The sequence below is a fragment of the Streptomyces sp. NPDC031049 genome (assembly GCF_055571015.1).
In genome coordinates, this window is record NZ_JBVIGC010000004.1 from 1 (window position 1) to 48,834 (window position 48,834).

Genomic DNA, 48,834 nt, shown 5'->3' on the forward strand with positions numbered 1-48,834 from the left:
GGTTCATCGTTCGACTTGCATGTGTTAAGCACGCCGCCAGCGTTCGTCCTGAGCCAGGATCAAACTCTCCGTGAATGCTTCCCCGTGATCGGGGCCAACACCACGAGAGCGGAACCAAGAGGAGGAATAGTCCCCTCGGTTCACAGCGTCCTCGCTGTGTGTGTTTCAAAGGAACCTCGTCCTCCCGGATGGGAGAGACGGGGTATCAACATATCTGGCGTTGACTTTTGGCACGCTGTTGAGTTCTCAAGGAACGGACGCTTCCTTTGTACTCACCCGAGAGACTCTCTCGCGGCTTTCCTCCGGGCGCTTCCCTTCGGTGTTTCCGACTCTATCAGATCTTTCCGATCCGATTTCCTCGGTGCTTTCCAGGTTTCCGCTCTCGCGGTTTCCTTTCCGGCGGTTCCGACTCTATCAGATCCTTTCGGGCCTGATTCCCTGTCAGCGGGGTTCGTCCTTGCGGCTGTTGGGCCGCTCCGACGGAGTGAGACTTTAGCGGATCCTCGGCTCTCGAGCTAATCGAGGCCGCGTTCTTTCGAACTCGGATTCCTCATTCCGTAAATACGCACACCGGAGACCTGACAACAGGTCTGGTGACGACTGTCGTCGAGGTGGGGTGGTACTTGCGGGATGGTCGTCCGGGGACCGACCGGGGTCGGCGCTCACGTCGGACAACTCGGAGTACCTTACGGATGGGCCCCAGGCGTGTCAAACACGGGGCGGAGGTCCCTCCTCGGGCGTAGGGTGGGCGGCGTGATGACGCGTACGTGTACCCAGCTGTGGTGGGCCGCCTGACGGCGGCCGTACTCACGTATGCAAGCAACGGCCGCCGCTCCGGCGGCCGTTTTCGTATCTCCCTCCAGGAGGGGCGGCCGGCGGGCAGCGGCGGTCCCGACCAGGAGGTGGAGAGATGACGCGGGTCTTCAGCGGGATCAAGCCGACCGGGCATCTGACGCTGGGGAACTATCTCGGGGCCATGCGGCAGTGGGCCACCGTCGACCAGTACCGGTCCGATGCGCTGTTCTGCATCGTCGACCTGCACGCGCTGACCGTCGACCACGATCCGGCGCGGGTGCGGCGGCTGAGCCGGCAGGCGGCGTCGTTGCTGCTGGCGTCGGGGCTGGATCCCGAGCTGTGCACGGTGTTCGTACAGAGCCATGTGGACGAGCACACGCGGCTGTCGTACCTGCTGGAGTGCGTCGCCACCGACGGGGAGATGCGGCGGATGATCCAGTACAAGGAGAAGGCGGCCCGGGAGCGGGTGCGGGGCGGGAGTGTGCGGCTGTCGCTGCTCACGTACCCCGTGCTGATGGCGGCCGACATCCTGGCCTACGGGGCCGACGAGGTGCCGGTCGGGGAGGACCAGGCGCAGCACGTGGAGCTGACGCGGGATCTGGCCGTGCGGTTCAACCAGCGGTACGGGCAGACGTTCGTGGTGCCTCGGGCCACGGTGCCGAAGGTGGCGGCACGGGTGATGAACCTCCAGGACCCGACGTCGAAGATGGGCAAGAGCGACGACAGCGGGCCGGGAATCGTCTATCTGCTGGACGAGCCCGACGTGGTGCGGAAGAAGATCATGCGAGCCGTCACCGACAGCGGGCGGGAGGTCGTCCACGATCCTGAGGGCCGGCCCGGGGTGGCCAATCTGCTGGCCATCCTGGCCGCGTGCACCGGTGGGGCTCCGGAGGAGCTGGCCGCCGGGTACGGCTCGTACGGGGAGCTGAAGCGGGATGTCGCGGAGGCCGTGGTGGAGGTGCTGCGGCCGGTCCGGGAGCGGCACCGGGAGCTGTGTGCGGATCCCGGGCACGTGGAGGACGTGCTGCGACGCGGCGCCGACCGGGCGCGGGAGATGGCACGGCCGACCGTGGACGCAGCCGGGCGGGCGATCGGGTTGCTGCCCTCCGCGCCGGGTCCCGGGCCGGCGCGGGAGGCGGTGGTGGTGGACGCGGCCGGGTAGCCGGTCAGGTCAGTCCTTGGAGCCGGAGGCGAGTTCGCGGCTGCGGTCGCGGGCCGCTTCCAGGGCTGCGATGAGGGCGGCGCGTACGCCGTGGTTCTCCAGTTCGCGGATGGCGTTGATGGTGGTGCCGGCCGGTGAGGTGACGTTCTCGCGGAGCTTGACCGGGTGTTCGCCGCTGTCGCGGAGCATCACCGCCGCGCCGATGGCGGACTGGACGATCAGGTCGTGGGCCTTGTCGCGGGGCAGGCCGAGCAGGATGCCGGCGTCGGTCATGGCTTCGACCAGGAAGAAGAAGTACGCCGGGCCGGAGCCGGAGAGGGCCGTGCAGGCGTCCTGCTGGGACTCGGGGACGCGGAGCGTCTTGCCGACGGCGCCGAAGATCTCCTCTGCGTGGGTGAGGTGCTCGGCGGTGGCGTGGGTGCCGGCGGAGATGACGGACATGGCCTCGTCGACGAGGGCGGGGGTGTTCGTCATGACGCGGACGACCGGGGTGCCGGGGGCGAGGCGTTCCTCGAAGTAGGAGGTGGGGATGCCCGCCGCGCCGCTGACGACCAGGCGGTCGGTGGGGACGTGCGGGGCGAGTTCGTCGAGGAGGGTGCCCATGTCCTGCGGCTTGACCGTGAGGATCAGGGTGTCGGCGGTCTTGGCGGCCTCGGCGTTGGTGACCGGGGTGACGCCGTAGCGGGTGCGGAGTTCGTCGGCGCGTTCCTGGCGGCGGGCGGTGACCAGGAGGTCGGCCGGGGCCCAGCCGGCGCGGATCATTCCGCTGAGCAGGGCTTCGCCGATCTTGCCGGTGCCGAGGACTGCGACTTTCTGGGTCATGGCTTTCCGTGCCCTCCTGGGGTGGCCTCCGGGGGTGCGTCGTCCGTCGTCATCCTCGCATTTCCGGAGGTGGGTGGGGGGTGGTGTCCGGTGGGCGGGATGGGAGGAGGGGGCGGGGAGCGGTCATGTCGTGCGGCGGCGGAGGGTTGCCGCGCCGAGGGTGAGGACCAGCAGTGCGCAGCCGGCGACGATCAGGATGTCGCGTACGAAGGCGGCGGTCATGTCGGTGTGGTGCAGGACCTCGTTCATGCCGTCGACGGCGTAGGACATGGGCAGGACGTTCGAGATCGACTCCAGGACCGGGTGCATGGTGTCGCGCGCCGTGAAGAGGCCGCAGAGGAGGAGCTGCGGGAAGATCACCGCCGGCATGAACTGCACCGCCTGGAACTCCGAGGCGGCGAAGGCGGAGACGAAGAGGCCGAGGGCCGTGCCGAGGAGGGCGTCCAGGAGCGCCACCAGGAGCAGGAGCCAGGGGCTGCCGGTGACGTCGAGACCCAGGAGCCACAGGGCCAGGCCGGTGGCCAGGGCCGACTGGATGATCGCCAGGGCGCCGAAGGCCAGGGCGTAGCCCCCGATCAGGTCGCCCTTGCCCAGGGGCAGGGACAGGAGGCGTTCCAGGGTGCCCGAGGTGCGTTCGCGCAGGGTGGCGATCGAGGTGACCAGGAACATCGTGATCAGCGGGAAGATGCCGAGGAGTGAGGCGCCGATGTTGTCGAAGGTGCGTGGGCTGCCGTCGAAGACGTAGCGCAGCAGGAGCAGCATCAGGCAGGGGATGAGGAGCAGGAGCGCGATCGTGCGGGGGTCGTGGGCCAGCTGGCGCAGGACTCGGATCGCGGTCGCGGTGGTGCGGGAGAGGGACAGGGGGCGGGGTGGGGTGGGAGCGGGGGCGGGGTGGTGAGGGGCGGTCGGGGGGTTCGGGTCGGGGGTCGGGCGGGGTGTGGTCATCGGGTGTGCTCCTTGCCTCGGGTCGCCGCCTTCGCCTCGTCGACCAGGTGCAGGAAGGCCGACTCGACGGTGTCGGAGCCGGTACGGGTGCGGAGGGCGTCCGGGGTGTCGTCGGCGAGGACCTCGCCCTCGCGCATGAGGAGGAGGCGGTCGCAGCGCTCGGCCTCGTCCATGACGTGGGAGGAGACGAGGAGGGTGGCGCCGCGGTCGGCGGCGATGTCGTGGAAGAGGGCCCACAGGTCCCGGCGCAGGACGGGGTCGAGGCCGACCGTCGGTTCGTCGAGGACGAGGAGTTCCGGGGTGCCGAGCAGGGCCACGGCCAGCGAGACGCGGCTGCGCTGGCCGCCGGAGAGGGTGCCGGCCAGGGCGTCGGCGTGGGTGGTGAGGTCGACGTCGGCGATGGCGCGGGTGACGTCGGCGTGACGCCGGTCGGCCTGGGCGCGGCCGGGGGCGAGTATCGCGGCGAAGTAGTCGAGGTTCTGGCGGACGGTCAGGTCGTCGTAGACGGACGGGGCCTGGGTGACGTAGCCGATGCGGGTGCGCAGGGCGGGGTCGCCGGCCGGGTGGCCGAGGACCTGGAGGGTGCCGGTGACCTTCGCCTGGGTGCCGACGATGGCGCGCATCAGCGTGGACTTGCCGCAGCCGGAGGGGCCGAGGAGGCCGGTGATGCGGCCCCGGGGGACGGTGAAGTCGAGGGCGCGCAGGACGGTGCGGGAGCCGCGGACGACGGTGAGCTGTTCGGCTCGGACGGCGGGGGTCGGCGGAGGTGTGCCGCGGGTGGGTGGGCCCGGGGCCCCGGGAGGGTCGCTGACGTTATTCATCATGTGATGAATAATCCTCCCGGGGGTGCGCGGCGTCAAGCGGCGGGGGCTCCGTTCCCGGGATCGACGGCCAGGAGGAGCACGACGTCGTAGGTCTCCTCCACGACGCCGTCCGGGAAGGCGTCCAGGAGGCGGTCCCGCTCCTCGGCGAGGAAGGCGGCGCCGTGCCGTTCTCCGTGGACGAGGAAGATCGAGTGACTGCCGATGTTGGCCAGGTGGGTGTCGACCGGGACGCGGCGGCTCCAGCGCACCTCGCGGCGCGTGAACGCGAGGCGGCCCGTGGGGTCGGCGACGCGGGGCCCCAGCTCCTGTTGCTCGGCGGAGACGTGCCGGCCGAAGTGGCGTGCGGCACGCTCGGCCTGCGCGGCGATCCACGGCACGTCGAGGGCGTCGGTGTTCCACCAGAGCGCCAGCGCCCCGCCCGGGCGCAGGACGCGCAGGGCCTCCGGCACGGAGCGGGCGGGGTCGGTCCAGTGCCAGGCCTGGGCGTAGGTGAGGAGGTCGACGGACGCGTCCGCGAGGGGCAGGGCGTCGCCGGTGCCGCGGACGATGGGCACGTCGGGGAGGGCGCGGCGGAACTCGGCCGCCATGCCGTCGCCGGGCTCCACGGCGATCACGTCGGCGCCGCGGGCGTGCAGGAGGGCCGTGGCGATGCCGGTGCCGGCGCCGATGTCCGCGACGCGGGCGCCGGAGAGGGGGCGGCCGGCGAGTTCTTCGATCGCGTCCAGGAGGGCGGGTGGGTAGGAGGGGCGGTTGGCGGCGTACTGGGCCGCGGCGGTGTTGAAGCAGCGGGCTCGGGCGGAGTGGGTGGGGGTGGGTGCGGGCCTGGTGGTGGGGGCGGGCGCGGACTCGGCGGTTGGGCCGGGGGTGGGGGCCGGCGCGGTTGCCGGTCCGGTGGTGGGCGCCGTCGCGGACCCCGGGGTGGGCGCGGGAGTGGGCTCAGGGGTGGGCGCTGGCGTGGGCGTGGAGGGTGACGTGGACGCGGGTGTGCCCGATGGTGTCGTCATACGGCCATGGTGGCCGGGGGTGAGGGCGGAGGCGGGGGGTTTTCGGCGGGTGCGGCCGGGGTGGGGTGGGCCCCGGGCCGGCAGGGTGCCGCCGGCGCGGTGGGGCGGGGCGGTGGGGTCAGCGGCGGCGCTTCTTGGGGTTGCCCGAGCGGCGGGCCGTGCGCTTCGCGTGCTGGGCGCGGGCCTCCTCGTACTCGGTGCGGTGCAGCTTCTCGCCCGGTGCCTCGACGAGGGAGCGGAAGAAGTACGCGGCCAGGGAGCCGACGAAGCCGATGGCCAGCAGGCCGCGCAGGGACGCCTGGCGGTCGGGGTCGGGGCGGGTGGTGAAGCCGGCCCAGGTGTGGCGGAACGCCAGCGCGCTGCACACCGCGAACATCACGACCATCAGGAGGGTGACGAAACCGCCGACCTCGGCGATCCGCAGGCCCTGGTAGGCGATGCGCAGGACCACGCAGGCGGCGACCGCCGCGGCGAGCGAGCCGACGCAGACGGCGACGCGGCGGGCCGCGTAGCCGCCGTCGTGGTCCACCCAGGTCGTACCGAAGAAGCGGATCGCCTCCGGGCGCGGTCCGGGGGCCGGCGTGGAGCCCGCGGGGGTGTCGGGGGTGCCGTTGGTTCCCTTGGTGCCGTTCTCTGCGCTCACGCGTCGATTATGGCTCCGGCGCCCCCGCGGGCCGCGTGCGGGAGCTACGAGCAGCGGTGGGTGACGTAGCCGTCGCTGCCCGTGCGGACGTAGGCGTCCGAGACGTACTGGCCGCTGCCGATGTTGTCCCAGATGCTCGACGTGCCGTAGGGGCCGGTGACCCGGGTGCCGGGTGTCTGGCAGTAGATCGCCACCTGGGCACCCTCGGGCAGCACGCGGACCACGGAATAGCCGGTGCCGGGGCCGCTGCGGACGTTCAGCCGGACTCCGGGCGCGACGGAGTAATAGCGCACGGCCGCGGTCGCCGCCGTGGTCACCGCCTCCCGCTCGTCCCCGCCCTCGACTTCCGCGACGTTCTCCACGGACATGGTCGGACCTCCCCCGTTCGCCCCGTGGCCAGGACCGCCACGGGGTCATGTCGATTTCCCCTCCAACACGCCAGACACGCAGACACGCCGGAGACACCGGGGACGCCGGAGAGCACCGGGGAACATCTGTGCGTGACGCGCACTCGGAGGCTAGCAAGCCGTCTCCGTCTCGTACGGACCATCGACTAGGCTCCGTGCGTCGCGCGCGCGAACGAACAGCACGGGGGTGGTTCCATGGCGCCACAGCGGATCGCCGGAGCGAGCGCGGAACCGGAACGTCCGGAAGAGCTTCCGGAATACGCCGGTCACTACCGGCTGGAGTCCTGTCTCGGGTCCGGCGGCATGGGTGTGGTGCATCTGGCCCGCAGCACCTCCGGGTTGCAGCTCGCGGTGAAGGTCGTGCACGCCGAGTTCGCCAAGGACCCTGAGTTCCGGGGGCGGTTCCGGCAGGAGGTGGCCGCGGTCCGCAGGGTGAGCGGTGCCTTCACCGCGCCTGTCGTCGACGCCGATCCGGAGGCTGAACGGCCGTGGATGGCGACCCTGTTCATTCCCGGGCCGACCCTCGCGGAACGGGTGAAGCGGAACGGCCCGTTGGCGCCCGGCCAGTTGCGTCGGCTGATGGCCGGGCTCGCCGAGGCGCTGCGGGACATCCACCGGGTCGGGGTCGTGCACCGGGACCTGAAACCGAGCAACGTGCTGCTCGCCGAGGACGGGCCGAAGGTCATCGACTTCGGCATCTCCCGGCCGGCCGACAGCGAACTGCGCACCGAGACCGGGAAGCTGATCGGCACGCCGCCGTTCATGGCGCCCGAGCAGTTCCGGCGGCCCCGGGAGGTCGGTCCCGCGGCCGATGTGTTCGCGCTCGGTTCGGTGCTGGTGCACGCGGCGCGCGGGCGGGGGCCGTTCGACTCCGACAGCCCCTACGTCGTCGCCTACCAGGTGGTGCACGACGAGCCCGATCTGACGGGCCTGCCGGAGGAGCTGACCCCGTTGGTCCGGCGGTGCCTCGCCAAGGAACCGGAGGAGCGTCCGACGCCGGACGAGCTGATGCGGGAGCTGCGGTCGGTGGCGGCCTCGTACGACACCCAGGCGTTCGTACCGGCGCAGTGGGCCGCGGAGCTGGAGGTCTCCGAGACGCGCGAGCCGCGAGCGCGGGGGTCCCGTGCGGACGACGCGCGTGAGGAGGAGGCGCGTGAGGAGGAGCCCCGTGCGGAGGAGGCGCGAGCCGAGGAGCCCCGCGCGGGGGCGCAGGGGTCCGGCGTGTGGCAAGCCCGTGCGCGGGCCCAGGAGCCCCGTGCGGAGGAGTCCGAGCCGCCCCGCGCCGCCCCCGCGGGCCCCTCTGCGCCCCCGCCGCCGTCGTCCCGGCGCAGGCGTCCCCGGAAGTGGGCCGTGCTCGGGGCCGGAGCGCTTCTGGTGGCCGGGGCCGCCGTGCTGGTTCCGGTGCTGTCGAGTGGCGGCGGGGCGCCGCCAGGGGCCGGGGACCACCAGGCCGTGGCCGCGCGGTTCAGCGCCTGGGAGGCCGGGCCGGTGCGCGGCGGACAGGGCGTACCGCAGTGCGCGTACGGGGCGGACACGCTGGTCTGTGCCCGGACCGGGCTGGTCTTCGCCCTCGATCCGGCCAGGGGCCGCCCTCTGTGGCAGCACTCCGTCGAGTCCCAGCTGCGCAACGCGCCGCCGGTCGTGTCGGCGGGACTGGTGCAGCCCGTCCTGGACCACGGCAGGGGTCTGGAGGCGCTCGACCCGGCATCGGGCGACCCGCGCTGGCAGCGGGAGGGGCTCGCCTACCGCAGGGTGACCGCGGCCGGCGGGACGCTGCTGCTGACCCGGGCCGACGGGACGGTCTCCGGGGTCGACGCCTCCTCCGGGGACGTCGTGTGGAACCGGCGCTTCCAGGGGCAGCCGAGTCCGTACTTCCACTGGTTCGGCGGCGAGCCGGCGGCGTACGCGACGACGGTGTCCGGCGACGGGTCGCGCACGCGGATCACCGCGGTGGACCCGGCCACGGGCGACGTCCGGTGGGCCACCGAGCTGTCGGGCACGCTGAAGCTGCTGGGCGCGGCGGACGGCTCCGTGTACTTCGCCGAAGAGGACACCGTGTACGGGCGGGCGACGGCCGTGGTGCGCCACACGCCGCGGACCGGTGCCGTGCGCCGGGTGAGGCTGCCGGTGCCGGTCGACGCCGCTCAGGGCACGGTGCGCGGCTCCGACGTGTACCTCATGGGCGGCGGCGGTTCCCTGGTGGCCGTGGACATGGCGGCGGGCCGGCAGCGCTGGCGGCTGGAGACCGGGATGGCCCGGGGGTCGGCACCCGCCGCCGACGGCCGGCACGTCTACGTCACCGGGCCCGACGGGCGGCTCCTCGGCGTGGACGCCGGTGACGGGCGGCTGCTCGGGCAGACGCCGCCCCGGCTCGGTGCCGGGGACACGGTGCCCGCCGCGCTGCCCGCGCCCGTGACCGCCGGCGGCCGGGTCTACGCCGGCGCCCCCGACGGCACGGTCTTCGCGGTGGACGGCCGGAACCCGGCGGCCTGGTAGGGCGCCGGGTTCCGCGGGGGCGGGGGCGGGTCAGCCGAGCCGGGTGATGTCCCGGACGGCGCCCTTGTCCGCGCTGGTCGCCATCGCGGCGTAGGCGCGCAGGGCGGCCGAGACCTTGCGGTCGCGGTTCTTGGGGGCGTACCGGCCGTTCAGGGCCTGCTCGCGGCGGGCCAGCTCGGCGTCGTCGACCAGGAGCTCGATGGAGCGGTTGGGGATGTCGATACGGATGCGGTCGCCGTCCTCGACGAGGGCGATGGTGCCGCCCGCGGCCGCCTCGGGCGAGGCGTGGCCGATGGACAGGCCCGAGGTGCCGCCGGAGAAGCGGCCGTCGGTGACCAGCGCACAGGTCTTGCCCAGGCCGCGGCCCTTCAGGTACGAGGTCGGGTAGAGCATCTCCTGCATGCCGGGGCCGCCCTTGGGGCCCTCGTAGCGGATCACGACGACGTCCCCGTCCTTGACCTGCTGGGTGAGGATCTTCTGCACGGCCTCCTCCTGCGACTCGCAGACGACCGCCGGGCCCTCGAAGGTCCAGATGGACTCGTCGACGCCGGCCGTCTTCACGACGCAGCCGTCCACGGCCAGGTTGCCCTTGAGGACCGCGAGGCCGCCGTCCTTGGAGTAGGCGTGCTCGACGGAGCGGATGCAGCCGCCCTCGGCGTCCTCGTCCAGGGCCTCCCAGCGCTCGGACTGGGAGAAGGCCTCGGCGGAGCGGACGCAGCCGGGGGCCGCGTGCCACAGCTCGACGGCCTCGGCGGACGGGGAGCCGCCGCGCACGTCCCAGGTCTTCAGCCAGTCGGCGAGGGAGGGGCTGTGGACGGAGTGCACGTCCTCGTTGAGCAGGCCCGCGCGGTGCAGCTCGCCGAGCAGGGCGGGGATGCCGCCGGCGCGGTGCACGTCCTCCATGTAGTACGTGCGGTCCTTGGCCACGTTCGGGGCGACCTTGGCCAGGCACGGCACCCTGCGGGAGACCTCGTTGATCTCCTCCAGGCCGAAGGGGACGCCCGCCTCCTGGGCGGCGGCCAGCAGGTGCAGGATCGTGTTGGTGGAACCGCCCATGGCGATGTCGAGGGCCATGGCGTTCTCGAAGGCGGCGAAGGACGCCACGCTGCGCGGCAGGACCGACTCGTCGTCCTGCTCGTAGTAGCGGTGGGTGATGTCCATGACCGTCTTGGCCGCGTTCACGTACAGCTGTTTGCGGGCCGTGTGCGTGGCGAGGACCGAGCCGTTGCCCGGCAGGGACAGGCCGATGGCCTCGGTCAGGCAGTTCATCGAGTTGGCGGTGAACATGCCGGAACAGGAGCCGCAGGTCGGGCAGGCGTTCTCCTCGATGCGGAGGATGTCCTCGTCCGAGATCTTGTCGTTCACGGCGTCGGAGATCGCGTCGACCAGGTCGAGCGTGCGGACCGTGCCGTCGACGAGGGTGGCGCGGCCGGACTCCATGGGCCCGCCGGAGACGAACACCGTGGGGATGTTCAGCCGCAGGGCCGCGTTGAGCATGCCCGGGGTGATCTTGTCGCAGTTGGAGATGCAGATCAGGGCGTCGGCGCGGTGGGCCTCGACCATGTACTCCACGCTGTCCGCGATCAGGTCGCGGGAGGGGAGGCTGTACAGCATGCCGCCGTGGCCCATCGCGATGCCGTCGTCCACGGCGATCGTGTTGAACTCGCGCGGGATGCCGCCGGCCTCCTTGACGGCCTCGCTGACGATCCGGCCGACCGGCGCCAGGTGCGTGTGGCCGGGGACGAACTCCGTGAAGCTGTTGGCGACGGCGATGATGGGCTTCCGGCCGATGTCCGCGCCCGGTACACCGGAGGCACGCATAAGGGCGCGGGCGCCCGCCATGTTGCGGCCGTGGGTGACTGTGCGGGACCTCAGCTCGGGCATCGTCGCTCGCTCCTTCGGGGTTTCCGCCGGTGTCGCGGAGAGCACCGGCAGCGTTCTGACTGTCATCGAGCGTACGCCGGTCATCCAGGGGTCGGGACACGGTGTCCGGATTACGGGACGGATGTCTCGGGGCGGGCACGCACGCGCGTACGGCACGGGCGCGCGCGTGCAGCGTCGTGCAGCGTACGGAGGGCCTACGCGCGCGTGCAGCGTACGGAGGGCCTACGCGCGCGCTGACCCGCGCAGGTCAGCGGCCGGTGAGGTGTCCCTGCACCACCGGCGCGAGCCGCGCGATGATCTGCTCGGGGTCCGCCGAGGCCAGCGGCTCGACCTTGACGACGTGGCGCAGCATCGCCGTGCCGACCAGCTGGGCCGCCGCCAGCTCGGCGCGCAGTTCCGCGTCCGGCAGGTCGAGCTGGGAGGCGATGCGGTGCAGCAGCTGGGTGGCGACCAGGCGGCGGAAGACCGCGGCGGCGGTCTCGTTGTTGACGGCGGAGCGGACGATCGCCAGCAGCGGCGCACGGGTGGTGGGGTTCTCCCAGACACCGAAGACGAAGCGGGTGAGCCGCTCGCCGACGCCGTCGAGCGGGCCCTCGGCGACGGCCTCGGGGGCGTGGAGGGCGGGCGCGAACGCGACCTCGATGGACGCTTCGAAGACCTGTTCCTTGGTGCCGAAGTAGTGGTGGACCAGCGCGGGGTCGACGCCGGCCGCCTTGGCGATGCCGCGTACCGACGTCTTGTCGTACCCGCGTTCGGAGAACTCGGCGCGGGCGGCGGTGAGGATGCGGTCGCGGGTGCCGGCGGACTCCGTGCGCGGAGGGCGGCCCCGGCGGCGGGCCGGCTGTCCGGGGGCGGCCCCGGCGCTCCCGCTCACGTCCGGGCCCCCCGGCGCGTCGCTCATCGTCGCGGCACGCCGGCGGCGCCGGCCAGGTGCAGGCGGGTGAAGGCCAGGGCCTCGGCGAGATCGGCCTCGCGCTCGGCGCCGGACATCGCGCGCCGGGTGTTGACCTCGATGACGACGTGCCCGTCGAAGCCGATGTGGGCCAGGCGCTCCAGCACCGCGGCGCAGGGCTGCGTGCCGCGGCCGGGGACGAGGTGCTCGTCCTTGGCGGAGCCGCGGCCGTCGGCGAGGTGGATGTGGCCGAGCCGGTCGCCCATGCGGTCGAGCATCTCCAGCGCGTCGGTGCGGGCCGTCGCGGTGTGGCTGAGGTCGATCGTGAAGTGCCGGTAGTCGTCGTTGGTGACGTCCCAGTCGGGGGCGTAGGCGAGCATCTCGCGGTCGCGGTAGCGCCACGGGTACATGTTCTCGACGGCGAACCGCACATCCGTCTCGTTCGCCATCCGCCAGATGCCGTCCACGAAGTCGCGGGCGTACTGGCGCTGCCAGCGGAAGGGCGGATGGACGACGACGGTGCTCGCGCCGAGCTTGTCGGCGGCGGCCTGGGCGCGCTGGAGCTTGGTCCAGGGGTCGGTGGACCACACCCGCTGGGTGATCAGCAGGCAGGGGGCGTGGACGGCCAGGATCGGCATGTGGTGGTAGTCGCTGAGCCGGCGCAGCGCGTCGATGTCCTGGCTGACCGGATCGGTCCACACCATGACCTCTACGCCGTCGTAGCCCAGGCGCGCGGCGATCTCGAAGGCCGTCGCCGTGGACTCCGGGTAGACGGAGGCCGTCGACAGGGCGACCTTCGCATCCGGGATGCGGACCACGTCCCTCGCTTCTGCCACGGGGGACAGGTTACGGGGTGGGGTCGGGTGGGCGCGGGGTGCCTCTTCGCCGTTGTGGTCTTTGCCATAGGCCGTTGTGGTCTTCCCGCCGTGGGTCGCCGTGGGCCGCCGTGGTCTCGCCGTAGGCCGTTGTGGTCTTCGCCATGGGCGAGGGCGGGTGGCGGGTGGCCCGCCGCGCGGGTCCCCGAGGCCCTTCCCGGGTGCTACCCCTGCCCCATGTGGTCCAGGCGGCGCAGGATGACGCCCTCCCTGAGCGCCCACGGGCAGATCTCCAGCGTCTCCACGTCGAACAGGTCCATCGCGCCCTCGGCCACCAGCGCCCCGGCGAGCAGCTGCCCGGCCCGGCCCTCGGAGACCCCGGGCAGCTCGGCGCGCTGTGCCGCCGTCATCCCGGCCAGCCGGGGGACCCACGCCTCCAGGGAGGCCCGCTTCAGCTCGCGCTGCACGTAGAGGCCCTCCGCGGAGCGGGCGGCGCCGGCGATGCGGGCGAGCTGCTTGAAGGTCTTGGAGGTGGCCACGACGTGGTCGGGGGCGCCGAGGCGGGTGAACTCGCCCACCGTACGGGCGATCTCGGCGCGGACGTGCCGGCGCAGCGCGCGGACGTCGTCGGGGCGGGGCGGGTCGTCGGGGAGCCGCTGGGCGGTCAGGCGACCGGCGCCGAGCGGGAGGGAGACGGCGGCGTCCGGCTCCTCGTCGATGCCGTAGGCGATCTCCAGGGAGCCGCCGCCGATGTCGAGGACCAGCAGCCGGCCCGCCGACCAGCCGAACCAGCGTCGCGCGGCGAGGAAGGTCAGCCGGGCCTCCTCCGCCCCGCTGAGGACCGTCAGCTCGACCCCGGTCTCGCTGCGCACGCGCGCGAGGACGTCGTCGGCGTTGCGGGCCTCCCGCACGGCCGAGGTGGCGAACGGCAGCAGGTCCTCGACGCCCTTGTCCTCGGCGGCCTGGAGGGCGTCGTGGACGACCGCGATCAGCCGGTCGACGCCGTCGGGGCCGATGCCGCCGTCCTCGTCGAGGAGCTGGGCCAGGCGCAGGTCGGCCTTGTGCGAGTGTGCGGGCAGCGGGCGCGCGCCGGGGTGCGCGTCCACCACCAGCAGATGCACCGTGTTCGAACCCACGTCGAGGACACCGAGTCTCATGTACGGAACGCTACTGCCGACGGGGCCGTGCGCCGCCCCCGGAGTGGGTGCGAGGTGCCGGTGGGGATGGTGTAAGGACCGGTGTCCGGCGACTTACCCTGGACGGGTGCCAAAGACGAAAAAGGCGAAGGACGGCAAGTCTGACAAGACTGCCAAGTCGGCCGAGTCGACCACAAAGGAAAAGAAGGACAAGAAGCGCAAGAGTGGTAGGAACGAAGGTTCCTCTCCGGTGAGCGCGACGGGTTCGGTGGACTCGGCGGGTTCGGCGGGCTCGGCGAGCTCGGTGGGCGAGAGCGGCTCGATGGGGTCGGGCGGCTCGGCGGGGCCGGGATCGGCAGGCGACGGGACGCGGGACGAGAAGGGTCTCGACTTCGCGCGCGCGTGGGTGGAGTTTCCGGACCCGGCGGACGACGAGCAGGTCTTCCGCTGTGATCTGACCTGGCTCACCTCCCGCTGGAGCTGCATCTTCGGCAGCGGCTGCCAGGGCATCCAGGCGGGCCGCGCGGACGACGGGTGCTGCACGCTGGGCGCCCACTTCTCCGACGAGGACGACGAGCGGCGGGTGGCCGATCACGTGGCCCGGCTCACGCCGGACATCTGGCAGAACCACGCCGAGGGCACGCGGAACGGCTGGGTCTCCGAGGACGACGAGGGCTCCCGGCAGACCCGCCCGTACCAGGGCTCGTGCATCTTCCAGAACCGGCCGGGCTTCTCCGGCGGCGCGGGCTGCTCGCTGCACATCCTGGCCCTGAAGGAGGGCCGCGAGCCGCTGGAGACCAAGCCGGACGTGTGCTGGCAGCTGCCGATCCGGCGGACGTACGAGTGGATCGACCGGCCGGACGACACGCGCGTGCTCCAGGTATCGATCGGTGAGTACGACCGCCGCGGCTGGGGTCCGGGCGGCCACGACCTGCACTGGTGGTGCACGTCGGCGACGTCGGCGCACGGCGCCGGCGACCCGGTGTACGTCTCCTACCGGGCTGAGCTGACCGAGCTGATGGGCAAGGCCGGCTACGACCGGCTGGTCGAGCTGTGCGAGGAGCGGCTGGCCTCCCGGCTTCCGCTGCTGGCGCCGCACCCGGCCGACCCGGTGGACGAGGACGCGCGGGCCTAGGCCGGCGCACGGGTCCGGACGCCGACGGGCGAGCCGGGTCCGCCGGGCCGGGTCCGCCGGGCCGGTCCAGGTCTCGGCGGGCGAGCCGAGGCCGTTCGGCCGGTCCGGGCGTCGACGGACGGCCAGGCCCATACGGGCGGCCAGGTCCCATACGGGCGGCCGGGCCCGGGCGCGTCGACGGGCGGTCTCGGGACGCCGGGCGGGCCCCATGGCACCAAGCGGTCCCGCGGCGCCGGGCAGTCCCGCGGCGCCGATCGGTCCCGCGGCGCCGGGCAGTCCCACGGCACCAGGCAGTCCCCGGCGCCGGGCATTCCGGGCGTCCCGCGGCGCCGACCGGGCTACGACGTGGACGGGCTCGGGTCGCCGCTGTCGCTGGGCGGCGGTGTGGAGCCGCCCGTGCCGGTCGGGGCCGGCTCGGTGGGCGTGGGGTCCGTCGGCGGCGGGGACGTGGGCGTCCGGCTCGGGGTCGGGTCGGGAGGTGTCGAGACCGAGGGCGTCGGGTCCGGGTCGGACGGGGCCGGCGTGCCCGGACCGCCCGGGTGGCCCGGGGTGCTGGGGCGCGGCTGCGGCGGGCTCGGCGCGGTGCCGTAGCCCTCGATGGTGACGACCGCGCCGACGGGCGAGACGGCCACCCGCGCCGTCCAGTGGCCGGACGGTTCGCGCAGATGGTCCACGTACACCTTGATCGTCAGTGTCTCGCCGGGGCGGAGGGTCCCCGACGACCGGCTCAGATAGAGCCAGCCGGCGCCGGTGGACGCGGACCAGCGCACCGCGGACCGGCCGCTCGCGGCGAGGGTGATCAGCGTGGTGTCGCCGCTGTGCCCGGCGGTCACCTCCAGGTGCCCGGCACCCTTGCCGGCCCCCGAGACGCTGTGGACCTCGACCGAGACGTCCGCCTCGCCGTTCTTGCCGAAGCCGGTGCCGGGCGCGGTGGTGGCGTTGCCGGTGTTCTCGTAGCCGCCCACGGCCTCGCCGTCCGGGCCGTCGGGGCCGTGCGCCTCGCTGGCGCTGGCCGCGCGGCCGTCCTCCGCCTCCCCCACCGGCGTGCCCCGGTGGGCCGCCCACAGGGCGAGCACGGGGGCGGCGACGACGGTGGCGACGACGGTCGTGGTGACGGCACGCGCGCGCAGGCGGTCGCGCCGGGCCGCGCGGTCCTTGGGGTCCATCGGGAAGCCCCGCCGGTCGAAGCGGGGGGCGGCGACCCGCGCGCGCGGCAGGTGGGCCATGGCGACGTGCAGGGCCGCGCGGGGCGCCGGGAGGACCGGCAGCTCGGCGGGCGTGACGCTGGTGCCGGGCCAGCGGCCGGGGATGGCGCGCTCGGCGGTGCGGCGGCAGCGCGGGCAGTCGTCGACGTGCCGGACCAGCTCGCGGCGCAGGGCGGCGCTCAGCACCAGCTGGTCGTCGCCGGTGAGACGGGCCACACCCGGGCAGCCGCCGATCTCCACGACGGCGAGGGCGGCGCGGGTGCGTTCGACCTCGCAGGCGGCGGAGGCGAGCAGTTCACGGGCGGCGGCCGGGTCCATGCCGAGGACGGCGGCGACCTCGTGGGCGGACAGGTGATGGCGCACGGCGAGTTCCAGGGCCTCGCGCTGCTCCGGGCTGGTGCCGGCGGCCTCCGGCCAGGCCAGCAGGGCCAGTTCCCGGCGGCGCTGCTCCTGGACCTCGGCGGGGACGGGCGCGGGTGCGCCGGGGCCCGCGGGGGCACCGCCCGGGCCCGGCGCGGCGGCGCCCGCGGGGGCGGTGCGGGCCGTGCCGGTGGCCGTGGCGCGGCCCGCCGCATGGCTGCCCGGACGTTTCTGCTTGGCCTCGGTCAGCTTGCGCAGGCACGCCCAGCGGGCCAGCGCGTAGAGCCAGGCCCTGCGGTCGCCCGGCGCGTCGGGGCGGCGGTTGCCGCGGCGTTCGGCGAGGGCGAGGACGTCGCCCAGGGCGGCGGTCGCCGCGTCGTGGTCGCACAGCACGGAGAGGCAGTAGGTGAACAGGCCGTCCAGATAGGGCTCGTAGCGGGCGGACGGCCGGTGCGCCACCGCGCGCGCCGCAGCGCGGTCACGCGCTTCCCTGTGCGCCCGGTGTGCGCCGGTCGTGCGGGTCGTGGTCTGCGGACTGCTGCTCATCACCCGGTGACCGTAGGGGGATATGGGTGGCGCGAACTGGCGCGATAGCCACTTTTAATCCGTACGGGTGAAACGATCCCTCAATAGGGGACAGGAACGCTTTGTTCCGCGGCGCGTCGGGTGCGGCGGATGGCCGGTAGCGGATGGCGGATGGCCGGTAGCGGCTACTGGGGGGCCGCCCCGGCAGCGGCTGCCCGGGCGCCGGTACCGGCAGCGGCCGGTACGCGGCGGTGGGGCCGCCCTGGGGCCGTGGGGACGGGCTGTCGGTGGCGGCGGTTACCGTTTCGGGCATGGCTGCCCGTACGAAGACCACCAAGGACCGGCCGTCCTACCGCTGCACCGAGTGCGGCTGGCAGACGGCCAAGTGGCTCGGCCGCTGCCCCGAGTGCCAGGCGTGGGGGACGGTGGAGGAGTACGGCGCGCCCGCGGTCCGCACGACGACACCGGGCCGCGTCACCACCTCCGCCCTGCCCATCGGCCAGGTCGACGGCCGCCGGGCCACCGCCCGCGGCACCGGCGTGCCCGAGCTGGACCGGGTGCTCGGCGGCGGACTGGTGCCCGGCGCCGTGGTGCTCCTCGCCGGCGAGCCCGGCGTCGGCAAGTCCACGCTGCTGCTGGACGTGGCGGCCAAGTCGGCGAGCGAGGAACACCGGACGCTGTATGTCACGGGCGAGGAGTCGGCGAGCCAGGTCCGGCTGCGCGCCGACCGGATCGGCGCCCTGCACGACCACCTCTACCTCGCCGCCGAGACCGACCTCTCCGCGGTCCTCGGCCACTTGGACGCGGTGAAGCCGTCGCTGCTGATCCTCGACTCGGTCCAGACGGTCGCCTCCCCGGAGATCGACGGCGCGCCCGGCGGCATGGCCCAGGTGCGGGAGGTGGCGGGCGCCCTGATCCGCGCCTCCAAGGAACGCGGCATGTCCACGCTGCTGGTGGGCCACGTCACCAAGGACGGCGCCATCGCCGGCCCGCGCCTGCTGGAGCACCTGGTCGACGTCGTCCTGCACTTCGAGGGCGACCGGCACGCCCGCCTCCGCCTGGTGCGCGGCGTCAAGAACCGCTACGGCGCGACGGACGAGGTCGGCTGCTTCGAACTGCACGACGAGGGCATCACGGGCCTCGCCGACCCGAGCGGACTCTTCCTGACCCGTCGTGACGAACCGGTCCCGGGCACCTGCCTGACCGTCACCCTCGAGGGCCGCCGCCCGCTGGTCGCGGAGGTGCAGGCCCTCACGGTCGACTCCCAGATCCCCTCCCCGCGGCGCACCACCTCCGGCCTGGAGACGTCCCGGGTGTCGATGATGCTGGCCGTCCTGGAGCAGCGCGGCCGCATCAGCGCCCTGGGCAAAAGGGACATCTACTCCGCGACGGTCGGCGGTGTGAAGCTCTCCGAGCCCGCCGCGGACCTGGCCGTGGCCCTGGCGCTGGCGAGCGCGGCCTCCGACACCCCGCTGCCGAAGAACCTCGTCGCGATCGGCGAGGTGGGGCTCGCCGGTGAGGTGAGACGGGTCACGGGCGTGCAGCGCAGGCTCGCCGAGGCCCACCGCCTGGGCTTCACGCACGCCCTGGTGCCGGGCGATCCGGGCAAGGCGCCGGCCGGGATGAAGGTCCTGGAAGTGGCGGACATAGGGGACGCACTGCGGGTCCTTCCGCGCTCGCGTCGCCGAGAGGCCCCACGGGAGGCGGAGGACCGCCGGTAGACTTTGCCCAGGTCTCGCCCGTCCGTACGTCCGAGTGTGCGACACGGGAGCGCCCCAGAACCTGCGACCGGAGGAGTGCAGTGGCAGCCAACGACCGGGCAGCAGCTCCCGGAAAGTCCGGTGGGAGTGCCGGTTCCGATGGCCTGATGCGCGCCTCGCTGAGCGCCGTGGCTCCGGGCACGGCACTGCGTGACGGACTGGAACGCGTCCTGCGCGGCAACACCGGCGGACTGATCGTGCTCGGCTCCGACAAGACCGTCGAGGCGATGTGCACGGGCGGCTTCGTGCTGGACGTGGAGTTCACCGCGACCCGGCTGCGCGAGCTGTGCAAGCTCGACGGCGGCATCGTGCTCTCCTCGGACCTGTCGAAGATCCTGCGGGCCGGTGTCCAGCTGGTCCCGGACCCGACGATCCCCACGGAGGAGACGGGCACCCGGCACCGCACGGCGGACCGGGTCAGCAAGCAGGTCGGCTTCCCCGTCGTCTCCGTCTCCCAGTCCATGCGGCTGATCGCCCTCTACGTCGACGGGCAGCGCCGGGTCCTGGAGGACTCGGCGGCGATCCTGTCCCGCGCCAACCAGGCGCTGGCCACCCTGGAGCGGTACAAGCTGCGGCTGGACGAGGTCGCGGGCACGCTGTCCGCGCTGGAGATCGAGGACCTGGTCACCGTCCGGGACGTCTCCGCGGTCGCCCAGCGGCTGGAGATGGTGCGCCGGATCGCGACCGAGATCGCCGAGTACGTGGTCGAGCTGGGCACCGACGGGCGGCTGCTCGCGCTCCAGCTGGACGAGCTGATCGCCGGTGTGGAGCCGGAGCGGGAGCTGGTCGTGCGGGACTACGTGCCCGAGCCGACCGCCAAGCGGTCCCGGACGGTCGACGAGGCACTCGCCGAGCTGGACAAGCTCTCCCACGCCGAGCTGCTCGAACTGTCCACGGTGGCCCGCGCGTTGGGCTACACCGGTGCGCCGGAGACCCTGGACTCGGCGGTGTCGCCGCGGGGGTTCCGGCTGCTGGCGAAGGTGCCGAGGCTGCCCGGGGCGATCATCGACCGGCTGGTGGAGCACTTCGGGGGCTTGCAGAAGCTGCTGGCGGCCAGCGTCGACGACCTCCAGACGGTGGACGGCGTCGGCGAGGCCCGGGCGCGCAGCGTCCGGGAAGGGCTGTCCCGGCTGGCGGAGTCCTCGATCCTCGAGCGGTACGTCTAGGCCGCGGCGGGGCGCCGTCCGGCCCCGGCGAGGCGGCCGTCGCCGCCGCGGGGGCTGCGGTCGCCGTCGCGGGGCTGCCGTCGTTCCGTCACGGGGGCGGCCGTTGGTCCGTCCGGGCTGCCGTCCTCCCGTCGCGGGGGCGGCCGTCGTTCCGTCGCCGTACCGGCCCGGGGTCAGTCGCTTTCCAGGACGAAGGACGTCTGCACCTTCGTGAAGCCCTGCGCCTTCGCCTCCACGAGGTACGTCCCCGGCTTGGCCGAGCCCGCCGGAGGCGTGCCGCACTCGGGGGCACTGGGCTTGCGGTCCCACGTGACGGTGGAGGTGATGGCGCTGTTCGCCGCCACCCGGTACTGGAGGCTGCGCGCGCCCTTGGGACAGTCGGCGGACGACCAGTACGGGTCCTCGGCACCGGCCTGAGTGATCGTCACCACGGTGTACTTGGGCCCGAGGTCGATCTTGCAGTCGCTGCCGGAGGTGTTGCGCGCGGTCAGCTGGAAAGCGGGCCGCCGGCCGGGGTCGTAGGCGTTGCGGACGCTGCGCAGGCTCAACTTCACCGCGTTCGGCGTGCAGTTGGGGAGCCCGGAACCGCCCGGCAGCGCGTCTTGGGCGCCGACCCCGGTGCCCGTGCCGCCGTCGGAGCCGCCGCCCGCACTGCCGTCGGAGCCGCCGCCCCCGGTCGCGGAGCCCGAACCGGAGTCGTCGCCGGAGCCGTTGCCCCCACCGGACCCGGAGGAGCCGCCGTCGCCCGACTCGTCCCGCCCGCCCGGCGCCTGGCTGATCGCCGGGCCGGAACTCGACGGCCCCGGAGTGATCGAGGGCGCGGGATTCTTGCCGTCGGCGCCGTTGTCGTGACCGTTGCCGCCGCCCCCGCCGCCGGCGGTCACGATCCACGTGATCAGCAGCGCCAACAGGGCGATCACAGACAGCAGTACGGCCCTCCGTCGCCAGTAGATGGAGGAGGGAAGCGGCCCGACCGGATTGCGCAGAGATCCCACGGCGCAAACTGTACGAGAGATCGGCACGTTCCCTTGCCCCACCCGCCGTTCGGGGCCGCAACTTTTCCGGATCATCATCCCGGTGACGGGCCCGCCTCCCCGACTTTCGTCAGGGGACGCACGTGACGATCGCAGGGTGTGACCGCATCCCGCGGCTGCCTACTGTCCGTGACCATGGATTTCGACGACTCCACGCTGTACCGGGACATCACCGGTCTCGCCCATGACGCCCCCGCCTGGGTCCAGCACACCGCCGAAACAGGCACGGAGGCCGGCATCGTGCTGTTCGCCGTGCTGTTCGTGGCCGCCTGGTGGCGGGCGCGGCGCGACGACGCCCGGGGATTCGCGATCGCGGTGCTCGCACCTGTGGCCACGGCAGTGGCGTACGTGGGCAGCGAGCTGCTCAAGTCCGGTTTCGCGCAGGAGCGTCCGTGCCGCGCGGTCGCCGACGCCGCCGCCTCGCTGGCGGCCTGTCCGCCGCACGGTGACTGGTCCTTCCCCAGCAACCACGCCACGATCGCCGGTGCTTCGGCGGCCGGGCTGGTGCTGATCCGGCGGGCGCTGGTGGTGCTGACGGCGCCGCTCGCGCTGCTGCTGGCCTTCTCCCGGGTGTTCGTCGGCGTGCACTATCCGCACGACGTCGTCGCCGGGCTGCTGTTCGGCGCGGGCGTCGTCCTGGTGGCCGTACGGCTGGCCACGCGTCCGGCGACGCGGCTGGCGGAGACGATGCGCGGCTCGTCGGCACCCGCCGTGCGGTGGCTGACGGGACCGGGGCCGCGGCCGGCGCGCGTCCCGTCGTACGCCGGCCACCGGCGTCCGTGACGGCCGGTTCAGTGCTCCACCAGACCCGCCTCGTACGCGACGATCGCCGCCTGCACGCGATTGCGCACCTCGAGCCGGTCCAGGACCGCGCTGACGTACGCCTTCACCGTGCCCTCGACGAGGTGCAGCCGGGCGGCGATCTCGGGGTTGGACAGGCCCGCGCCGACCAGGCCGAGCACTTCGCGTTCGCGTGGGCTGAGCCGGGCCACGCGCGCGCGTGCCCGTTCCTCGCGGCCGAGCCGGCCGCCGCCCCCGGCCCTGCCCAGGTCCTCGATCACGTACCGGGCCACCTTCGGGGACAGGAAGGCGCCGCCGCCCGCCACCGCCCGTACGCCCGCCAGCAGCTCGTAGGGGTCGCCGGACTTCAGCAGGAAGCCGGTGGCGCCGCCGGTCAGCGCGCGGGCCACGTAGGCCTGTTCGGAGAAGGTGGTCAGCATCGCGACCGCCGTGCCGGGCGTGGTGCGGCCGATCTCCTCGGCCGCCGCGAGGCCGTCCAGGCGGGGCATGCGGATGTCGAGCAGGGCGACGTCCGGGCGGTGGGCGCGGACCAGGTCCACGGCCTCGCGGCCGTCGCCCGCCTCGGCGACGACCTCGCACTCCCCGCCGCTCGCCAGGATGGCCCGCACGCCCGCGCGCACCATCGCCTCGTCGTCGGCCAGCAGGACGCGGATCATGAGGTGGGCTCCTCGGGGGGTTCGGTGGTGTCCGGTCCGACGCGCGGGATCACGTCCTTGGCGGCCAGTCGTCCCGAGCCGGTGTCGTAGCAGAGGCGGAAGTGGTCGACGGATACGAGGAGTTCGCCGCTGGCGCGGTAGTAGTGGCAGTCCGTGCCCGGCGGCACCGCCGGCGCGCGGTCCACGGGCGGGTCGCGCACCTCCCGGTCCGGCAGCACACGGGCGACCTGCGCGGCGGTCATGCCGGGGCGCAGCTTCGCGTACGCGCTGGGGCTGAGGACCGCGTGGGTCTCGGTGTAGGCGTACCAGGCGAACGCGGCGCCGGTCAGGGCCACGCCCGCGCCGGCGGCGGTGGCGAGGCCGACGGCGACCCGGCGGCGGGCGCGGGCGAAGGGCGAGGCCGGAGAGCGCGGGGCGGGGCGGGCGGCCTGTTGTGCGGGGACGTGCGCGCGCACCCGGAAGCCCGCTCCGTGCGGGCCCGCCGCGAACTCGCCGCCGACGGCGGTCACGGCGGCGCGCAGCCCGAGCAGGCCGGTGCCGCCACGGGACGGGGAACTCTCCCCGGTCGCCCGCCCGTTGGTGACGGTGACGGTGCTGCCGTGCCGGTCCCCGGTGAGCGTCACGGTCACGGGTGCGCCGGGGGCGTGGCGGGCGGCGTTGGTCAGCGCCTCGCGCACCACCCGGTGCAGCAGCCGTTCGGTGATGCCGCCCGGCTCGGGGGCGGGCGCGTCCGGGTCCGGCCGCCAGCACACGGGCAGGCCCGACTCGGCCGCGCGGGCGACGAGTTGCTCGATGCCCTCGCCCGCCGGAGACAGCGGGACGGGGTCGTCGTCCTCGCCCAGGACACCGATGATGCGGTGCAGCCGGTCGGTGGCGTCGGCCGCCGCGGCACGCAGGTCGGCCGCCGCGGCGCGGTGGTCGTCGGCGAGCCCGGGGGCGACCTGGAGGGCCGCGGCGCGCAGGGCGATGAGGCTCAGTTCGTGGCCCAGGGAGTCGTGCATGTCCTGGGCGATCCGGGCGCGTTCGCGCAGCCGGGCGCGCTCCTCGGCGTGCCGCTGCTCGTCCTCCAGCCGCGCCGCCCGGAGCCAGCCGGCCTCGGCCAGGGCGCGGCTCTGCCGCCAGTAGCGTCCGCCGAGCCAGGGGAAGACGCAGCCGAAGAGCAGCGTGCCGGTCAGCACCATCGCTTCGGGGGCCGGGTCGACGCCGACGAGCGCGATGCGTACGGCACCGAGGGCGGCGACCGCCGCGAAGCAGGCCACCGCCGGGCGGGCGCCCGGTGCGCGCAGGCCGAGCAGCAGCGCGAGGACGGCGAGGGCGGGGCCGTATTCGACGGTGAACAGGGCGGGGGCGGTGGCCAGGCTCAGGGCGGCCGTGAGCGCGAAGGCGGCGAGCGGGTGCCGGCGGGCGAGCGCTGCGGACCCGGCGAGCGCACCGAGCCCGGCCGCCTGCGGCCAGACGCCGCGCGGCTCCCCCACCCCGAGCCACACCGCGGCCGACGCGGGCGCCGCGAGGGCGGCCCAGAACAGCACCCCCCGACCGAGCCGGACCACCCGCCCGACGCCTCCGCCGGGTCCCGGCGTGCGGGGCGGGGCCGCCTGGCCGGGGAGGCCTGGGGGCGTCGGCGGGCCCGGGCGGTCGGACGGTACCGGGCTGCTATGGAGGCCGAGCGACGGCGGGTGGCCCGGCCGGTCGCGGGGAGCCGCGGGGACGGGCTGCTCGGAGGCGGACGAGGGGACCGGCGAGCCGGGGGGCGTCGGCGGGCTCGGACGGTCGGACGATGCGGGGTTGCCCGGACGGGCGGGTGATGTGGGGCTGTCCGGACGGGCGGGGCGGGGGGCCGTGTCCGGGCCGTCGGGTGGGGTGGTGGGGCCGGTTCGGCGGGGGGCGGGGTGCTCGGAAGCCTGGCCGGGGTGTTCCATTGCGCCGACGCTACCCCCGGGGCGCGGCGCCCCACCGCTGTCGATCGTCAGGTGCCGTGACCTCCTCCGGGTGGCGGTGCGCCCGCGCGGGCGTCCTCCCGTGGCAGGATCGGAAGGTCATGACTGCGCCCACGAAGCCCTCGCACACCGGTTCCCCCGACACCTCCCCCGCGGACGCCGCCGCCGAGGCGGCCCCGGCCGCGCTGCACTCCCCCGTCATCGACTGGTTCGACGAGCACGCCCGCGACCTGCCCTGGCGGCGCCCGGAGGCCGGCGCCTGGGGTGTGATGGTCAGTGAGTTCATGCTCCAGCAGACGCCGGTCAACCGCGTCCTGCCGGTCTACGAGCAGTGGATGGCCCGCTGGCCGCGCCCCGCCGACCTCGCCGTGGAGGCCCCCGGCGAGGCCGTCCGCGCCTGGGGCCGGCTCGGTTACCCGCGCCGCGCCCTGCGGCTGCACGGCGCCGCCGCCGCCATAGCGGAACGGCACGGCGGCGACGTACCGTCCGACCACGCCCAGCTCCTGGCGCTGCCCGGCATCGGCGAGTACACGGCGGCCGCCGTGGCCTCCTTCGCCTACGGCCAGCGCCACCCGGTGCTGGACACCAACGTCCGCCGGGTCCTCGCCCGCGCCGTGACCGGCGTGCAGTACCCGCCGAACGCCACCACCACCGCCGAACGCAAGCTCGCCCGCGCGCTGCTGCCGGACGACGAGGCGACCGCCGCGCGCTGGGCCGCCGCCTCCATGGAGCTGGGCGCGCTGGTGTGCACCGCCCGCAACGAGTCGTGCCACCGCTGCCCGATCGCCGCGCAGTGCGCCTGGCGGCTCGCGGGCAAGCCCGAGCACGACGGGCCGCCGCGCCGGGGGCAGACGTACGCGGGGACGGACCGGCAGGTACGGGGACGGCTGCTCGCCGTGCTACGCGAGGCCCACGGGCCGGTGCCGCAGGCGGCCCTGGACCGGGTCTGGCACGAGCCGGTCCAGCGTGCCCGCGCCCTGGACGGTCTGGTCGCCGACGGCCTGGTCGAACCGCTCGCCGACGGCCGCTACCGGCTGCCGCTGACCTGATCCACGGCGGCCGGCCGGGCAGCCGGCGGGCGCCGGCCCTCGTGACAGCCGACCGTCTCCCCCGGCCCGCCCGACCCGACGGGCGAATCGGGGCACAGAGGTGCAAACCCCCGACCGCTCGCCGCGCCTCCCGCGTCCGTTACACAACCGACGGACAGCCGAGGGTCAGCCGCAGGCTGCCTCGGACAGTGCCGTGACAACGCTTCCCTACCTTCGTTCCGTGCCCACCGGTCACGGCAGGGCGCACGGACCGACGAGGACTTCCAACGGGGACTTCCACGGGGAAAGGGGAGGCGATTCACCATGGCACAGGGCGAGGTGCTCGAGTTCGAGGAGTACGTCCGCACTCGGCAGGACGCGTTGCTGCGCAGTGCCCGGCGCCTGGTCCCGGACCCCGTCGACGCCCAGGACCTGCTCCAGACGGCGCTGGCGCGGACGTACGGCCGCTGGGAGACCATCGAGGACAAGCGGCTGGCCGACGCCTACCTGCGGCGCGTGATGATCAACACCCGTACCGAGTGGTGGCGGGCGCGCAAGCTGGAGGAGGTGCCCACCGAGCAGCTCCCGGACGCCTCCGTGGACGACGCCACCGAGCAGCACGCGGACCGCGCCCTGCTGATGGACGTCATGAAGGTGCTCGCCCCGAAGCAGCGCAGCGTCGTGGTGCTGCGACACTGGGAGCAGATGTCCACGGAGGAAACGGCCGCCGCCCTCGGCATGTCGGCCGGAACGGTCAAGAGCACGCTGCACCGGGCGCTCGCCCGGCTCCGCGAGGAGCTGGTCGCCCGCGATCTGGACGCACGCGCGCTGGAGCGTGAGGAGCGGGAGCGTTGCGCGGCCTGACCGGCGGCACCAGGGGCGCCAAGGACACAAGGGGCACCCGGGGCGGCAGGAACGACGTTCAGGCGGCGAGTACGGCGGGTGCCGGGCTCGCCGCCCTCGCCCTTGTGCTCGCCGGCTGCGGCGCCGGAGGCACCGGTGCCCGTGACGAGGGCCCCGCCCACGCCGAGGCGGTGACCGGCGCCGCCATGTCGCCGTCCGCCTCGCCCTCCCCGTCGAAGGTGCCCGACCGGGTCGACGCCGTCCGCCTGGTGAAGGGCGACCCGCGGGTCTCGGCGGAGGTGAAGCGGGAGCTGAAGCCGTGCGTCGGCGACGAGTACCCCCTCGACGTCAGTTACGGCAAGCTGACCGGCAACTCGGCCGAGGACGTCGTCGTCAACGTGCTGACCTGCGGCGACGCGGTCGGTGTGGGCAGTTACGTCTACCGTGAGACGGACGGCAGGTACCAGAACGTGTTCAAGGCCGAGGAGCCCCCGGTCTACTCCGAGATCGACCGCGGCGACCTGGTGGTGACCAAGCAGGTCTACGAGGACGGCGACCCGGTGGCGAGCCCGTCCGGCGAGAACGTGATCACCTACCGCTGGTCCGGGGACCGGTTCGACGAGCAGTACCGCACGCACAACGACTACAGCAACGCCGCCGGGAACGTGCCCACGCCGGCGCCCGACAACTGACCGCACGCCGGACGACGCCCACGAGACCTGGCCGAACGACGACCACGAGACCTGAGAGAACCGGGATGGCAGACCAGACCCACGTCCTGTTCGTCGAGGACGACGACGTCATCCGCGAGGCCACCCAGCTCGCCCTGGAGCGGGACGGCTTCGCGGTCACCGCGATGCCCGACGGCCTGTCCGGACTGGAGGCGTTCCGGGCGCGGCGGCCCGACATCGCGCTGCTCGACGTCATGGTGCCCGGTCTGGACGGGGTCAGCCTGTGCCGCCGGATCCGGGACGAGTCGACCGTGCCGGTGATCATGCTGTCGGCGCGGGCGGACTCCATCGACGTGGTGCTGGGCCTGGAGGCGGGCGCCGACGACTACGTGACCAAGCCCTTCGACGGTGCGGTGCTGGTCGCCCGGATCCGCGCCGTGCTGCGCCGCTTCGGGCACGCGAGCGGCGGCGACCGGAAGGACGGAACGGCCGCCCCGGACGACGGCGGGGTGCTGACCTTCGGCGAGCTGGAGGTCGACACCGAGGGCATGGAGGTGCGCCGGGCGGGCCGGCCGGTGGCGCTGACGCCCACCGAGATGCGGCTGCTGCTGGAGTTCTCCTCCGCGCCAGGCACGGTGCTCTCCCGGGACAAGCTGCTGGAGCGGGTCTGGGAGTACGGCTGGGGCGGGGACACCCGGGTCGTGGACGTCCATGTGCAGCGGCTGCGGACGAAGATCGGCCAGGACCGCATCGAGACGGTCCGCGGCTTCGGCTACAAGCTCAAGGCCTGAGAGACGCGTATGCGGGGGTTCTTCCGGCGGCTGATCGCCTCGGCCGTGCGCCGCGCGGGCATCCGCACGGGCCTGAGATGGAAGCTGAGCGCGGCCATCGCCCTGGTCGGGGCGCTGGTCGCGGTCGCGTTGAGCCTGGTCGTGCACAACGCCGCGCGGGTGTCGATGCTGGACAACGCCCGTGACCTCGCCGACGACCGCATCCAGATCGCCCAGCGCAACTACGAGCTGTCCGGGCGGCTGAACTTCCCCAACGCCCAGATCGACGACCCGGAGCTGCCGGCGGAGCTGCGCAAGAAGGTGGAGCGCGGGCGGCGGGCGACGTACGTCTGCGACCGGCCGGACGGGGTGACGGACATCTGGGCGGCCGTGCCGCTCAAGGACGGGCACGTGATGTCCCTGCACAGCCCGTTCACCGACCGCAGCTCGGACATCCTCGACGATCTCGACCAGGCCCTGGTGATCGGCTCCATCGCGGTGGTCCTCGGCGGCAGCGCGCTCGGCGTGCTCATCGGCGGGCAGCTGTCGCGGCGGCTGCGCAAGGCCGCAGCCGCCGCGAACCAGGTCGCCAAGGGCGAGCGCGAGGTGCGGGTGCGGGACGCCATCGGCGGGGTGGTGCGGGACGAGACCGACGACCTGGCGCGCGCCGTGGACGCCATGGCCGACGCCCTCCAGCAGCGGCTGGAGGCCGAGCGCCGGGTCACCGCCGACATCGCGCACGAGCTGCGCACCCCGGTGACCGGTCTGCTGACCGCCGCCGAGCTGCTGCCGCCGGGCCGGCCCACGGAACTGGTTCTGGACCGGGCCAAGGCGATGCGCACGCTGGTCGAGGACGTGCTGGAGGTGGCCCGGCTGGACAGCGCCTCGGAGCGGGCGGAGCTCCAGGACATCATGCTGGGCGAGTTCGTCACCCGGCGCGTGGCGGCCAAGGACCCGGACGTCGACGTGCTGGTGGTGCACGAGTCCGAGGTCACGACCGATCCGCGCCGTCTCGAACGGGTGCTGTTCAACCTGCTGGCCAACGCCGCCCGGCACGGCCGGCCGCCCATCGAGGTCAGCGTCGAGGGGCGGGTCGTCCGGGTCCGCGACCACGGGCCCGGGTTCCCCGAGGCGCTGCTCGCCGAGGGCCCGAGCCGCTTCCGCACCGGAAGCGCGGACCGTGCCGGACGCGGGCACGGCCTCGGGCTCACCATCGCGGCCGGGCAGGCGCGGGTCCTGGGCGCCCGCCTCACCTTCCGCAACGTGCGGCCCGCCGGGGCGCCCGAGGACGTGCCGTCCGAGGGGGCGGTCGCCGTGCTGTGGCTGCCGGAGCACGCGCCGACCAACACGGGCAGCTATCCGATGCTGCCGCTGTCCGGGCAGCAGTGACGGGCCGCCGGTCTACCGGCATCGCTCCTGGTCCATGTCCAGGCCGCCCTCGCGGGGCCGGGTGAAGGAGAACCAGTTGCCGGAGTCGTCGCGGGACAGCGCCTCCGTGCCGTAGGGCCGCTCCTGGGGTTCCTGGAGGAACCCCACGCCCCGGTCCTTGAGCTTCTTGTAGTCGCCGTGGATGTCGTCGGTGGTCAGCACGCCGGCGCCGAGCGCGCCCTTGGCCACCAGCTTCTTGACCATCTCGGCTGGGCGGGCGGACGGGTGGGCGAATGGACGGGTGGGGCGGATGGACAGGCGTCAGACCGCCTCGCCCACCGGCACCCTCCCCGGCGCCGGGTCGTCGCCGGGGCCGCCGTCCGCCGCCCCGTCCGCCGCCTTGGGGCCCGAGCCCTTCAGCGGCACCTCCTTGACGAACACCGCCGCCGCCAGCGCGAGCACCGCGACCGCGGCACCGAGCAGGAAGGCCCCGTGGGTACCGGCCGCCACCGCGTGCTCGTAGGCCTCCCGGGCGGCGTCCGGCAGCCGGGCGAGGCTCGCCCCGTCCAGTTGCGCGGACTGCTCGGTCACCGCCGAGCCCGCCGAGCCGGCCCGCTCGGCCATGACGTCCTGGACCCGGTGGTTGAACACGGCGCCCATGATCGCGACTCCGAAGGAGGCGCCGAGGGTGCGGAAGAGGGTGGTGGAGGAGGAGGCCACGCCCATGTCCTTCGCCTCCACGCTGTTCTGCGCCACCAGCATGGTGATCTGCATCAGGCACCCCATGCCGAGTCCGACCACGGCCATGTACACGCCGGAGGTGAGGCGGGAGGTGTCCGTGTCCATCAGTGACAGCAGATACAGGCCGACGGCCATCAGCGCGGCGCCGGCGACCGGGAAGATCTTGTAGCGGCCGGTGCTGGTGGTCACCCGGCCCGCGACCATGGACGTGACGAGCATCGCGCCGAGCATCGGCAGGAGCAGCAGCCCGGAGTTGGTGGCGGAGGCACCCTGCACCGCCTGCTGGTAGAGGGGCAGGAACAGCGTGGCGCCGAACATCACGAAGCCGGCGATGAAGCCGATCACGGACATCAGCGTGAAGTTGCGGCTGCGGAAGATGTGCAGCGGCACGATCGGCTCGGCGGCCCTGGTCTGCCAGAACGCGAACCCGACCAGCGAGGCGACGCCGATGGCGATCAGCTCCATGATCCGGGTGGAGGTCCAGGCGTACTCGGTGCCGCCCCACGTGGTGACCAGGACCACCGCGGTGATGCCGACGGTCAGCAGCACGGCGCCGAAGTAGTCGATCCGGGCGTGGGAACGCCTCTTCGGCAGGTGCAGCACGGCGCCGACGGCGGCCAGCGCGACCGCGCCGAGCGGCAGGTTGATGTAGAAGGCCCAGCGCCAGCCCCAGTGGTCGGTGATCGTGCCGCCGACCAGCGGTCCGCCGATCATCGCCAGCGCCATGACGCCGGCCATCATGCCCTGGTACTTGCCGCGCTCGCGCGGCGGGATCAGGTCACCGATGATCGCCATGACGCCGACCATCAGACCGCCGGCGCCGAGTCCCTGCACCGCGCGGAAGCCGATGAGCTGGCCCATGTCCTGGGCCATGCCGCTGAGCGCGGAGCCGATCAGGAAGATCACGATCGACGTCATGAACGAGCCCTTGCGGCCGTACATGTCGCCGAGCTTGCCCCACAGCGGGGTGGAGGCGGCGGTGGCGAGGGTGTAGGCGGTGACCACCCAGGAGAGGTGTGCGAGCCCGCCCAGCTCGCCGACGATCGTCGGCATCGCGGTGCCGATGATCATGTTGTCCAGCATCGCGAGCATCATCGCGATCATGAGGGCGAGCAGGACGACCCGCACGCTCCTCGGCTGCTTCCCGGTGCCGTCCGTCTCGGCGACCCCGGCCGTCGGTGCGTCGGTCATCGCGCGCCCCCACTCCGTCCTGCCCGCTCTACTTACTTGCCGACCGGCAAGTTCAATACGATGGGGAAGGTAGACGCGTAACTAGCCGGACGTCAAGTAAGTTTTCCGGAAGGCGCACGGCGTAGGAGGATGGCGGCACGATGGACGGCAGCAAGCAGCGGCGCCGCGGGGACACCCGCCAGCGCATCCAGGACGTGGCCCTCGAACTCTTCGCCGAGCAGGGCTACGAGAAGACCTCCCTGCGGGAGATCGCCGAGCGGCTGGAGGTCACCAAAGCCGCGCTGTACTACCACTTCAAGACCAAGGAAGAGATCCTGGTCAGCATCTTCGAGGACCTCTCGAAGCCGGTCGAGGACCTCGTGGAGTGGGGCGCCCGGCAGCCGCACACCCTGGCCACCAAGCAGGAGATCATCCGCCGCTACAGCGACGCGCTGGCGGACGCCGCGCCGCTGTTCCGGTTCATGCACGACAACCAGGCGACGGTGCGCGAACTGCGGATCGGCGAGATGTTCAAGGACCGGGTCCTGGGCCTGAAGGACATCCTCATCGACCCCGAAGCGGACCTGGTGGACCAGGTCCGCTGTGTCAGTGCACTGTTCACGTTGCACGCCGGGCTGTTCGTCCTCCACGACCTGGAGGCCGACCCCGCCAGGAAGCGGGCGGCCGTCCTCGAGGTCGCCACCGATCTGGTCACCCAGGCGCACCGGGGCGGGGAGGCCGACTCCTAGGGGGAGACCCCTCAGACGGTCACGCCCTTGGAGCGCAGGAAGGCGACCGGGTCCACGGCCGAGCCGTAGTTCGGGGTGGTGCGGATCTCGAAGTGCAGGTGCGGACCGCTGGAGTTGCCGGTGTTGCCGGACTTGGCGATGTGCTGACCGGCCTTCACGATCTGGCCGACCTTCACGTCCACCTTCGACAGGTGGGCGTACTGGGAGTACGTGCCGTTGCCGTGCTTGATCACGACGGCGTTGCCGTAGGCGGGGCCGTCACCGGCGCCGTTCGGGCCGGCCTTGACGACGGTGCCGCCACCGGCGGCCACCACGTTGGTGCCGACCGGCACCGCGAAGTCCTGGCCGCTGTGCTTGGAGGCCCACATGCCGCCGTTCTGGGCGAAGCTCGCGGTGAGCTTGTAGTTCTTGACCGGGTCGACCCAGGAGGCGGCCTTCTTCTTGGCGGCCGGCTTCTTGGCGGCGGCCTTCTTCGCGCTCGCGGCCTTCTCCGCCTTGGCGGCCTTGGCGGCCTTGGCCTGGGCGGCGGCCTGCGCCTCTACGGCGTGCGCGGCGGTGGAGGCGGTGGCGCTGGAGGCCGCCGTGGTGTCGACGGCGGCCGCGACCCCGGCTCCCAGAGCGACCGAAGCGCCGAGGCCGGCGGCCGTCACGGCCGCACGGGTGCGGAGGGTGGTCGGGCGGGAGATGCGGGACGTGACACGCGAGAACATTCGAACCTCATGGGGACGGGAGCACAGGAATGCCCATCCGGGAGACGCACTGGCGTTCGCCGGGCGGGCCTCACCTTGGTAACCCGATCGGTCGTAAGCGCACAAAGGTGTGACCTACGACCAGATGTCGTACTTCATCCCCAAACTTCACGCGGAGCGACAGAGCCGCCATTTGGGACATACCAGCTCAGGGACCCGGATTTCCCTCCAGCCATCCGGCCCATATGTCCGATTTCTTAGTTCTCGCCCTTTCTCCTATTCCGCGTAGTACGTGACGCACGTCCTGTGCGGCACATCACCGGCAGCCCGCTCCCGTGGCCCGCGAATGTGACCCGGGCTACTCCCGGATCACCCAACACACCCCTTCGCCAAGGCGGTTCACCTACCCTCGGACTATGGTCGACGCCACATCCTTAGGGGTCCGGATCGCCTCCGGCGCGGTCGCACCGCTCATCCGCAGACTCTTCGTCCAGGACGGGCCCGGCGCGCGACTCGTCGACCGTCCGGTGCGGCTGTCGGCGCTGGTGTCGTTCCGCCGCGAGAAGCGCAGCGTCACTCCCGAGGACGTCGACAAGGTCGCGGCCGAGCTGGTCCGCAGGGCGCAGAAGGCGGCCGGCCCCGCCGATCCGCCGGTGGACGCCGGGGAGGCCGTGGCGGTCCGGGAGGCGCTGGCTCAGACCCTCGCCGCGCTCGGCGAGATCACCATCGAGGACTACGAGGCGGTGGGGCTCGGGCCCGAACGGTTCGCCCGCGAGCTGCGCGGCAGGGTCGCGCTGCCGGCGTACGGCCTGGGCGAGGCGGGCCTGCTGCTCTACGACCGGCTGCTGCACACCGCCGCCCTGCACATCCTCACCTTCCTCACCCAGCGCTCCACCTACGTCGCCCGGCAGCTGACCGTCCAGACCCAGCAGCTGTCCCGGCTGGTCCGGGCCGTCGACGTCCTGCTGGAGAGACTGCCGCCGCAGTCCGCCGAGGACGCGGGCTTCGAGGAGCGGTACGCGGACCACATCGCCGCCCGCCACGGCACGCTCACCATCTACGGGCTGGACGCCGGGACCCGCGAGTGGCCGCTGGACACCGCCTATCTGAGCCTGGAGGCGACCCGGCCCGGCGGCGCGGAGCGCCTGCGCCTGCCCACGGAGCAGGTGCTCGCCGGACACGACCGGGTCTTCCTGCGGGGTGTCGCCGGGTCCGGCAAGACGACCCTGGTGCAGTGGCTGGCGGTGACGGCCGCGAGCCGCGTCTACGACCACGGGCTGACCCACCTGATCGGGCGGGTGCCGTTCGTGCTGCCGATGCGCAGGATCGTGCGGCCCGGGGCGGAGCTGCCGGCGCCCGGCGCCTTCCTGCGGGCGGTCGGCTGCCCGGTCGCCGGGGAGCAGCCGCCCGGCTGGGCGGAGCGGGTGCTGCGGGCCCGGCGTGGGGTGCTGCTGGTCGACGGCATCGACGAGATCGCCGGCGACCGCCGCGACGCCGCCCGGCGCTGGCTGCGCGAGCTGGCGCGGGCCTACCCCGGCAACCTGTGGCTGGTCACCTCCCGCCCCTCGGCGGTCCCGGACGACTGGCTGGCCGCCGAGGGCTTCGCCGAGCTGACCCTGGCCGAGATGGCCCGCGACGACGTCGCCACCTTCGTACGGCGCTGGCACCGCGCGGCCGGGGCGGACGAGGCCGTCGGCGCATCGCTGCTCGCCGCCGTGCGGATCACCTCCGAGCTGAACCGGCTGGCGGCCAACCCGCTGATGTGCGGCATGCTGTGCGCGCTCCACCGCGACCGCCGCGGCTTCCTGCCGCAGGACCGCAAGTCCCTGTACGAGGCCGCGCTGACGATGCTGCTGGAGCGCCGGGACCGGGAGCGGGAGCTGCCCGGCCCCGACGGGCCGCGGCTGCCGTACGCCACCCAGGTGCAGCTGTTGCAGAAGCTGGCCTGGTGGCTGATCCGCAACAGCCGGCTGGAGCTGGACCGGGAGGACGCCCTGCGCATCGTCGGACGGGCGCTGCCGGCGCTGGGACTGGCCGACGCCGGCGCGGAGGAGGTGCACCGCTCGCTGCTGCTGCGCTCCGGGGTGCTGCGCGAGCCCGCCGAGGACCGGGTGGACTTCCTGCACCGCACCTTCCAGGACTATCTGGGCGCCCGGCTGGCCGTGCAGGAGATGGACTTCGACCTGCTGGTCCGCCACGCGGGCGAGGACGGGTGGGAGGACGTGATCCTGCTCGCCCTCGCCCACGCCCGTCCCCAGGAGGCCGAGCGGATGCTGCGCGGGCTGCTGGCCGGGGGGACACCGCGGCACACCCTGCTGGCCGCGGCCGGGCTGCGGTACGCGGCGGAGGTGGAGCCGGGGATGCGCAAGCGGGTGGAGGAACAGCTGGCGGAGCTGGTACCGCCGGCCGACTTCGGACGCGGTACCGCACTGGCCCGGGCGGGCGGCGACCTGGTGCTGCACCTGCTGCCGGGCCCGGAGGGGATCGACGACGGCACCGCGGCCCGGGTCGTCACCACCGCCATCGACGTCGGCAGCGAGGCGGCCCTGCACTTCCTGACCCGGTTCCGCCACCATCCGGGACGATCGCTCCAGGTCTTCCTGGCCGACGCCTGGGACCGCTTCGACCGGGAGCTGTACGCCCGGGAGATCCTCGCCCACCTGCCCCGGCAGTGGCCGGTCCCGGTGTCCGCGGTGGAGCACCTGCGGATACTCCGCTCCATCGGCGGCTGGGAGCAGATCAGCCTGCGCGGCACCTACCGGATCGAAGACCTCACGTCGCTGATCGTGCCCGAGCGGCTCAGACACCTGTCGCTGGGGGCTCCGCATCCGGTCGAGGGCCTGGCCTGGCTGTCGGCGTTCCCCTCCCTGGAGAGCGTCCACGTGGCCGGCGACGAGGACCCCGTCATGGCCCGCGAGGTACCGGCCGGCGTGCAGCTCACCTGGGGCACCGCCCGGCAGCGGTCCCGAGCCGGTGAGCGGGGGTGAGCCGGACCCGTGGATCACGTCGTGCGCACCCCCTCCGCCCTCGCCGCGCCGCTCGTCTCCCGGCTGCTGCGCGCCCCCGCCCGGCCGCCCGCCGCTCCCGAGCCGGTCGCCGGTCTGGTCAGCTGGCTCGGCCCGGCACCCCCGGCCACGGCCGACGACGTCCACCGCACCGCCGCCGACCTGGTCCACCTGGCCGCCGAGCGGTACGCCGCCCCCACCGCCGAGCTGCCCGCGGTCGTCGACGTCCTGGCCCGTACCCTGCTGGCGATCGCCGAGGTCGACGTCACCGACGCCGACGCGGTCCGGCTCGGGCCGCAGGGCTACGCGCGCCGGCTGCGCGGCGCGGTCCAGGGCGCCGACCGGGCGCTGTCGGCGGACGCCGCCTGGTTCCACGACGCGCTGCTGGTGTCGGTCTGCCTCCACCTCGTCCACCACCTGGTGCGCCGCTCCCCCTGCCTCCAGCGCCAGCTGCCGCAGCAGGCCGGCCGGATCGCCCGGCTGGTGGACCTGGGCGACGCCGAGGCGACGGCGCCGCGGAGCGAACGCCCGCCCGAGGACGTGCGGTTCGAGGCCGAGTACGCCCAGTGGGTGGCCCGCCGGCACGGCTGGCTCACCATCGTGGGCGTGGACTTCCCCAACGCGCCGGACCGCTGGCCGCTGGAGGAGACCTACCTGAGCCTGGAGGCGGAGGAGCGCGGCGGCGTCGGCGACGACTCCGACGAGCAGCGCACCGTCCTGCTCGCGGACCGCGCGCTGGAGGACCACGAGCGGGTGCTGCTGCGCGGTGTCGCCGGGTCGGGCAAGACGACGCTGGTCCAGTGGCTGGCCGTGGCCGCCGCCCGCGAGGGCTCCCGGGTGCCGTTCGTGCTGCCGGTGCGCCGGTTCGCCCGGGAGGGCTTCCCCGCGCCGGACGACTTCCTGCACGCGGTGCGGCATCCGCTCGCCGACCGGGCCCCGGAGGGCTGGGTGGTGCGCACCCTGCTCGCCGGCCGCGCCCTGCTGCTGGTCGACGGCATCGACGAGGCGCCGGAGAAGGCCCGCGGCGAGCTGCGCGACCGGCTGCGCCGGCTGCTGCGCGTGTTCTCGGGCAACGGCTGCCTGGTCACCTCCCGGCCGTCCGCCGTGGAGGACGGCTGGCTCGCGGCGGACGGGCTGGCCGAGGAGGGCTTCGTCGAGCTGGTGCTCGCCCCGATGTCGCGGGACCGGGTGACCCGGTTCATCCGGGACTGGCACACGGCGGCCCGGCTCGACGAGCAGAGCCGGCCCGGCCCGGCGCAGCGGGAGCGGGGCACGCTGGACGCGTACGAGCAGCGGCTGCTGCACTCCGTACGGATCTACCGCGAGCTGCGCCAGCTCGCCACCAACCCGCTGATGTGCGGCCTGATCTGCGCCCTGAACCGGGACCGGGCCGGCTCCCTGCCCAGCGGGCGCAAGGAGCTGTACGACGCGGCCCTGGAGATGCTGCTCCAGCGCCGCGACCCCGAGCGGGACGTGCTCTACGCGGACGACGTGCGGTTGCAGCAGAGCACCCGGGAGCGGCTGCTCCAGAAGCTCGCCCACGCCATGCTGGAGGAGGGCGTCTCCGAACTGCCGCGCGAGCGGGCGGTCGGCATACTCGACGCCGCCCTGCCCGCCATGCCCGTCGCCCGGGCGCAGGGCGACGGCGCGACGATCTTCCGGCACCTGCTGCACCGCACCGGGCTGCTGCGCGAACGGTCGGGCGACTCGGTGGACTTCGTGCACCGCACCTTCCAGGACTACCTGGCCGCCAAGGAGATCGTGGCCCGGGGCCGGTTCCCGACGCTGGTGGACCATGCCCACCGGCCCGAGTGGGAGGAGGTCATCCGCATGGCGGCCGCCCACGCACGGCCCGAGGAGTGCGCGCGGTTCCTGGAACAGCTGCTGGCCGCCGCGCCGGGGCTGCGCCGGCCGCAGGTCAACCACCGGCGGCTGATGGCCGCCGCCTGCCTGGAGCACGTCACCGAACTCGACCCGGCGGTGCAGCGGCTCGTCCACGACCGGACCAAGCACCTGGTGCGGCCCGCCACCGAGCCGGCCGCCCGCGGCCTGGGCTGGGTCGGCCCCATCGTCCTCCAGCTGCTGCCCGACCCCGACCAGGTCACCGACGACCGCCGGGCGCGGCTGCTCGCCATCACCGCCACCCGGGTCGAGGACGACGCCGCCATCGACTACCTGGCCCGGCTGCGCTCCCGCGCGGCGCTCCCCGTCCGCGCCGAACTCGCCCGGGGCTGGCGGCACTTCGACACCGAGCGGTACGCCCGCGAGATCATCGCCCATCTGGACCCGGACGGGCTGTACTTCCCCGTCTCCGACACCGCCGAGCTGGCGGCCCTGCGCGAGCTGGGCGGACGGGAGCGCATCCAGGTGGCCGGGGTGATGCGGGCCGGGGAACTGCTGGCGGGCCTGATCCCGGAGCGGCTGACCCACCTGTGGCTCAACGCCGAACTGACCGACACGGACGTCTCCTGGCTGTCCCGTTTCCCGCGGCTGCGGGTGCTGCGGGTCAATCCGCGCCTGCCGCGGGTGCGGAACGTGCCGAGCGGCGTGGAGATCACGGCGTAGCGAGCAGGAGGGCGCCCCGGCGGCCCGGCCGGGCGCCCTCCACGTGACAACCGGTCAGTAACCCAATCGTTGCCGTCCGGCCACTTGTTGACGCGAGCATGCCCGCGACACCTTGATGCCGTCAGGCATCCGCGCAGGCATGAGAGGACGCCACCCCCCATGACCGAACAGACCGGACCGACCAGACAGTCCGGGCGCGCCTGGAAGCGCGCCCTCGGCACCGCCGCCGTCACCGGGGCCGTGCTCACCGTGACGGTCACGCCCGCCGGCGCGACCACGACGTCGCCCGCCCCGGCGCAGGCCCCGGCCGCCACGGCCACAGCCACCGCCGCGGCCGACGTCGACTACGACACCTGGCAGCGCGACTGCCGTGCCGTGATGGACCAGGCCATGCCGTACCTGAAGGAGCGCATCGCCGACGCCCGGCCCGGCGAGAAGCAGGCGATCGTCCTGGACATCGACAACACCTCGCTGGAGACCGACTTCGGCTTCAGCTACCCCCAGCCCGCCAACGCGCCGGTGCTCCAGGCGGCCCGGTACGCCCAGGAGCGCGGAGTCGCCCTGTTCTTCGTCACCGCCCGCCCGGGGATCATCTACCACCCCACCGAGTGGAACCTCGACCACGCCGGCTACGAGTCCTCCGGCCTGTACGTCCGCGGCTTCTTCGACCTGTTCAAGAACGTCGCCGACTACAAGACCGCCCAGCGCGTCGACATCGAGTCCAAGGGCTACACGATCATCGCCAACATCGGCAACAGCGCCACCGACCTGTCCGGCGGCCACGCCGAGAAGACGTTCAAACTGCCGGACTACGACGGGCAGTTGTCCTGACGCAGGGATAAGCTCCCCTGGTCGGCGACGGACCACGGGGGTGACGGATGGAACCGGCGGCACTCGGCGGGAAGCTGGCGTCCGGGCTGGTCGCCCCGCTGGTGAAGAAGCTCTTCGTCACGGGCGGCCCCGGCGCCGGACTGGTCGACAGACCGGTCCGGCTCACGCACCTCGTCGCGTTCCGGGGCGAGCAGCGCACGCTCGGCGAGCGGGAGGTGCGCCGGCTCGCGGGGCGGCTGGTCGGGGACTCGCTGGACTCCCCCGGCGAGCCGCCCTTCCCGCGCGAGGAGGAGACCGCGGTCGCCGACGCCCTGGCCGCCCGGCTGCTCGCCCTCGGCGACCTGGACATGGACGACGTCCAGGCGGTCCGGCTGGGCCACCGCGAACTGGCCGTCCGGCTGCGCCGGCACGCCGCCGGGGCCGGCGACGGCCTGTCCACCGACGCCCGCCACTTCCTCGACTCCGCGACCGAGTGGGCGTGCCTGCACATCCTGGAGTTCTTCACCCGGCGCTCCACCTTCGTCGCCCGGACGCTGGTGGCCCAGACCCGCGGCCAGGCCGAGCTGATCGCGAAGGTCGACGAGCTGATCACCCGCACACCGCGCCCGGACGCCCGGGACACCGCCTTCGAACGCCGGTACCTGTCGTACGTCGCCGAGCGCCACAACCACCTCACCATCTACGGCGTCGACCTGCGCGACTCCCCGGACCGATGGCCGCTGGAGGTCGCCTACCTGAGCCTGGAGGCGACCGACGACCGGGCCCCCGGCGCCGACACCGACCGGGACGCCCTGTTCGGCGAGGGCGCACCGGCGCGCACCGAACGGATACCCGCCGACGAGACCCTGGACCGGGAAGCGAAGGTGCTGCTGCGCGGCGACGCGGGCTCCGGCAAGACCACCCTGGTGCAGTGGCTGGCGGTGACCGCGGCCCGGGAGGGCACCCGCATCCCGTACGTCCTCCCGCTGCGCACCCTGGTCCGCACCGGACCCCTGCCCGCCCCGGCCGCCTTCCTGACCGCGGTCGGCTGCCCGCTCGCACCCCCGGACGGCTGGGCGGAACGCGTCCTGGCCACACGCCGGGCCCTGGTCCTGGTCGACGGGCTGGACGAGATCCCGGCGGCCGACCGTCACGCCGCCCGGGACTGGCTGACCGGTCTCATCCACGCCTACCCCGGCAACCGCTGGCTGCTGACCACCCGCCCCACCGCCGTACGCACCGACTGGCTGGCCCGCGAAGGCTTCCGGGAACTCTCCCTGGCCCCGATGGGCCGGGCCGAGGTCGCCACCTTCGTCCACCGCTGGCACCGGGCGGCCGACGCCCCGGAGTACGAGCAGCGGCTGCTGGACTCCCTGCGCACCAAGCGCGATCTGTCCGGCCTGGTCACCAACCCGCTGATGTGCGGCCTGCTCTGCGCCCTGCACCGCGAGCGGCGCGGCTATCTGCCCACCGGACGCAAGGAACTGTACGACGCCGCCCTCACCATGCTGCTCGCCCGCCGGGACCGGGAACGGGGCATGGGCACCGTCGACGGCCCGGAGCTGGGCGAGGAGGCGCAGCTGGAACTGCTGCAACGCCTCGCCTACGCCATGGTGCTCAGCGGCGGCACCGAGATGGCCCTTGAGACGGCCGAGGGCATCGTGGAACGGGCGCTGCCGGTGCTGGCGCCGGACGCCGGGCACGGGGGCGCGGCCGACGTCCTGCGGACGCTGCTGCTGCGCAGCGGGGTGCTGCGCCGGCCGGCCGAGGGCGTCGTGGACTTCGTCCACCGCACCTTCCAGGACTATCTCGCCGCCCGGTACGCCGTGGCCGAGGGCCACCTCGGCGTCCTCACCAGCCATGCCGACGACACCCAGTGGGAGGACGTCATCCGCATGGCCGTGGCCCACGCCCGGCCGCACGAACGCGGGTCCGTGCTGCGCGAGCTGCTGGCCCGCGACACGCCCCGGCTCACGCTGCTGGCCCTGGCCTGTCTGGAGCACACGACGGCCCTGGACCCGGCGGTGCGGACGGAAGTGGCCGACCGGGCCGCCGCACTGATCCCGCCGCGCACCACCGAGGCGGCGCGGGAACTCGCCGGGGCCGGTCCGCTGGTCCTGGAGCTGCTGCCGGGGCCGGACGGCCTGACGGACGAGGAGGCCCGGGGCGTCACGGTCACCGCCTCGGTCCTGGGCCGGGAGGAACCCGACGGGGCGCTGGCCGTGCTGCGCCGCTTCCGGGACCACACCGACCTGGACGTGCGACGCCAGCTCGTGGGCACGTGGCACCGGTTCGACACGGAGGAGTACGCGGCGGAGGTCCTGGACCACCTCGACCGTACGGGCCTCATCCTGGACTGCGAATCACCGGCCCAGCTCGCCGCGCTCGCCGGGTTGCGGCCGTGGCCCAGGCTGTCGGTCACGGGGCGGTACCGGGCCAAGGACATCGTGGACGCCGTACCGGAACCCGGCGCGGTGATGGAGCTGAACGTCTTCGAGAATCCCCTGTTGACGGACTTGACCGCACTGCAACGCTTCACCTCGCTGAGCAGGCTGACGCAGAAGGAGTGCCCGAACGCCGGCAGCCTGGAGGCTCTGGCCGAGCTGCCCCTCACCGAACTCGTCCTCGGATTCGGCTCCAGCCTGTCGGGGATACGGTCCCTGACATCACTGACCCTGCTCTACCTGGACCTGGACGAGCACCTGCCGGGCACTGATCTCAGCGAGGCGCTGCCCACCGAATCACCGCTGGGCGTTCTCAGCCTGGTCGGCAGGAGCACGGCATCGACCGGGCTGCGGGGCCTGGCGCGCTGGGAAACCCTGCATACGCTCAACCTCGGCCGACTGACCAGCGAACTGACGGCAGACGATTGGCGGGAGGTCGCCGCCCTGCCCGGGCTCACCCGCCTGCACCTGCACGCGGCGATCATCCGGGAGCTACCAGACTCCATCGACCGCATGCCCGAACTTCCCGACATCCAGACACTGGTGGTGTACGGCATGGAGGGGACCGAGCACCTCGCGGCCCTGGCGGCCCGGCTGCCGGGCCTGCATGAGGTGACGCTCGCGAACCGGCCCGGGCACTCCTGCACCTTGTCCGGGTTCCGGCCGCTCTTCCCAGGTGCCGCAGTACACCTGACCCACCCCTGACGGACGGCCGCCGCGACGCGGCACGGCAAAGGGGCTGCCCCGGGACCGGAGTCCCGGGGCAGCCCCTTGCTCGGCGCGCCCGGAGGGCTACGCCTCCTTGCTCAGGTTCGGGCCGCCGCCCGCCGCCTGCTCGATCGGCGGGACGTCGGGCAGTGCCGACTTCTCCTCACCGCGGAAGGTGAAGGTCTGGGACTCGCCCTCGCCCTCGGTGTCCACGACCACGATGTGACCGGGGCGCAGCTCGCCGAAGAGGATCTTCTCCGACAGCGAGTCCTCGATCTCGCGCTGGATGGTCCGGCGCAGCGGCCGGGCGCCCAGCACGGGGTCGTAGCCCTTCTTGGACAGCAGCTCCTTGGCGGTCTGGGACAGCTCGATGCCCATGTCCCGGTCCTTCAGGCGCTCGTCCACCTTGCTGATCATCAGGTCGACGATCCTCAGGATGTCGTTCTGCGTCAGCTGCGGGAAGACCACCACGTCGTCGACGCGGTTGAGGAACTCGGGCCGGAAGTGCTGCTTCAGCTCGTCCGACACCTTGTTCTTCATGCGCTCGTAGTTGGTCTTCGTGTCGCCCGCGGCGGCGAAGCCCAGGTTGAAGCCCTTGGAGATGTCCCGGGTGCCGAGGTTGGTCGTCATGATGATGACCGTGTTCTTGAAGTCCACGACCCGGCCCTGGGAGTCGGTCAGCCGACCGTCCTCCAGGATCTGCAGCAGCGAGTTGAAGATGTCCGGGTGGGCCTTCTCGACCTCGTCGAAGAGGACGACCGAGAACGGCTTGCGGCGCACCTTCTCGGTCAGCTGGCCGCCCTCCTCGTAGCCCACGTAGCCGGGGGGCGAACCGAAGAGACGCGAGACCGTGTGCTTCTCGCTGAACTCCGACATGTCGAGGGAGATCAGCGCGTCCTCGTCACCGAAGAGGAACTCCGCGAGCGCCTTGGACAGCTCCGTCTTACCGACACCGGACGGGCCGGCGAAGATGAACGAGCCACCCGGACGCTTCGGGTCCTTCAGGCCGGCGCGGGTACGGCGGATCGCCTTCGACAGCGCCTTGACGGCGTCGTTCTGGCCGATGACCCGCTTGTGCAGCTCGTCCTCCATGCGGAGCAGACGGCTGGACTCCTCCTCGGTCAGCTTGAAGACCGGGATGCCGGTGGCCGTGGCGAGGACCTCGGCGATCAGCTCGCCGTCGACCTCGGCGACGACGTCCATGTCGCCGGCCTTCCACTCCTTCTCCCGCTTGGCCTTGGCGGCCAGGAGCTGCTTCTCCTTGTCGCGCAGGGAGGCGGCCTTCTCGAAGTCCTGCGAGTCGATCGCGGACTCCTTGTCCCGGCGGACGCCGGCGATCTTCTCGTCGAACTCGCGCAGGTCCGGCGGCGCGGTCATCCGGCGGATCCGCATCCGGGAACCGGCCTCGTCGATCAGGTCGATCGCCTTGTCCGGCAGGAAGCGGTCCGAGATGTACCGGTCGGCCAGGGTGGCGGCCTGGACCAGCGCCTCGTCGGTGATGGAGACGCGGTGGTGCGCCTCGTAACGGTCGCGCAGGCCCTTGAGGATCTCGATCGTGTGCGGCAGCGACGGCTCCGCGACCTGGATGGGCTGGAAGCGGCGCTCGAGGGCCGCGTCCTTCTCCAGGTGCTTGCGGTACTCGTCCAGCGTGGTCGCACCGATGGTCTGGAGCTCACCGCGGGCCAGCATCGGCTTGAGGATGCTCGCCGCGTCGATGGCGCCCTCGGCGGCACCCGCACCGACCAGCGTGTGCAACTCGTCGATGAACAGGATGATGTCGCCGCGGGTGCGGATCTCCTTGAGCACCTTCTTCAGGCGCTCCTCGAAGTCACCGCGGTAGCGGGAGCCGGCGACCAGCGCGCCGAGGTCCAGGGTGTAGAGGTGCTTGTCCTTGAGGGTCTCGGGCACCTCGCCCTTGACGATGGCCTGGGCGAGGCCCTCCACGACGGCGGTCTTGCCGACGCCGGGCTCACCGATCAGGACCGGGTTGTTCTTCGTCCGGCGGGACAGCACCTGCATGACCCGCTCGATCTCCTTCTCGCGCCCGATGACCGGGTCGAGCTTGGACTCACGAGCGGCCTGGGTGAGGTTCCGGCCGAACTGGTCGAGGACCAGGGACGTGGAGGGCGTGCCCTCGGCAGGACCGCCGGCGGTGGCGGTCTCCTTGCCCTGGTAACCGGAGAGCAGCTGGATCACCTGCTGCCGCACGCGGTTCAGATCTGCGCCCAGCTTGACCAGGACCTGGGCGGCGACGCCCTCGCCCTCACGGATCAGGCCGAGCAGGATGTGCTCCGTGCCGATGTAGTTGTGGCCCAGCTGAAGCGCCTCGCGGAGCGACAGCTCCAGCACCTTCTTGGCACGGGGAGTGAAGGGGATGTGACCCGACGGGGCCTGCTGGCCCTGCCCGATGATCTCCTCCACCTGCTGGCGGACCGCCTCGAGCGAAATCCCGAGGCTCTCAAGGGCCTTGGCGGCGACACCCTCACCCTCGTGGATCAGGCCCAGGAGGATGTGCTCGGTGCCGATGTAGTTGTGGTTGAGCATCCGGGCTTCTTCCTGAGCCAGGACGACAACCCGCCGCGCGCGGTCGGTGAACCTCTCGAACATCGTTAATCGCTCCTCAGAGCGGTCAGGCAGTAAGGGGAACTTCCCCTCCCTGTCCTTCCGCAGCTTAGTCCCGCAAGCGGGGACCGCTCATTCCAACTGCCGACACCGTCGATGGCCTCCTGACCCCGAACGCCGACATCTGCTCCAACCCGATGGTGCGAGACGATGTTCCCGCAGGCCAGGCAGATACCCCACTCGCCAGTACGCCGATGGCGAACGTGAGACGGCCCGTCCTGCGTGTCGCCCCCTCCCACTAGGGATGTCTTACCCGCCGGCACTGACAGTCCATGCCGCGTGCACCCGTTCCCTCCGCTACGGGCGAACAACTTCACGCCTCCCCGCACCCCGGTGCGCCCCCTCGTTCGATACTCAACGCATTCGTCAGGGCACCCAGCGTAACCCGGACGCCCTTTCGACGGTTGCACTTGGCATGTCAGGTGCCAACTCGGTCCCTTCCCCTCGCCGGCCGCTCGGCCCGGAGGGACCCGGGCCGCACGTCGGCCTTCCGGCCGCTCCCGCCGGTCCCGCCGAGTGGGTCCGGCGGACGCGGTGGTGGTACGAGACCGTGCTGCGGTGGGAGACGGCGACGGGGCAGGACGAGGTTCCTGGCGCGTGCGGTGTCCCTGGTGGCGCGTGCGGTCTGCCCGGCGGGTGCGGGTGCGGGTGCGGGTGCGCTGCGGCGCCGGTGCGGCTGCGGGTGGGGGTGCGGTTCGACGTGCTGGACGTGCCCGTGGAGGCCGGGCAGGGCGCGCTGTGGCGGCTGAGGCCGGACTCTCCCGTGGCCGTCCAGGGCGGGCGCATGCGGCTGCTCGTGGCCGCGGGCAGCGCGGAGGAGCTGCCGGGGCTGCTGGACTGGCTGGAGTGGGGCTCGCTGCCCCTCGGCCTGAGAGCGGTCGGCGAGGGCGGCCTCATGGACGCGCCGCCGCCTCCCGGGCCCGGTCCGGCCGGGGCGGCCGGAGGGGCGGGTGGGCAGGGGGCCGCCGTATGGCTGCGGCCCCCCGTTCCAGGGCGCGAGGTCGAGGCCTCGCTGCCTGCGCTGTCGGCCGTGGGGGGCGGTGCGGGCACCCCCGATCTCGCACGGCTCGTCGACACGGTGGCGGCGCACTGTCACCGCGTCCGGCTGCGGCGCCCGTGCGGTGCGCCGCTGGCCTCCGGGTGAACCGGGCTTACGCTCGGTCACCTGTTCGGCCATGTGCCGTTCCGTCGATCGCCGGTCCGGCGATCGTTCAGCCGTTGGCCTTCTCGTAGGCCTCGCGAATGCTGGCGGGAACACGGCCGCGGTCGTTGACCTCGTAACCGTTCTCCTTCGCCCATGCGCGGATGGCCGCGGTGTCCTGGCTGCTGCCCGAAGAAGCGCGCGCCTTGCCACGCCCGCCCGAAGCGCGCCCTCCGGTACGACGACCGCCCTTCACGTAAGGCTCGAGAAGGCCGCGGAGCTTGTCCGCGTTGGCGGTGGTGAGATCGATCTCGTACGTCTTGCCGTCCAACGCGAACGTGACGGTCTCGTCCGCCTCGCCGCCGTCGAGGTCGTCGACAAGAAGGACCTGAACCTTCTGTGCCACCGGATTTCCTTTCATCGATAACTTGAGGGCCGGGGTCCGCCGGCGTCCGCCGTAACGCCGTCCCCTGTTATATGCAGTACTGCAGTACGCCGGAAAGCAAACCGCTTTTGCCGGAAAAACACAAACCCCCGGCCGAGACCGGCGGCCCGGCACCCCACCGGAAAGATGCGCGTTTCGGACATAGGGCACCCGTGTGCGGCAGTCGTGCCGTCGATCACAGGTGCAGAAGCATCCGGCTGTTGCCGAGGGTGTTCGGTTTCACTCGTTCGAGACCGAGGAACTCCGCGACGCCCTCGTCATAGGAACGCAGCAGCTCCGCATAGACATCGGTGTCGACCGGCGTCTCCCCGATCTCCACGAAGCCGTGCTTGACGAAGAAGTCCACTTCGAAGGTCAGGCAGAATACGCGGCTAACGCCGAGCCAGCGTGCGGTGTCCAGCAACTTCCGCAGCAGCAGGTGGCCGACGCCGGCGCCCTTCAGCCCCGGCTTGACCGCGAGAGTGCGCACTTCCGCCAGGTCTTCCCACATCACGTGCAGCGCGCCGCAGCCGACGACCTCGGCGTTGTCGTCGCGTTCCGCGACCCAGAACTCCTGGATGTCCTCGTAAAGGGTCACCATCGCTTTGTCGAGCAGGATGCCGTCCCGGACGTAGGCGTCGAGGAGCCGGCGTACCGCCGGGACATCCCTGGTGCGGGCCCGCCGGACGGTGATGGCATTTGCGGTGACTTCGGGGCTCACTGCTGACGCTGGCATGAGCGGACGCTATCGCTCGTCGTCGCCCTGCGCCGAGCCGGGGGCGGGAGGGGTCCGCGGAGTATTGGGCGCCGGGGTTTCGGGGGTTTCGGAGGTTTCCGGGCCTTGGACGATGCGGATGGCGTCGCTGAGTGCCCGTCGTTGTTCCTCGCTCATCATGCCGAAGAACGCCACGAGGGCGGCGGCCGGGTTGTCGCTCTGCGACCAGGCGTCGTTCATGAGCGCGGCGGCGTAGGCGGCGCGGGTGGAGACGGCCTCATATCGATAGGCCCGGCCTTCCGACTCGCGGCGCACCCAGCCCTTCTGATGAAGATTGTCCAGAACGGTCATCACCGTGGTGTACGCGATGGACCGTTCCTGTTGGAGATCTTCCAGGACTTCTCGAACGGTGACCGGGCGGTTCCACTTCCACACCCGGGTCATGACCGCGTCTTCGAGTTCTCCCAATGGGCGAGGCACACCTCAGCACAATAGTGGGAGATCCCGGCATTGGCGGGACGAACGTGCGCGTCGGCGACAAATGGGGCGAATGGGGAGGTGGGGGTGGCGCGGGTGGGGCCGTGGCGGGGCGCAGGTGGAGGCGAAGGTGGCGGGCGCCCGCCTGACGGGCGACGCCGGGCGACCCGCCCCCCGGGGGGGGTGGCGGGTCGGTCAGGAACCGGTGCGCGGGGAGTTCTGCCGCGTGTTCTCCGCGCGCGTGAGGGCGGCGTCGACGGCCGCGTCCTCCTTGGCCTTGTTGGCGCCGCCCTGGGACTTGATGATCACCCTGATCACGGAGGCGAAGAGCACGGCCATGACGACCGGGGGCAGGAGCGCGGAGACGTAGTCCATGACTCCAGGGTAGCCAGCCGCGCCCGTCAGCCTGCGGCGAGGTGCGGGTGGGAGCCGGCGGGGGGCGGGGCGGGCTTGCGGCGGGGGAAGACCTCGCCCGGCGTCGGGATGGGGCGCTTGGGGGTGGGGCCGGGCGCGGGGGCCGGCTTCCGGGCGGGCCTCGGGGCGGGCTTCTGGGCCGGCTTCTTCTCGGGGCTCTTGCCGGGGTCCTGCTCGGCCGCGAAGGGGGCGGCGGACAAGCCGCCGGGGAGGGCAAGGAGGCGGGTACGGGCGGTCGCGGAGGTGGGGGTGGACGCTGAGGCGGGAGTGGCGGCGTGGGTGTCGGTGGACGTGCGGGCGGCGGGGACGGTGGCGTGGGCGGTGCCGGTGGTGCCTGTGGTGCCGGTGGTGGTGGCGGTGGCGGTCTCGGCCCGGCAACGGGCGAGGAGGATGGCGGCGGTGGGGTTTCCGCGCAGGGCGCCCAGGGCGGCGAGGTCGTCACGGGTGGGGTGGTGCCCAGCGCTCAGAGCCTCTTCGAGGAGGGCGAGGTAGCCGGTGGCGGTGCCGGGGAGCGCTGCGCGGTAGCGGGCGAGGTCGGCCACCAGGAACGCCCTCAGGCGGGCGCTCTCCCGCGTCGCCTCGTCGAGCGACTCTGCTAGGCGGAGGCAGTCCTGGACGTCCTCGGCCGAGACGGGGCTGGGGTTGAGGGCGAGGGCGAGGGCGCGGCGGAGCACACGCAGCTCCTCCACGCCGAACGCCATGCCGCCGCGGGATCCGTATGGCGTGGGCATGCGCCGACGATACGCGCTAATCAGACAAACTCGACATAGGGGGTGGGTGTGGCGTCGGGCTTGCCACCCGGGTGGGCGCGGGGTGCCTCCGGCGGTTGCGCGGGGTGTGGGGTGGGTGGGGGTTCGCGTGGTGTGCCGGGTGCGGGGTGGTGGGTGGATGCCTGCGGCGCCGCTGCGGGTGGTCGGGGGTGCGCGTAGCGCCTCGGGTCCGGTGGGTGGTACGGGGCCGCGCCGGGGGTCTCCGTCCTCGGAACGTCGCGAAATCGGCCGACTGGAAGGTCCCCGTGTTGACGCGACAACCGCTGCGGGCGGAGCCCCCCCCCCCCCCAACACAACCCCTCCCCG

General features: G+C 73.2%; 39 protein-coding genes, 1 rRNA gene and 1 pseudogene. 17 read left to right on the forward strand and 24 right to left on the reverse strand.

Annotated elements, in window-relative coordinates:
• A 16S ribosomal RNA gene (locus tag ACZ45Q_RS07795) occupies window positions 1-75 on the reverse strand; the annotation flags it as partial.
• Window positions 76-910: 835 nt separating this feature from the next.
• On the opposite strand from ACZ45Q_RS07795, the gene trpS reads away from it, so the two are divergent.
• Window positions 911-1,957 (forward strand): tryptophan--tRNA ligase, encoded by a 1,047-nt coding sequence (gene trpS / locus ACZ45Q_RS07800; protein ID WP_468256509.1) that lies wholly within the window; start codon window positions 911-913, stop codon window positions 1,955-1,957.
• A 9-nt stretch (window positions 1,958-1,966) separates the two neighbouring features.
• On the opposite strand, the gene proC is transcribed toward trpS, so the two are convergent.
• The 6 genes from proC to ACZ45Q_RS07830 form a co-directional block, all read right to left on the reverse strand.
• Window positions 1,967-2,779 (reverse strand): pyrroline-5-carboxylate reductase, encoded by an 813-nt coding sequence (proC, locus tag ACZ45Q_RS07805; RefSeq protein ID WP_468256512.1) that lies wholly within the window; start codon window positions 2,777-2,779, stop codon window positions 1,967-1,969.
• Window positions 2,780-2,902: 123 nt separating this feature from the next.
• On the reverse strand, window positions 2,903-3,724 hold the full coding sequence (locus tag ACZ45Q_RS07810) for an ABC transporter permease (protein WP_468256515.1): 822 nt from the start codon (window positions 3,722-3,724) through the stop codon (window positions 2,903-2,905).
• A complete protein-coding gene (locus ACZ45Q_RS07815) occupies window positions 3,721-4,548 on the reverse strand; it encodes an ABC transporter ATP-binding protein (RefSeq protein WP_468256518.1) in 828 nt (275 codons plus the stop codon). Before ACZ45Q_RS07815 ends, ACZ45Q_RS07810 begins: the two co-directional genes overlap by 4 nt.
• A gap of 32 nt (window positions 4,549-4,580) precedes the next feature.
• On the reverse strand, window positions 4,581-5,552 hold the full coding sequence (locus ACZ45Q_RS07820; RefSeq protein WP_468256521.1) for a class I SAM-dependent methyltransferase: 972 nt from the start codon (window positions 5,550-5,552) through the stop codon (window positions 4,581-4,583).
• Window positions 5,553-5,670: 118 nt separating this feature from the next.
• Window positions 5,671-6,195 (reverse strand): EamA/RhaT family transporter, encoded by a 525-nt coding sequence (locus ACZ45Q_RS07825; protein WP_468256523.1) that lies wholly within the window; start codon window positions 6,193-6,195, stop codon window positions 5,671-5,673.
• 44 nt (window positions 6,196-6,239) lie between these two features.
• On the reverse strand, window positions 6,240-6,563 hold the full coding sequence (locus ACZ45Q_RS07830) for an SH3 domain-containing protein (protein ID WP_468256526.1): 324 nt from the start codon (window positions 6,561-6,563) through the stop codon (window positions 6,240-6,242).
• A gap of 234 nt (window positions 6,564-6,797) precedes the next feature.
• Between ACZ45Q_RS07830 and ACZ45Q_RS07835 the strand changes: the two genes are divergently transcribed.
• Window positions 6,798-9,098, forward strand: a complete 2,301-nt coding sequence (locus ACZ45Q_RS07835; RefSeq protein ID WP_468256528.1) for a serine/threonine-protein kinase — start codon at window positions 6,798-6,800, stop codon at window positions 9,096-9,098.
• 30 nt (window positions 9,099-9,128) lie between these two features.
• Here ACZ45Q_RS07835 and ilvD read toward each other — a convergent pair whose 3' ends face one another.
• The 4 genes from ilvD to ACZ45Q_RS07855 form a co-directional block, all read right to left on the reverse strand.
• The gene (gene ilvD / locus ACZ45Q_RS07840) at window positions 9,129-10,982 is read right to left on the reverse strand and encodes a dihydroxy-acid dehydratase (RefSeq protein WP_468256531.1); all 1,854 of its coding nucleotides are present in this window, start codon (window positions 10,980-10,982) and stop codon (window positions 9,129-9,131) included.
• 247 nt (window positions 10,983-11,229) lie between these two features.
• Window positions 11,230-11,883 (reverse strand): TetR/AcrR family transcriptional regulator, encoded by a 654-nt coding sequence (locus tag ACZ45Q_RS07845; protein WP_468256533.1) that lies wholly within the window; start codon window positions 11,881-11,883, stop codon window positions 11,230-11,232.
• Window positions 11,880-12,710 (reverse strand): sugar phosphate isomerase/epimerase family protein, encoded by an 831-nt coding sequence (locus tag ACZ45Q_RS07850; RefSeq protein ID WP_468256536.1) that lies wholly within the window; start codon window positions 12,708-12,710, stop codon window positions 11,880-11,882. The genes ACZ45Q_RS07845 and ACZ45Q_RS07850 overlap by 4 nt, the downstream gene beginning before the upstream one ends.
• Window positions 12,711-12,913: 203 nt before the next feature.
• A complete protein-coding gene (locus ACZ45Q_RS07855) occupies window positions 12,914-13,846 on the reverse strand; it encodes a Ppx/GppA family phosphatase (protein ID WP_468256538.1) in 933 nt (310 codons plus the stop codon).
• Window positions 13,847-14,147: 301 nt separating this feature from the next.
• Here ACZ45Q_RS07855 and ACZ45Q_RS07860 point away from each other — a divergent pair, with 301 nt between their 5' ends.
• The gene (locus ACZ45Q_RS07860; protein WP_468257507.1) at window positions 14,148-14,960 is read left to right on the forward strand and encodes a DUF3109 family protein; all 813 of its coding nucleotides are present in this window, start codon (window positions 14,148-14,150) and stop codon (window positions 14,958-14,960) included.
• Between the two features lie 338 nt (window positions 14,961-15,298).
• On the opposite strand, the gene ACZ45Q_RS07865 is transcribed toward ACZ45Q_RS07860, so the two are convergent.
• Window positions 15,299-17,074, reverse strand: a complete 1,776-nt coding sequence (locus ACZ45Q_RS07865) for a BACON domain-containing protein (RefSeq protein WP_468256540.1) — start codon at window positions 17,072-17,074, stop codon at window positions 15,299-15,301.
• Window positions 17,075-17,361: 287 nt separating this feature from the next.
• Between ACZ45Q_RS07865 and radA the strand changes: the two genes are divergently transcribed.
• Window positions 17,362-18,771, forward strand: a complete 1,410-nt coding sequence (gene radA, locus ACZ45Q_RS07870; RefSeq protein ID WP_468256543.1) for a DNA repair protein RadA — start codon at window positions 17,362-17,364, stop codon at window positions 18,769-18,771.
• Between the two features lie 80 nt (window positions 18,772-18,851).
• On the forward strand, window positions 18,852-19,976 hold the full coding sequence (gene disA / locus ACZ45Q_RS07875; protein WP_468256545.1) for a DNA integrity scanning diadenylate cyclase DisA: 1,125 nt from the start codon (window positions 18,852-18,854) through the stop codon (window positions 19,974-19,976).
• A gap of 173 nt (window positions 19,977-20,149) precedes the next feature.
• Here disA and ACZ45Q_RS07880 read toward each other — a convergent pair whose 3' ends face one another.
• Window positions 20,150-20,971 carry a hypothetical protein gene (locus ACZ45Q_RS07880; protein ID WP_468256547.1) on the reverse strand — a complete coding sequence of 274 codons (822 nt, stop codon included), beginning with the start codon at window positions 20,969-20,971 and terminating at the stop codon, window positions 20,150-20,152.
• A gap of 174 nt (window positions 20,972-21,145) precedes the next feature.
• Here ACZ45Q_RS07880 and ACZ45Q_RS07885 point away from each other — a divergent pair, with 174 nt between their 5' ends.
• Window positions 21,146-21,793 carry a phosphatase PAP2 family protein gene (locus ACZ45Q_RS07885; protein ID WP_468256550.1) on the forward strand — a complete coding sequence of 216 codons (648 nt, stop codon included), beginning with the start codon at window positions 21,146-21,148 and terminating at the stop codon, window positions 21,791-21,793.
• An 8-nt stretch (window positions 21,794-21,801) separates the two neighbouring features.
• Here the strand turns inward: ACZ45Q_RS07885 and ACZ45Q_RS07890 are convergent, their stop codons facing one another.
• Both ACZ45Q_RS07890 and ACZ45Q_RS07895 read right to left on the reverse strand, forming a co-directional pair.
• A complete protein-coding gene (locus ACZ45Q_RS07890) occupies window positions 21,802-22,467 on the reverse strand; it encodes a response regulator transcription factor (protein WP_468256553.1) in 666 nt (221 codons plus the stop codon).
• Entirely contained in the window at window positions 22,464-24,017 is a 1,554-nt protein-coding gene (locus tag ACZ45Q_RS07895; RefSeq protein WP_468256555.1) for a histidine kinase, read from the reverse strand. Before ACZ45Q_RS07895 ends, ACZ45Q_RS07890 begins: the two co-directional genes overlap by 4 nt.
• Before the next feature lie 488 nt (window positions 24,018-24,505).
• On the opposite strand from ACZ45Q_RS07895, the gene ACZ45Q_RS07900 reads away from it, so the two are divergent.
• The 5 genes from ACZ45Q_RS07900 to cseC all read left to right on the forward strand — a co-directional run bounded on the left by ACZ45Q_RS07900 (window position 24,506) and on the right by cseC (window position 29,105).
• Complete coding sequence (locus ACZ45Q_RS07900; protein WP_468256558.1) at window positions 24,506-25,453, forward strand: HhH-GPD family protein; 948 nt, start codon at window positions 24,506-24,508, stop codon at window positions 25,451-25,453.
• Window positions 25,454-25,756: 303 nt separating this feature from the next.
• The gene (locus tag ACZ45Q_RS07905; protein WP_468256560.1) at window positions 25,757-26,296 is read left to right on the forward strand and encodes a SigE family RNA polymerase sigma factor; all 540 of its coding nucleotides are present in this window, start codon (window positions 25,757-25,759) and stop codon (window positions 26,294-26,296) included.
• The gene (locus ACZ45Q_RS07910; RefSeq protein WP_468256563.1) at window positions 26,284-26,967 is read left to right on the forward strand and encodes a hypothetical protein; all 684 of its coding nucleotides are present in this window, start codon (window positions 26,284-26,286) and stop codon (window positions 26,965-26,967) included. The genes ACZ45Q_RS07905 and ACZ45Q_RS07910 overlap by 13 nt, the downstream gene beginning before the upstream one ends.
• Window positions 26,968-27,032: 65 nt before the next feature.
• Window positions 27,033-27,737 carry a two-component system response regulator CseB gene (gene cseB / locus ACZ45Q_RS07915; RefSeq protein ID WP_468256566.1) on the forward strand — a complete coding sequence of 235 codons (705 nt, stop codon included), beginning with the start codon at window positions 27,033-27,035 and terminating at the stop codon, window positions 27,735-27,737.
• 9 nt (window positions 27,738-27,746) lie between these two features.
• Window positions 27,747-29,105: a two-component system sensor histidine kinase CseC gene (gene cseC / locus ACZ45Q_RS07920; protein ID WP_468256569.1), complete on the forward strand. Its 1,359-nt coding sequence runs from the start codon at window positions 27,747-27,749 to the stop codon at window positions 29,103-29,105.
• A 12-nt stretch (window positions 29,106-29,117) separates the two neighbouring features.
• On the opposite strand, the pseudogene ACZ45Q_RS07925 reads toward cseC, so the two are convergent.
• Both ACZ45Q_RS07925 and ACZ45Q_RS07930 read right to left on the reverse strand, forming a co-directional pair.
• Window positions 29,118-29,354: pseudogene (locus ACZ45Q_RS07925) on the reverse strand (VOC family protein); the annotation flags it as partial.
• A gap of 51 nt (window positions 29,355-29,405) precedes the next feature.
• Window positions 29,406-31,016, reverse strand: a complete 1,611-nt coding sequence (locus ACZ45Q_RS07930; protein WP_468256571.1) for an MDR family MFS transporter — start codon at window positions 31,014-31,016, stop codon at window positions 29,406-29,408.
• A 140-nt stretch (window positions 31,017-31,156) separates the two neighbouring features.
• Between ACZ45Q_RS07930 and ACZ45Q_RS07935 the strand changes: the two genes are divergently transcribed.
• On the forward strand, window positions 31,157-31,744 hold the full coding sequence (locus ACZ45Q_RS07935; RefSeq protein ID WP_468256574.1) for a TetR/AcrR family transcriptional regulator: 588 nt from the start codon (window positions 31,157-31,159) through the stop codon (window positions 31,742-31,744).
• A gap of 11 nt (window positions 31,745-31,755) precedes the next feature.
• On the opposite strand, the gene ACZ45Q_RS07940 is transcribed toward ACZ45Q_RS07935, so the two are convergent.
• Window positions 31,756-32,454: a M23 family metallopeptidase gene (locus ACZ45Q_RS07940; protein WP_468256576.1), complete on the reverse strand. Its 699-nt coding sequence runs from the start codon at window positions 32,452-32,454 to the stop codon at window positions 31,756-31,758.
• 395 nt (window positions 32,455-32,849) lie between these two features.
• On the opposite strand from ACZ45Q_RS07940, the gene ACZ45Q_RS07945 reads away from it, so the two are divergent.
• The 4 genes from ACZ45Q_RS07945 (at window position 32,850) to ACZ45Q_RS07960 (ending at window position 41,962) form a co-directional block, all read left to right on the forward strand.
• Window positions 32,850-35,420: an NACHT domain-containing protein gene (locus ACZ45Q_RS07945; RefSeq protein ID WP_468256578.1), complete on the forward strand. Its 2,571-nt coding sequence runs from the start codon at window positions 32,850-32,852 to the stop codon at window positions 35,418-35,420.
• A 9-nt stretch (window positions 35,421-35,429) separates the two neighbouring features.
• The gene (locus tag ACZ45Q_RS07950; protein WP_468256580.1) at window positions 35,430-38,003 is read left to right on the forward strand and encodes an NACHT domain-containing protein; all 2,574 of its coding nucleotides are present in this window, start codon (window positions 35,430-35,432) and stop codon (window positions 38,001-38,003) included.
• A gap of 159 nt (window positions 38,004-38,162) precedes the next feature.
• Complete coding sequence (locus ACZ45Q_RS07955) at window positions 38,163-38,834, forward strand: HAD family acid phosphatase (RefSeq protein WP_468256582.1); 672 nt, start codon at window positions 38,163-38,165, stop codon at window positions 38,832-38,834.
• A 47-nt stretch (window positions 38,835-38,881) separates the two neighbouring features.
• Window positions 38,882-41,962 (forward strand): NACHT domain-containing protein, encoded by a 3,081-nt coding sequence (locus ACZ45Q_RS07960; RefSeq protein ID WP_468256585.1) that lies wholly within the window; start codon window positions 38,882-38,884, stop codon window positions 41,960-41,962.
• An 87-nt stretch (window positions 41,963-42,049) separates the two neighbouring features.
• Here the strand turns inward: ACZ45Q_RS07960 and ACZ45Q_RS07965 are convergent, their stop codons facing one another.
• The gene (locus ACZ45Q_RS07965; RefSeq protein ID WP_468256587.1) at window positions 42,050-44,572 is read right to left on the reverse strand and encodes an ATP-dependent Clp protease ATP-binding subunit; all 2,523 of its coding nucleotides are present in this window, start codon (window positions 44,570-44,572) and stop codon (window positions 42,050-42,052) included.
• Window positions 44,573-45,002: 430 nt separating this feature from the next.
• Between ACZ45Q_RS07965 and ACZ45Q_RS07970 the strand changes: the two genes are divergently transcribed.
• A complete protein-coding gene (locus tag ACZ45Q_RS07970) occupies window positions 45,003-45,731 on the forward strand; it encodes an SCO3374 family protein (protein ID WP_468256589.1) in 729 nt (242 codons plus the stop codon).
• 67 nt (window positions 45,732-45,798) lie between these two features.
• Here ACZ45Q_RS07970 and ACZ45Q_RS07975 read toward each other — a convergent pair whose 3' ends face one another.
• From ACZ45Q_RS07975 to ACZ45Q_RS07995, 5 genes are all read right to left on the reverse strand, one after another.
• Window positions 45,799-46,134, reverse strand: coding sequence for a histone-like nucleoid-structuring protein Lsr2 (locus ACZ45Q_RS07975; RefSeq protein WP_468256591.1), 336 nt, complete (start codon window positions 46,132-46,134; stop codon window positions 45,799-45,801).
• Between the two features lie 214 nt (window positions 46,135-46,348).
• Entirely contained in the window at window positions 46,349-46,888 is a 540-nt protein-coding gene (locus ACZ45Q_RS07980) for an amino-acid N-acetyltransferase (protein ID WP_468256594.1), read from the reverse strand.
• A gap of 9 nt (window positions 46,889-46,897) precedes the next feature.
• The gene (locus ACZ45Q_RS07985; RefSeq protein ID WP_468256597.1) at window positions 46,898-47,347 is read right to left on the reverse strand and encodes a BlaI/MecI/CopY family transcriptional regulator; all 450 of its coding nucleotides are present in this window, start codon (window positions 47,345-47,347) and stop codon (window positions 46,898-46,900) included.
• A gap of 192 nt (window positions 47,348-47,539) precedes the next feature.
• Window positions 47,540-47,719 (reverse strand): hypothetical protein, encoded by a 180-nt coding sequence (locus tag ACZ45Q_RS07990; RefSeq protein ID WP_468256600.1) that lies wholly within the window; start codon window positions 47,717-47,719, stop codon window positions 47,540-47,542.
• A gap of 26 nt (window positions 47,720-47,745) precedes the next feature.
• Window positions 47,746-48,489, reverse strand: coding sequence for a hypothetical protein (locus ACZ45Q_RS07995; RefSeq protein WP_468256602.1), 744 nt, complete (start codon window positions 48,487-48,489; stop codon window positions 47,746-47,748).
• Window positions 48,490-48,834: the final 345 nt, after the last annotated feature.

Excerpts from the sequence above, each read along its gene's own strand:
- ACZ45Q_RS07995 (WP_468256602.1), bottom strand. The coding sequence starts at position 48,489 with ATGCCCACGCCATACGGATCCCGCGGCGGCATGGCGTTCGGCGTGGAG.
- ACZ45Q_RS07955 (WP_468256582.1), top strand. The coding sequence starts at position 38,163 with ATGACCGAACAGACCGGACCGACCAGACAGTCCGGGCGCGCCTGGAAG.
- ACZ45Q_RS07820 (WP_468256521.1), bottom strand. The coding sequence starts at position 5,552 with ATGACGACACCATCGGGCACACCCGCGTCCACGTCACCCTCCACGCCC.
- ACZ45Q_RS07965 (WP_468256587.1), bottom strand. The coding sequence starts at position 44,572 with ATGTTCGAGAGGTTCACCGACCGCGCGCGGCGGGTTGTCGTCCTGGCT.
- cseB (WP_468256566.1), top strand. The coding sequence starts at position 27,033 with ATGGCAGACCAGACCCACGTCCTGTTCGTCGAGGACGACGACGTCATC.
- ACZ45Q_RS07970 (WP_468256589.1), top strand. The coding sequence starts at position 45,003 with ATGTCAGGTGCCAACTCGGTCCCTTCCCCTCGCCGGCCGCTCGGCCCG.
- radA (WP_468256543.1), top strand. The coding sequence starts at position 17,362 with ATGGCTGCCCGTACGAAGACCACCAAGGACCGGCCGTCCTACCGCTGC.
- ACZ45Q_RS07885 (WP_468256550.1), top strand. The coding sequence starts at position 21,146 with ATGGATTTCGACGACTCCACGCTGTACCGGGACATCACCGGTCTCGCC.
- ACZ45Q_RS07990 (WP_468256600.1), bottom strand. The coding sequence starts at position 47,719 with ATGGACTACGTCTCCGCGCTCCTGCCCCCGGTCGTCATGGCCGTGCTC.
- proC (WP_468256512.1), bottom strand. The coding sequence starts at position 2,779 with ATGACCCAGAAAGTCGCAGTCCTCGGCACCGGCAAGATCGGCGAAGCC.
- ACZ45Q_RS07845 (WP_468256533.1), bottom strand. The coding sequence starts at position 11,883 with ATGAGCGACGCGCCGGGGGGCCCGGACGTGAGCGGGAGCGCCGGGGCC.
- ACZ45Q_RS07905 (WP_468256560.1), top strand. The coding sequence starts at position 25,757 with ATGGCACAGGGCGAGGTGCTCGAGTTCGAGGAGTACGTCCGCACTCGG.
- ilvD (WP_468256531.1), bottom strand. The coding sequence starts at position 10,982 with ATGCCCGAGCTGAGGTCCCGCACAGTCACCCACGGCCGCAACATGGCG.
- ACZ45Q_RS07860 (WP_468257507.1), top strand. The coding sequence starts at position 14,148 with ATGGGGTCGGGCGGCTCGGCGGGGCCGGGATCGGCAGGCGACGGGACG.
- ACZ45Q_RS07830 (WP_468256526.1), bottom strand. The coding sequence starts at position 6,563 with ATGTCCGTGGAGAACGTCGCGGAAGTCGAGGGCGGGGACGAGCGGGAG.
- ACZ45Q_RS07815 (WP_468256518.1), bottom strand. The coding sequence starts at position 4,548 with ATGATGAATAACGTCAGCGACCCTCCCGGGGCCCCGGGCCCACCCACC.
- ACZ45Q_RS07810 (WP_468256515.1), bottom strand. The coding sequence starts at position 3,724 with ATGACCACACCCCGCCCGACCCCCGACCCGAACCCCCCGACCGCCCCT.
- ACZ45Q_RS07935 (WP_468256574.1), top strand. The coding sequence starts at position 31,157 with ATGGACGGCAGCAAGCAGCGGCGCCGCGGGGACACCCGCCAGCGCATC.
- trpS (WP_468256509.1), top strand. The coding sequence starts at position 911 with ATGACGCGGGTCTTCAGCGGGATCAAGCCGACCGGGCATCTGACGCTG.
- cseC (WP_468256569.1), top strand. The coding sequence starts at position 27,747 with ATGCGGGGGTTCTTCCGGCGGCTGATCGCCTCGGCCGTGCGCCGCGCG.
- ACZ45Q_RS07980 (WP_468256594.1), bottom strand. The coding sequence starts at position 46,888 with ATGCCAGCGTCAGCAGTGAGCCCCGAAGTCACCGCAAATGCCATCACC.
- ACZ45Q_RS07930 (WP_468256571.1), bottom strand. The coding sequence starts at position 31,016 with ATGACCGACGCACCGACGGCCGGGGTCGCCGAGACGGACGGCACCGGG.
- ACZ45Q_RS07900 (WP_468256558.1), top strand. The coding sequence starts at position 24,506 with ATGACTGCGCCCACGAAGCCCTCGCACACCGGTTCCCCCGACACCTCC.
- ACZ45Q_RS07940 (WP_468256576.1), bottom strand. The coding sequence starts at position 32,454 with ATGTTCTCGCGTGTCACGTCCCGCATCTCCCGCCCGACCACCCTCCGC.
- ACZ45Q_RS07855 (WP_468256538.1), bottom strand. The coding sequence starts at position 13,846 with ATGAGACTCGGTGTCCTCGACGTGGGTTCGAACACGGTGCATCTGCTG.
- ACZ45Q_RS07960 (WP_468256585.1), top strand. The coding sequence starts at position 38,882 with ATGGAACCGGCGGCACTCGGCGGGAAGCTGGCGTCCGGGCTGGTCGCC.
- ACZ45Q_RS07945 (WP_468256578.1), top strand. The coding sequence starts at position 32,850 with ATGGTCGACGCCACATCCTTAGGGGTCCGGATCGCCTCCGGCGCGGTC.
- ACZ45Q_RS07835 (WP_468256528.1), top strand. The coding sequence starts at position 6,798 with ATGGCGCCACAGCGGATCGCCGGAGCGAGCGCGGAACCGGAACGTCCG.
- ACZ45Q_RS07890 (WP_468256553.1), bottom strand. The coding sequence starts at position 22,467 with ATGATCCGCGTCCTGCTGGCCGACGACGAGGCGATGGTGCGCGCGGGC.